The organism is Bradyrhizobium sp. CB82 (genome assembly GCF_029714405.1).
GTDB lineage: Bacteria > Pseudomonadota > Alphaproteobacteria > Rhizobiales > Xanthobacteraceae > Bradyrhizobium.
Genome location: NZ_CP121650.1, coordinates 6,773,480 through 6,829,937, shown reverse-complemented (window position 1 = coordinate 6,829,937; position 56,458 = coordinate 6,773,480). Strand labels below are relative to the sequence as shown.

General features: G+C 61.4%; 53 protein-coding genes and 6 pseudogenes (1 of these 59 only partly in view). 40 read left to right on the top strand and 19 right to left on the bottom strand.

Annotated elements, in window-relative coordinates; translation table 11 throughout:
• The 6 genes and pseudogenes from QA640_RS33190 to QA640_RS33165 all read left to right on the top strand — a co-directional run.
• Positions 1 to 1,772, top strand: partial view of a strawberry notch-like NTP hydrolase domain-containing protein gene (locus QA640_RS33190; protein WP_283037022.1) — the end only. 2,551 nt of this gene lie to the left of the window's left edge; 1,772 of the gene's 4,323 nt are visible here — the last part of the coding sequence; its start codon lies beyond the left edge, outside the window; its stop codon occupies positions 1,770 to 1,772.
• A pseudogene (locus QA640_RS33185) lies at positions 1,772 to 2,833 on the top strand (toprim domain-containing protein). The gene QA640_RS33190 and the pseudogene QA640_RS33185 overlap by 1 nt, the downstream one beginning before the upstream one ends.
• Positions 2,834 to 3,161: 328 nt before the next feature.
• On the top strand, positions 3,162 to 4,085 hold the full coding sequence (locus QA640_RS33180) for a DUF2493 domain-containing protein (protein ID WP_283037021.1): 924 nt from the start codon (positions 3,162 to 3,164) through the stop codon (positions 4,083 to 4,085).
• On the top strand, positions 4,082 to 4,678 hold the full coding sequence (locus tag QA640_RS33175; RefSeq protein WP_349253652.1) for a hypothetical protein: 597 nt from the start codon (positions 4,082 to 4,084) through the stop codon (positions 4,676 to 4,678). The genes QA640_RS33180 and QA640_RS33175 overlap by 4 nt, the downstream gene beginning before the upstream one ends.
• Positions 4,679 to 4,871: 193 nt before the next feature.
• Positions 4,872 to 5,036, top strand: a complete 165-nt coding sequence (locus QA640_RS33170) for a hypothetical protein (protein WP_283037020.1) — start codon at positions 4,872 to 4,874, stop codon at positions 5,034 to 5,036.
• A 191-nt stretch (positions 5,037 to 5,227) separates the two neighbouring features.
• Positions 5,228 to 5,548 carry a DUF736 domain-containing protein gene (locus QA640_RS33165; RefSeq protein WP_018454792.1) on the top strand — a complete coding sequence of 107 codons (321 nt, stop codon included), beginning with the start codon at positions 5,228 to 5,230 and terminating at the stop codon, positions 5,546 to 5,548.
• A 198-nt stretch (positions 5,549 to 5,746) separates the two neighbouring features.
• Here the strand turns inward: QA640_RS33165 and QA640_RS33160 are convergent.
• Positions 5,747 to 5,994: pseudogene (locus tag QA640_RS33160) on the bottom strand (helix-turn-helix transcriptional regulator).
• A gap of 234 nt (positions 5,995 to 6,228) precedes the next feature.
• Between QA640_RS33160 and QA640_RS33155 the strand changes: the two are divergent.
• The 4 genes and pseudogenes from QA640_RS33155 (at position 6,229) to QA640_RS33140 (ending at position 8,730) form a co-directional block, all read left to right on the top strand.
• Positions 6,229 to 6,480 carry a DUF2285 domain-containing protein gene (locus tag QA640_RS33155; RefSeq protein WP_349253651.1) on the top strand — a complete coding sequence of 84 codons (252 nt, stop codon included), beginning with the start codon at positions 6,229 to 6,231 and terminating at the stop codon, positions 6,478 to 6,480.
• Positions 6,481 to 7,199: 719 nt separating this feature from the next.
• A complete protein-coding gene (locus QA640_RS48400) occupies positions 7,200 to 7,400 on the top strand; it encodes a DUF2285 domain-containing protein (RefSeq protein WP_349253650.1) in 201 nt (66 codons plus the stop codon).
• A 150-nt stretch (positions 7,401 to 7,550) separates the two neighbouring features.
• A pseudogene (locus QA640_RS33145) lies at positions 7,551 to 7,830 on the top strand (helix-turn-helix domain-containing protein).
• A 3-nt stretch (positions 7,831 to 7,833) separates the two neighbouring features.
• Positions 7,834 to 8,730 (top strand): replication initiator protein A, encoded by an 897-nt coding sequence (locus tag QA640_RS33140; protein WP_283037018.1) that lies wholly within the window; start codon positions 7,834 to 7,836, stop codon positions 8,728 to 8,730.
• Between the two features lie 590 nt (positions 8,731 to 9,320).
• Here QA640_RS33140 and QA640_RS33135 read toward each other — a convergent pair.
• A pseudogene (locus tag QA640_RS33135) lies at positions 9,321 to 9,734 on the bottom strand (transposase); the annotation flags it as partial.
• Between the two features lie 227 nt (positions 9,735 to 9,961).
• Between QA640_RS33135 and QA640_RS33130 the strand changes: the two are divergent.
• The 19 genes and pseudogenes from QA640_RS33130 to QA640_RS33040 all read left to right on the top strand — a co-directional run bounded on the left by QA640_RS33130 (position 9,962) and on the right by QA640_RS33040 (position 28,319).
• Complete coding sequence (locus QA640_RS33130) at positions 9,962 to 10,426, top strand: DUF2840 domain-containing protein (protein ID WP_283037017.1); 465 nt, start codon at positions 9,962 to 9,964, stop codon at positions 10,424 to 10,426.
• 23 nt (positions 10,427 to 10,449) lie between these two features.
• The gene (locus QA640_RS33125; RefSeq protein WP_283042956.1) at positions 10,450 to 10,932 is read left to right on the top strand and encodes a S26 family signal peptidase; all 483 of its coding nucleotides are present in this window, start codon (positions 10,450 to 10,452) and stop codon (positions 10,930 to 10,932) included.
• A gap of 191 nt (positions 10,933 to 11,123) precedes the next feature.
• Complete coding sequence (locus tag QA640_RS33120; protein WP_283037016.1) at positions 11,124 to 11,834, top strand: lytic transglycosylase domain-containing protein; 711 nt, start codon at positions 11,124 to 11,126, stop codon at positions 11,832 to 11,834.
• A gap of 247 nt (positions 11,835 to 12,081) precedes the next feature.
• On the top strand, positions 12,082 to 13,833 hold the full coding sequence (locus QA640_RS33115; protein ID WP_283037015.1) for a VirD2 family relaxase/mobilization nuclease: 1,752 nt from the start codon (positions 12,082 to 12,084) through the stop codon (positions 13,831 to 13,833).
• Between the two features lie 111 nt (positions 13,834 to 13,944).
• Positions 13,945 to 15,945 (top strand): conjugal transfer protein TraG, encoded by a 2,001-nt coding sequence (locus QA640_RS33110; protein WP_283037014.1) that lies wholly within the window; start codon positions 13,945 to 13,947, stop codon positions 15,943 to 15,945.
• A gap of 9 nt (positions 15,946 to 15,954) precedes the next feature.
• The gene (locus tag QA640_RS33105; protein ID WP_283037013.1) at positions 15,955 to 16,392 is read left to right on the top strand and encodes a CopG family transcriptional regulator; all 438 of its coding nucleotides are present in this window, start codon (positions 15,955 to 15,957) and stop codon (positions 16,390 to 16,392) included.
• A 192-nt stretch (positions 16,393 to 16,584) separates the two neighbouring features.
• Positions 16,585 to 17,247: a hypothetical protein gene (locus QA640_RS33100; RefSeq protein WP_283037012.1), complete on the top strand. Its 663-nt coding sequence runs from the start codon at positions 16,585 to 16,587 to the stop codon at positions 17,245 to 17,247.
• 61 nt (positions 17,248 to 17,308) lie between these two features.
• Entirely contained in the window at positions 17,309 to 18,658 is a 1,350-nt protein-coding gene (locus QA640_RS33095) for an MFS transporter (protein ID WP_283037011.1), read from the top strand.
• 254 nt (positions 18,659 to 18,912) lie between these two features.
• A complete protein-coding gene (trbB, locus tag QA640_RS33090; protein WP_283037010.1) occupies positions 18,913 to 19,833 on the top strand; it encodes a P-type conjugative transfer ATPase TrbB in 921 nt (306 codons plus the stop codon).
• Positions 19,830 to 20,156, top strand: a complete 327-nt coding sequence (locus tag QA640_RS33085) for a TrbC/VirB2 family protein (protein WP_283037009.1) — start codon at positions 19,830 to 19,832, stop codon at positions 20,154 to 20,156. The genes trbB and QA640_RS33085 overlap by 4 nt, the downstream gene beginning before the upstream one ends.
• On the top strand, positions 20,156 to 20,419 hold the full coding sequence (locus QA640_RS33080) for a VirB3 family type IV secretion system protein (RefSeq protein ID WP_283037008.1): 264 nt from the start codon (positions 20,156 to 20,158) through the stop codon (positions 20,417 to 20,419). The genes QA640_RS33085 and QA640_RS33080 overlap by 1 nt, the downstream gene beginning before the upstream one ends.
• 7 nt (positions 20,420 to 20,426) lie before the next feature.
• Positions 20,427 to 22,868, top strand: a complete 2,442-nt coding sequence (trbE, locus tag QA640_RS33075) for a conjugal transfer protein TrbE (protein WP_283037007.1) — start codon at positions 20,427 to 20,429, stop codon at positions 22,866 to 22,868.
• Entirely contained in the window at positions 22,865 to 23,599 is a 735-nt protein-coding gene (gene trbJ / locus QA640_RS33070; protein ID WP_283037006.1) for a P-type conjugative transfer protein TrbJ, read from the top strand. Before trbE ends, trbJ begins: the two co-directional genes overlap by 4 nt.
• Positions 23,599 to 23,970 (top strand): putative entry exclusion protein TrbK-alt, encoded by a 372-nt coding sequence (gene trbK-alt, locus QA640_RS33065; protein ID WP_349253649.1) that lies wholly within the window; start codon positions 23,599 to 23,601, stop codon positions 23,968 to 23,970. The genes trbJ and trbK-alt overlap by 1 nt, the downstream gene beginning before the upstream one ends.
• A complete protein-coding gene (gene trbL, locus QA640_RS33060; RefSeq protein ID WP_283037004.1) occupies positions 23,967 to 25,184 on the top strand; it encodes a P-type conjugative transfer protein TrbL in 1,218 nt (405 codons plus the stop codon). Before trbK-alt ends, trbL begins: the two co-directional genes overlap by 4 nt.
• A 50-nt stretch (positions 25,185 to 25,234) precedes the next feature.
• Positions 25,235 to 25,915, top strand: a complete 681-nt coding sequence (gene trbF, locus QA640_RS33055) for a conjugal transfer protein TrbF (RefSeq protein WP_283037003.1) — start codon at positions 25,235 to 25,237, stop codon at positions 25,913 to 25,915.
• A 2-nt stretch (positions 25,916 to 25,917) separates the two neighbouring features.
• Entirely contained in the window at positions 25,918 to 26,886 is a 969-nt protein-coding gene (gene trbG, locus QA640_RS33050; protein WP_283037002.1) for a P-type conjugative transfer protein TrbG, read from the top strand.
• Positions 26,883 to 28,078: pseudogene (locus tag QA640_RS33045) on the top strand (TrbI/VirB10 family protein). Before trbG ends, QA640_RS33045 begins: the two are co-directional and overlap by 4 nt.
• Before the next feature lie 4 nt (positions 28,079 to 28,082).
• Positions 28,083 to 28,319, top strand: a complete 237-nt coding sequence (locus tag QA640_RS33040; protein ID WP_283037001.1) for a DUF2274 domain-containing protein — start codon at positions 28,083 to 28,085, stop codon at positions 28,317 to 28,319.
• 291 nt (positions 28,320 to 28,610) lie between these two features.
• On the opposite strand, the gene QA640_RS33035 is transcribed toward QA640_RS33040, so the two are convergent.
• Together QA640_RS33035 and QA640_RS33030 are read right to left on the bottom strand one after the other, a co-directional pair.
• Positions 28,611 to 28,940: a hypothetical protein gene (locus tag QA640_RS33035; protein ID WP_283037000.1), complete on the bottom strand. Its 330-nt coding sequence runs from the start codon at positions 28,938 to 28,940 to the stop codon at positions 28,611 to 28,613.
• Positions 28,941 to 29,416: 476 nt separating this feature from the next.
• A pseudogene (locus QA640_RS33030) lies at positions 29,417 to 30,456 on the bottom strand (IS110 family transposase).
• 882 nt (positions 30,457 to 31,338) lie between these two features.
• Between QA640_RS33030 and QA640_RS33025 the strand changes: the two are divergent.
• Complete coding sequence (locus QA640_RS33025; RefSeq protein WP_283036999.1) at positions 31,339 to 31,884, top strand: hypothetical protein; 546 nt, start codon at positions 31,339 to 31,341, stop codon at positions 31,882 to 31,884.
• A gap of 590 nt (positions 31,885 to 32,474) precedes the next feature.
• Positions 32,475 to 32,819: a gamma-glutamylcyclotransferase gene (locus QA640_RS33020; RefSeq protein WP_283036998.1), complete on the top strand. Its 345-nt coding sequence runs from the start codon at positions 32,475 to 32,477 to the stop codon at positions 32,817 to 32,819.
• 448 nt (positions 32,820 to 33,267) lie between these two features.
• Here QA640_RS33020 and QA640_RS33015 read toward each other — a convergent pair whose 3' ends face one another.
• A complete protein-coding gene (locus QA640_RS33015; RefSeq protein ID WP_283036997.1) occupies positions 33,268 to 34,539 on the bottom strand; it encodes an IS256 family transposase in 1,272 nt (423 codons plus the stop codon).
• Positions 34,540 to 34,947: 408 nt separating this feature from the next.
• Between QA640_RS33015 and QA640_RS33010 the strand changes: the two genes are divergently transcribed.
• Entirely contained in the window at positions 34,948 to 35,316 is a 369-nt protein-coding gene (locus QA640_RS33010) for a hypothetical protein (protein WP_283036996.1), read from the top strand.
• Positions 35,317 to 35,548: 232 nt separating this feature from the next.
• Here the strand turns inward: QA640_RS33010 and QA640_RS33005 are convergent, their stop codons facing one another.
• Positions 35,549 to 36,055 (bottom strand): DUF417 family protein, encoded by a 507-nt coding sequence (locus tag QA640_RS33005; RefSeq protein WP_283036995.1) that lies wholly within the window; start codon positions 36,053 to 36,055, stop codon positions 35,549 to 35,551.
• 47 nt (positions 36,056 to 36,102) lie between these two features.
• Entirely contained in the window at positions 36,103 to 36,639 is a 537-nt protein-coding gene (locus tag QA640_RS33000; RefSeq protein WP_283036994.1) for a carboxymuconolactone decarboxylase family protein, read from the bottom strand.
• 131 nt (positions 36,640 to 36,770) lie between these two features.
• Here QA640_RS33000 and QA640_RS32995 point away from each other — a divergent pair, with 131 nt between their 5' ends.
• Entirely contained in the window at positions 36,771 to 37,826 is a 1,056-nt protein-coding gene (locus QA640_RS32995; RefSeq protein WP_283036993.1) for an AraC family transcriptional regulator, read from the top strand.
• Positions 37,827 to 37,842: 16 nt separating this feature from the next.
• Here the strand turns inward: QA640_RS32995 and QA640_RS32990 are convergent, their stop codons facing one another.
• From QA640_RS32990 to QA640_RS32975, 4 genes are all read right to left on the bottom strand, one after another.
• Positions 37,843 to 38,943, bottom strand: coding sequence for an alkene reductase (locus QA640_RS32990; protein WP_283036992.1), 1,101 nt, complete (start codon positions 38,941 to 38,943; stop codon positions 37,843 to 37,845).
• Between the two features lie 80 nt (positions 38,944 to 39,023).
• On the bottom strand, positions 39,024 to 39,698 hold the full coding sequence (locus QA640_RS32985) for a peroxiredoxin-like family protein (RefSeq protein WP_283036991.1): 675 nt from the start codon (positions 39,696 to 39,698) through the stop codon (positions 39,024 to 39,026).
• Between the two features lie 118 nt (positions 39,699 to 39,816).
• Positions 39,817 to 40,332, bottom strand: a complete 516-nt coding sequence (locus QA640_RS32980) for a hypothetical protein (RefSeq protein ID WP_283036990.1) — start codon at positions 40,330 to 40,332, stop codon at positions 39,817 to 39,819.
• Between the two features lie 16 nt (positions 40,333 to 40,348).
• Entirely contained in the window at positions 40,349 to 41,230 is an 882-nt protein-coding gene (locus tag QA640_RS32975; RefSeq protein WP_283036989.1) for a LysR family transcriptional regulator, read from the bottom strand.
• A 119-nt stretch (positions 41,231 to 41,349) separates the two neighbouring features.
• On the opposite strand from QA640_RS32975, the gene QA640_RS32970 reads away from it, so the two are divergent.
• Both QA640_RS32970 and QA640_RS32965 read left to right on the top strand, forming a co-directional pair.
• Positions 41,350 to 41,571, top strand: a complete 222-nt coding sequence (locus QA640_RS32970; protein WP_283036988.1) for a hypothetical protein — start codon at positions 41,350 to 41,352, stop codon at positions 41,569 to 41,571.
• A 105-nt stretch (positions 41,572 to 41,676) separates the two neighbouring features.
• Positions 41,677 to 42,849, top strand: a complete 1,173-nt coding sequence (locus QA640_RS32965; protein WP_283036987.1) for a patatin-like phospholipase family protein — start codon at positions 41,677 to 41,679, stop codon at positions 42,847 to 42,849.
• A gap of 23 nt (positions 42,850 to 42,872) precedes the next feature.
• Here the strand turns inward: QA640_RS32965 and QA640_RS32960 are convergent, their stop codons facing one another.
• Both QA640_RS32960 and QA640_RS32955 read right to left on the bottom strand, forming a co-directional pair.
• Entirely contained in the window at positions 42,873 to 43,274 is a 402-nt protein-coding gene (locus QA640_RS32960) for a hypothetical protein (protein ID WP_283036986.1), read from the bottom strand.
• Positions 43,274 to 44,194: an alpha/beta fold hydrolase gene (locus QA640_RS32955; RefSeq protein ID WP_283036985.1), complete on the bottom strand. Its 921-nt coding sequence runs from the start codon at positions 44,192 to 44,194 to the stop codon at positions 43,274 to 43,276. The genes QA640_RS32960 and QA640_RS32955 overlap by 1 nt, the downstream gene beginning before the upstream one ends.
• A gap of 1,132 nt (positions 44,195 to 45,326) precedes the next feature.
• On the opposite strand from QA640_RS32955, the gene QA640_RS32950 reads away from it, so the two are divergent.
• Positions 45,327 to 45,605: a DUF3551 domain-containing protein gene (locus QA640_RS32950; protein ID WP_283036984.1), complete on the top strand. Its 279-nt coding sequence runs from the start codon at positions 45,327 to 45,329 to the stop codon at positions 45,603 to 45,605.
• 223 nt (positions 45,606 to 45,828) lie between these two features.
• Here the strand turns inward: QA640_RS32950 and QA640_RS32945 are convergent, their stop codons facing one another.
• The 6 genes from QA640_RS32945 to QA640_RS32920 form a co-directional block, all read right to left on the bottom strand.
• Positions 45,829 to 46,188, bottom strand: a complete 360-nt coding sequence (locus QA640_RS32945) for a hypothetical protein (protein ID WP_283036983.1) — start codon at positions 46,186 to 46,188, stop codon at positions 45,829 to 45,831.
• Entirely contained in the window at positions 46,152 to 46,595 is a 444-nt protein-coding gene (locus tag QA640_RS32940) for an ATP-binding protein (RefSeq protein WP_283036982.1), read from the bottom strand. Before QA640_RS32940 ends, QA640_RS32945 begins: the two co-directional genes overlap by 37 nt.
• Before the next feature lie 1,115 nt (positions 46,596 to 47,710).
• Positions 47,711 to 48,082: a hypothetical protein gene (locus QA640_RS32935; RefSeq protein ID WP_283035315.1), complete on the bottom strand. Its 372-nt coding sequence runs from the start codon at positions 48,080 to 48,082 to the stop codon at positions 47,711 to 47,713.
• 13 nt (positions 48,083 to 48,095) lie between these two features.
• Positions 48,096 to 49,673 carry an IS66 family transposase gene (locus QA640_RS32930; protein ID WP_283042864.1) on the bottom strand — a complete coding sequence of 526 codons (1,578 nt, stop codon included), beginning with the start codon at positions 49,671 to 49,673 and terminating at the stop codon, positions 48,096 to 48,098.
• A gap of 73 nt (positions 49,674 to 49,746) precedes the next feature.
• Positions 49,747 to 50,094: an IS66 family insertion sequence element accessory protein TnpB gene (tnpB, locus tag QA640_RS32925; RefSeq protein ID WP_283035314.1), complete on the bottom strand. Its 348-nt coding sequence runs from the start codon at positions 50,092 to 50,094 to the stop codon at positions 49,747 to 49,749.
• The gene (locus QA640_RS32920; protein WP_349253752.1) at positions 50,091 to 50,501 is read right to left on the bottom strand and encodes a transposase; all 411 of its coding nucleotides are present in this window, start codon (positions 50,499 to 50,501) and stop codon (positions 50,091 to 50,093) included. The genes tnpB and QA640_RS32920 overlap by 4 nt, the downstream gene beginning before the upstream one ends.
• 1,009 nt (positions 50,502 to 51,510) lie before the next feature.
• Here QA640_RS32920 and QA640_RS32915 point away from each other — a divergent pair.
• From QA640_RS32915 to QA640_RS32895, 4 genes are all read left to right on the top strand, one after another.
• The gene (locus tag QA640_RS32915) at positions 51,511 to 51,648 is read left to right on the top strand and encodes a hypothetical protein (protein ID WP_283036981.1); all 138 of its coding nucleotides are present in this window, start codon (positions 51,511 to 51,513) and stop codon (positions 51,646 to 51,648) included.
• Between the two features lie 167 nt (positions 51,649 to 51,815).
• Positions 51,816 to 51,986 (top strand): hypothetical protein, encoded by a 171-nt coding sequence (locus QA640_RS32910; RefSeq protein ID WP_283036980.1) that lies wholly within the window; start codon positions 51,816 to 51,818, stop codon positions 51,984 to 51,986.
• A gap of 1,110 nt (positions 51,987 to 53,096) precedes the next feature.
• Complete coding sequence (locus QA640_RS32900; protein ID WP_283036979.1) at positions 53,097 to 55,046, top strand: heavy metal translocating P-type ATPase; 1,950 nt, start codon at positions 53,097 to 53,099, stop codon at positions 55,044 to 55,046.
• A gap of 500 nt (positions 55,047 to 55,546) precedes the next feature.
• Complete coding sequence (locus QA640_RS32895) at positions 55,547 to 56,176, top strand: response regulator (protein WP_283036978.1); 630 nt, start codon at positions 55,547 to 55,549, stop codon at positions 56,174 to 56,176.
• Positions 56,177 to 56,458 lie beyond the last annotated feature (282 nt).

Sequence of the window (56,458 nt, the reverse complement as noted above, 5' to 3'; positions counted from 1 at the left end):
TCGACTATCTCGCCCATTCCTTCCCGGTCCAGCTCTACGAGCCCTTTACAGACTCGGAGGGCAACCTCTGCTCCCGGCCCGTCTATCGGGACGGCCAGCCGGTCCAGAGTCGGGAAGCCGTCGCACGACGCGAGCGCCTCATCGAGAAGCTCGCGTCGTTGCCGCCGGTACCTGGGGCACTGGATCAGGTCATCCAGCGCTTCGGCACTGAACTGGTCGCCGAAGTGACTGGCCGCTCGCGACGCGTCATCCGCAAGGGCCATCGGCTGGTGGTCGAAAACCGCGCCGGTTCGGCCAACCTCGCCGAGACCTCGGCCTTCATGGATGACGTCAAGCGTATCCTCGTATTCTCCGACGCGGGCGGCACGGGGAGGAGCTACCATGCCGAACTGTCGGGGCGGAATCGCCGCTTGCGGGTTCATTACCTGCTCGAGCCCGGCTGGAAGGCCGACGCTGCGATCCAGGGGCTCGGCCGGACCAACCGCACCAACCAGGCGCAGCCGCCGCTGTTTCGTCCTATCGCGACCGACGTGAAGGCGGAAAAGCGCTTCCTCAGCACCATCGCGCGTCGGCTCGACACGTTGGGGGCCATTACGCGCGGCCAGCGCCAGACCGGAGGGCAGGGTCTGTTCCGGCCCGAGGACAATCTCGAAAGCCAGTACGGACGCGATGCGTTGCGTCAACTCTATACGCTGCTGGTGCGAGGCAAGGTCGAGGGATGCTCGCTCGGCAGGTTCGAAGATGCGACCGGCCTGAAGTTGACGGACGCCAATGGGATCAGGGATGACCTGCCGCCGATCACGACCTTCCTGAACAGGTTGTTGGCGCTCACCATCGATCTGCAGAATGTCTTGTTCATCGCCTTCGAGCAGCTCTTGACCGCTCGGATCGAGGGCGCTGTCGCGTCGGGCACCTACGACGCCGGGCTGGAAACGCTCCGCGCCGAGAGCTTTGTCGTCAGCGGCCGGCGGACGATCTATGTCCATCCGGGTACTGGCGCCGAGACCAGGCTGCTCACGATCACCCAGCGACAGCGCAATCACCCTGTGAGCCTGGATAACGCTCTCGATCGCTTTTCCGATCATCGCGCTGTCCTGCTGATCAATGAGCGGTCGGGACGAGTCGCCGTGCAGGTCCCGGCGGCGGGCGTCATGCTCGACGACGGCGAGATCGAGCGCCGCGTCCGCCTGATCCGGCCAATGGAGCAGCACCAGGTCTCCTTGAACATGATGGCGGAGAGCCATTGGGTCGATGCGGACCGTGAACGCTTCGCCGCGGCTTGGCTGGCGGAGCTTACCGAGGTCCCCGAGTTCACGGAAAGCACGATCCACGTCGTCGTGGGCTTGCTGCTACCCATCTGGAAGCGGCTGCCGAACGAATCGACCCGCGTCTATCGGCTCCAGACCGATGCGGGCGAACGCATCATCGGTCGTAAGGTTTCTGCCGCCTGGGTCGCAAACGCCATCTCGGCGGACGCGTCCACGCTGTCACCGGACGCTGCCTTTGCCGCGGTGATGGAGGGACGCACCGTCCTCGACCTCGCGGAAGGGCTCCAGCTTCGCCGAGTCCGGGTGATGGGCGCATGGCGCATCGAACTGTCGGGATTCAACGACACGATGCGCGATCGCCTGCGCGCTTACGGCCTCTTTGGAGAGATTATATCCTGGAAGCTGCGGATGTTCGTGCCCACGGACGCAAGCGGCGTCGGGATCCTGACAAAGGTGCTCGACACCTACCCGGTCGCGCGCGTCAGTGCGCGGGAGGCTGCGTGATGTCCCCCGCGCCTTGCGAACTGGCACGCCGCCTCGCGCGCGAGGCCGAGGCAGTGTGCCGATACTATCTCTCCAATGGCAAGCGAGCGGGGCGGTACTGGGTGGTCGGCGACGTCCGCAACACGCCGGGCCGCTCGATGTTCGTGCGGCTCCAGGAATCGCGGAAGGGACCCGCCGGCAAGTGGACTGACGCTGCGACCGGCGAGCATGGCGACCTCCTCGACATCATCCGCGAATGCCGGGGTTTGCGCGACTTCAGCGAGGTCACCAAGGAAGCGAGGCGGTTTCTGAAGCTGCCTCGTCATGAACCGCAGCTGGCCTCCAAACCCGTTCGTTCGCTTGTACCGACCGGATCGCAGGAAGCCGCTTGTCGGCTCTTTGCAATGTCCAGTCCGATCGAGGGGACCGCGGTTGAAACATACTTGCAACGTCGCGGAATAGCCCGCATCCACCATGGCGGCAGCTTGCGCTTCCACCCACGTTGTTACTAACGACCGGATGCGCATTCGCCGACAGAAATCTGGCCGGCGATGATTGCCTGCGTCACGGACCTCGAGGGGCGGATCACTGGAGCGCACCGAACCTGGCTCGATCCAGACGGCTTTGATCGCACTCGTCTCGGCAAAGCTCCGATCGACACGCCACGACGGGCCATGGGCGACCTGCTCGCCAACGCCGTTCGCTTCGGCGTGGTGGACGACGTGCTCGCTGCCGGCGAGGGAATCGAGACCATGCTTTCATTGCGTTGCGTGCTGCCGACAATGCCTATGGCCGCGGCGCTCTCGGCCAATCACCTCTCGGCCATGATGCTGCCGCCTGGCCTGCGTCGGCTCTATATCGCCCGCGATGCAGATGCTGCCGGAGATGCCGTGCAGGCAACTCTCACCCAGCGCGCGGAAGACGCCGGCATTGAAGCGATTGCGTTGTCGCCCCGGCTGGGCGATTTCAACGAAGACCTGCACATCTTCGGCCTCGAGACCCTCCGAGCAGCGCTGCGACTTCAACTCGTGCCAGAGGACGTCGTCCGCTTCCTGCATTCGGCGACGCTAGCCGCAGAATAGGCCGTGCTTCGATCGACGTTGATTGATCGGTCATAACAGGGCCATTGCCGGAAGCGGGCGCGACCTCGGCCTTCTAGAGGGCGATCGGACGGCAACCGGACCGGGCCGGCAATGGCTACGTCCGGCTATTTTCCGCCGCGCGCCGGCGATGAGCAGGCACATCAGCCATCAGACCGGCGCGCTTTGCATCGCGAAGCAAAATAGCCGGCCTCCGCCATCCTCCGCTGCCGCTTCGGCCCTTGCGGGTTCTGGCCCGTTCCGCCTGCCGTCTGAGTGATCGCCACGAAGGCCGCGATGGGCGCGGCCGATCCGGCAAAGGATCTCTCCGATGACCGACCACGACGACATTGAGCCGCCGCACGCCTCGTCTCCAACTGACCACGTCCTCACCGAACTACAGCTCTTCGGCTACCGTCCCTTCGACGACCAGCCTGACCCACGACCGCTTCCCGAGGGCAAGACGATCGCTGGCGCTGTCGCCGATGTGTTCGACGCCCTGGTCGCGACGTTGAGCGACACGCGGCTCGAACCTGACCTTAACGATCTGCTCTGGTCGACGGTCAACCTGTTCCACCGCGCCGTCGACCGCATCGAACGCCAACTCGACGACAATGAACAAGCGCAGCAGAAGAGCCAGCGCGAGCAGAACGGCTCCGAGGTGCGATCAGTCGAACTCGAGCGCCTGACGGCCGAAGGCATCACGTTGATCGAGCGCCGTGGCTGCCTGGAACTCTTCCGCGACCAGGCCATCGAACGCTTCGAGACTCATACCGGCTCATCGTGGCGCCCTCGATCAGGGTCGCTGGTCAACCACCGCAAGCTCACCGCAGCGATGATCGACTCCCGCGACTTCATCGCAGCGAAGCGTCGTGCTGAAACCGAGGTCTTGTTGCCGCCAGGACCGAAGATCGCACTCACCGGTGGACTCGACTTCAATGACCACCACCTCATCTGGGACCGCCTCGACAAGGTCCACGCCAAGCATCGCGACATGGTTCTTCTCCATGGCGGCTCGCCCAAAGGAGCCGAACTGATTGCCTCCAAATGGGCGACCAGCCGCAAGGTGCCACAGATCGCTTTCAAGCCCGATTGGACCAAGCACGCCAAGGCGGCGCCCTTCAAGCGCAACGACGCCATGCTCGAACTCCTGCCGATCGGCGTCATGCACTTCCCAGGCACGGGAATCCAGGACAACCTCGCCGACAAGGCGAAGCGGCTCGGCATCCCTGTCTGGAGGTTCGGCGGCGCGTGAGCGTCGTTCGCCGTCGATCCATCGAAGCGGAGTTGCATGCGCCGCAACTCCGCCTCGTTTCGATTTTAGGTCTGAGGTTGCGCCGTGGTGGTGGTGGAAGGCGCGACTGCTCGATCTATGCACATGGAGCCACCACCATGCTCGCCCTTGGGCTTGTTCTCAACACACTCGGCATTGGCTTGTTCTGCTGGGCGATCGTTGCGCCCGCTGTGTATGCGCTGCCGTTTTTCGTCGCGCTGAGCATCGGGATGACGGCGTTTCAGAACGGCGCCGGCCTCATTGGCGCTCTGCTCATCGGAACGGCCATTGGTGCGCTGACCCTTGTCCTCGGTCAGGTCGCCGTCGCTGTCACTCGTTCCTTGGCCTTGCGCATCGCCGTCGCGACCGCATTTGCCGTCCCAGCTACCGTCGCCGGCTACCATGTGGTGTTCGCGGTGTCCCACATCGGAGTGCCTTCGCTGGCCTGGCGTGAGGTCTTCGCTTGCATCGGCGCAGTTTGCATTGGCGTTACCTCATGGAAGCGCTTGATGGTTTTGGCGGAGACTCGCCCGCCCTCCCAAGCAGTTCTTACGGCCGCACGGCCCGAGGGATAACCGTTTTCCGCCTTCATCGTCGAACAGGTGCGCTTAGATCGGCACGGTGAACGGGAGATGATAGAAGGCTGAGCGCGAGCGAGGCAGGCCTCCTCTGAACTCCTCGATCAATAACCTGGTATTCGGTCAGGTCCACGCATCCGCGGCGCAGCGGTGTTAACTTCGGTCCGTTCCTGAGAGACGATGCCGCCCTTTGCAGGAGATTGTTTCTCTTTCCGCGCTGAATCGTTCCGACCTCTTGTTCATCAAAGCCGAGATAAGCCACGCTTCTCCAGAGATTGTGGTTCAGCACGCGGACGCACGTGGCCTCGTTGATGGCTTGATCTGGCCGAAGACCGGCTTCGCCTCGATCGTCTGAGCCGCAACGCCGTTGATGCGACTTTCTTCCCCTGGGCTTCGCCCATTCCTCGCGAGGCAAGAAAGTCGCCACAACGGCGTCCTCCGCTGCGCTCCGGCCCGCGGGCGGGTGCGTCGCCGATCGTCCTCGGCCTCCAGATCGCCATCGAGGCCGCGGTGGTCGCGGGCTCGAAACACAACAGGAGAAGTGACATGGCTAACATCGGTTCTTTCAAGAAGGTCGGTAACGATTTCCAGGGCGAGATCGTCACTCTGAGCCTGCAGGCCAAGGGCGTCCGCATCGTCGCCGAGACGAACCGGTCTAACGACAACGCCCCGAGCCATCGCATCTACGTGGGCCGCGCGGAGATCGGGGCAGCCTGGTCGAAGCGCTCGGAAGAGGGCCGCGACTACCTCTCGCTCAAGCTCGACGACCCCTCCTTCAACGCGCCGATCTACGCGAACCTGTTCGACGACGAAGGTGGTGAGGGCTACACCCTGCTCTGGTCGCGGCCCCGCAAGAACGGCGAGTAGATCGCCCGCTCAGCCCTGCCCGGACCATCCGGGCGGGGTTTTTGCTTCCGAGGTTGCAAAACAAGATCGAAGTGCCGCGTGTTGCCGCCAAAGCCGAGCCCGTGCCGGCCAGCAGTGCATTTTCTTCCAGCGTTAGCGGCTGACGATTCTTCAGTTCGCCTTTGGCGAGGTAAATGCCCGCCCAAGCGCAGGCTTACTTTAAGCAGGAGTCGAACTCTGTCCCTTTTTGCTGTCCGGGGTGGGGCGCACTAGCAGATCGGATGCTTCAACCCCGAGAACCCGCGCAAGACGGTCCACCACATCCACCCCGGCGGAATAGCGGCATCTTTCGATCGAACTGACATAAGTGCGATCTATTTTGCGCGATGCGCCAGCTCTTCCTGCGACAAGCCTTTTGCCTGCCGAAGCTTCCGCACATTCAGCGCCAAAACCTCGCGAACCTTCATAGCCCAGAAGGCAGCGCCTTGAAGAGTATTTCTCCACGGAGTATTCTCTACAAAAGAGAGGATCAAAGCGCCTCGACGTCGCTACCCAAAAGGTATTTCATCTGTGGTATGCATAAAACCTGTAGACCAGTGGGCGGCGCGACACGACAATGCTTGTCGGGATTCGCTAGATCGAAGCTTCTAGGACCGTAGGAGTTTTATGCTGTGTCGCCGCGTAGTCCAGAAGTTGCAGATTTGGCCCCCGACGAGCCGACGCTGACGTCCTACGACGAGGAACATGCCGTCACGTATATGCGTCTCCTCGACGCCGATGCAGAAAACGCCGACTGGCGCGAGGTCGCGCGGATCGTCCTTCACCTTGATCCCAACCTCGAGCCGGATCGCGCTCGGCGGAGTTTCGACAGTCATCTGGCACGTGCAAAGTGGGCCGCGCGCCATGGCTATCGTCACTTGCTGCAGAAGGGATGGCCGAAGGATGAAAGATGAATTTAGTTTGAAGCAAATGTGATTTCTTGATGTCGGCCGATAGCAGGCAAATCGGTCTATAGAGCAAACTTATCTATACAACCTTAAATAGTCGCAATTGTCATGCTGCAATTCCTTGCGCTCGTAAAGTGGGGAATAAGTTACGATGTCAGCCTTCGACTGGAGATCAGAGTCTGCCTATGACGGGGTCTATGGGGCAGAGACAATGGATATTGCGTGGGAGTGGCTTCGCCGCGATGGCGAGTACCAGGAGGCCTATAGAGGCCTGACCGGTGACCAGCGATCGAGCGCGGTGAGCGCCGATTTCCGGCAACGATGGGGGTTGTCTTTTCGCAGCTGACCCGCAAAAGCCTTTCGATCAGCAGTCAATCTTCTGGTCACCCGAGGCTCTGTCTACCGTGCTGAGACTCCGCACGGTGGTCGCGCCTTCGGATTCCAGGGGGTTCGATCTCGATCCGAAGATGCTGCGACGTGGTGAACTTCGTCATGCATCGGACGGATGGCATGCCATCCTGCCGTTGGGAGGGGCGAGTCACCGCCTATGGCTGCAAGACTTGCCGGCGATCGGTTCACCCATCGCCGTCGAGCTGCAACTCGATTCCGATTTCGACGTTCGAGCGCGCGCGGCACTTCGACTTTGGTTGGCGCTCGAACGGCGCCCAACCGGGCCATCTCTTCTTGCACTTTCCGTGCAGCGATGACAGCGGCTGATCCTCGCCATGCGCGCACTGGATGGCTGGCTGGAAGGACATAGCTATCGCGACATCGCAACCGGATTGTTCGGGCGCCAGCGGGTTCCCGAGCGAGGCTGGAAGACCTTCGACTTGCGCAACCGCACGATACGCTTGGTTCAAACAGGGGTGTCGATGATGCGCGGGGGCTATCGCGCGCTGCTGGGACGAGCAAAGCGAATTCGGTAGATCATCTTCCGAAGCGTCCCATCCGCGGCAGGGTATCGAAAATCGATCTCCTCATGTTCGGCATCCCCCTACGCAGGTCCACTCCGCCATCATGACCGCCGACGCGCGCCACAAGTCGGGAGCGCGCCAGATGATCACGGAGCCCTTCAAATGTCCGATCCGAACGCCGGCTTGCCGCCGCGATACCTGCGCACGCCCGAAGCCGCGCGATTTCTCGGCCTATCCGGCCGCACCTTGGAGAAGCATCGCACCTACGGCACGGGCCCCACCTACCGCAAGCTCGGCGGTCGTGTCGTCTATGCGGTCGATGACCTCAAGGCGTGGGTCGATCGCGGCGCCCAGACGTCAACCAGCGATCCTGGAGGCGGGGGGGGTGTTGCCCGCAAAGCGGCACGTCCCCATTCCCTATGCGGGCAAAGAGCGGCGCTGATCCATGTCTGACAGCAAATCATCTGCACACCGCCGTCGCTCCGAGCGCGATCAACTCGATCTATTCCGTGCGCTTCCCGGCGATCTTGCGCCGCGCGACGCACAGGACCTGATGGCTTATCCGTTCTTTTCGTTGGCGAAGTCCAAGCGGATCATGCCGATCGATTTCCACGTGGGAACGATCTCGATTCGTGTCGAAGCCGTGCCGGAACACGGCATGGCGACAATCTGGGACGCCGATGTCCTGATCTGGGCCGCTTCGCAGATTGTCGAAGCACGCGATGCCGGGCTGAAGACGTCCAGGCTGATGGCCGCAACGCCCTACGAGATCCTGACGTTCGTCGGCCGTGGCACCAGCGTGCGCGATTACGACCGCCTCAAGGCTGCGCTCGACCGGCTGCAGTCGACCACTGTAATGACATCAATCCGCCAGCCGACGGAACGCAGGCGGCATCGTTTCTCCCGGATCAATGAATGGAAAGAGACGGCAGACTTGCACGGCCAGCCCCGCGGGCTGGAGCTCATTCTGCCAGATTGGTTCTACACCGGCGTCCTGAACGAAGCCCTCGTCCTTACGATCGACCGTGCGTATTTCGATCTTACGGGCGGACTGGAGCGCTGGCTCTATCGTCTGGTGCGCAAGCATGGCGGTCGCCAGGAAGGCGGCTGGAGCTTCGATATGGTGCATCTCCACGCGAAGTCCGGCAGCTTGTCGCCGCTCAAGCATTTCGCGTACGACCTGCGCCAGATCGTCCGTCGCCAAACGCTGCCGGGTTACCAACTCGTCATCACATGCGATCCAAAGGGCACCGAGCGACTGAACTTTGCGCCGGCCCTCATCGATCCCGTTGCGAAACGGCCGCGTGAGCGCGACGTCCGTGAACCGGGGGATAAGCTGTGAATCAACTCGTGCTATCGGGGACCAAGACTCTCGTGCCATCGGGGACCGGATCCTCGTGCCATCAGGGACCGAAATCCGAGCCAACACTTTGCCACGCAAGGACTTCTCGCTCTCTTAACATTCCTAACATACTGACACTAACTTCTTGTTGTGAATCAGTACGTTGTGAACAAGTCGGCCGCGAGTGCTTTGAGGATGCCTCATGCCTCCACTCTCTCACGCGCAAAGCTTCGCTGCAATACGATTGTTGTCGCCAATGCACGCGCGCGGGCGCGATCGCGCGCAAATTTGCGCGATCGTCGGAGTCGGGGTCACCGCATCACGATCGTTGCTTTCCTTTGCGGCCACTCGCTCGTCGAGGAGAACTCGCTAACATCCGTGGTCGGCGCGACGGCCACCACAAGCCGGAATCTGAGGAATGGGCGGTCAGGCTAACCAGCGCCGTGCTTGATGGCTTCAAATGTCGGCATGAAGCCGCCGCCGGCAAGAAAAGTTGCGATCTCACCCAAATCCCCGTCTCCTCGGGAGACGCCGCTCCGCCGTGGCGGAAGGAAAAGGCGCGCGTGGAAGCGGCCGGGTCGCGGAGGCCCTTACATCGCCGCAGCGACCCGGCCGCGCTTGCCGCCGGCGCCAAACCGGAAGGTCGTGCCACTGCTCCAGATCTTATGCAGCAGCACAGCGAGCGCGCGCGCCACGGCCGTCGCGGCGCGCTTCAAACCCTTCTTCCTGGCCAGCCGCAGGCCCCACAGCCGCAGCTTAAAGTTCTTCGGAATGCGCGTCAGGATCGCGATCGCCGCCTCATACAGCATCGCCCGCGTCAGTTCGTCGCCGCATTTGGAGATGCTGCCGATCCGGTCGGTCTGTCCGGATTGGTAGCGCCGCGGCGTCAAGCCGAAATGGGCGCCGACATTGCTCGACTTCTTGAATCGTGCGGGATCGTCGACGGTGGCGCGGAAGGTCAGCGCCACGAGCGCGCCGACACCGGGCACGGTCATCATCCGCCGCACAGCGTTGTCGCTGCGCGCCGCCGCCAGCGCCAGGCGCTGCAGCTTTGCCAGCTGCAGCCGCATCGCGCTTCTAGCGTCCAGCAACGGTGCAAACGCTGTGCAGGAGAGATAACGCGGGCGTTCCGTTGTATCGGCTGACGGCAGCGCGGTTCATTCACGCATCGAATCCGTCTGCGATCGGCCGCGCCAGACCGCTTTCCTTCTTGGCTATATGGAGCTGCAACATGAATGACGTCACGACCGTCGAGCTTATGTGGGTCGAAAAGCGCATCGAGAACCGGACCCGCTTCGGCCATCCGGTTCGCGAGCAGATCGTTGACCGTCATCGCCGTGTCCTCTCGTTCGCACCCGGCAGCATGTTCGCGTTCGTCCGTTGGACCTCCAACGACTTCGGCACAGTGCTATCGCGCGTCGATATTCTGCGCGCGGCGGAACCTGGTCGGCGCTACTCGACGGTCCCTTGGATCAATCCCGGCGGCGAGAGCCTGCTGCGCTTATCCAGTTGGCCGAAGGTCGAGCGCGTCCTGCAGCTCATCGATGCCGTCGAGGCGCTCGGCATCGATCCGGCCGACGCTGCTCCCGACTATTGGCATCACGTACACAACCGTCTCTCCGTCAACGAGACGCCAAGAGGCTACACCCGCGCCCGTCACCAGGCGTGGCTGCATCGGCGGAGGGTAGGGTCATGACCAACTGAATGTGCACCATCGCCATGAGTCTTGGAGCGCTAACCCTTGTGGTCGCTACGATCGACGAAGCTCCTCCGTCTTATGTCTGGAACGTCTCAGAGAGCGTTCCGCTCGGTCTGTATCGTTTGCAACCGCTCAAGCAACTGACCGTCACCGAGCTCGTGGCAATTCAAACGCCGGAGCCGCTTGCGAGCTTTCTCGACTGGAACGGCTATCTGCCGATCGGCGTGCCGATGCTCAAGCGAGTCCTGGCCTTGCCGGGACAGACCGTCTGCAGGAGCGGGCTCACAATCACGGTCGATAGCATCGAGATGGGGCAAGCCCGCGAAGGCGATAGGCGCGGCCGGCCATTGCCAAGCTGGCAGGGGTGCCGCGTTATCGACGCCGGCGAGATCTTCGTCATGAATTGGCAGTCGGTCGACTCCTTGGACGGTCGGTATTTCGGGCCCATCCCCGCATCTGCGGTCATTGGCCATGCGCTTCCGATCTGGACCAAGGAGGAGTGAGCATGCCGATCTCGCTTCGTGCAGTTGCACCTCTTCCGTCTTGCCGCTCGCGACAGCCTTTCCCCTTCTCGGGCAATTCCCCGAAGCCCGGCGTGTATAGCGGCGCTTCGGGGAAACGCCGAGGCCGCCACTTCTGTGCGATGTGCTGGGCAGCCGCGACTTCAGCCACACGACTCCCATCGCTCACAGTTGTGGTCGGCCTTATCGCCGCGTTGATGACAGTCGAATTGCCCTCACGGGCGGCAGCCGAAAACCTATCGGCTGCGCCTTCGCCGGAGATCCCGCCAGTCACCTCATACGCGCCATTTGTGACCGAGGCATCTCGCCGGTTTGCGATCCCGGAACACTGGATCCGCACCGTGATGAAGGTCGAAAGTGGCGGCAATGCGCAGGCGATATCGCTTCGGGGTGCGCTTGGCTTGATGCAGATCATGCCAGAGACCTGGGTCGAACTTAGCGTTCGCTACGAGTTCAGCTCCGATCCTTTTGATCCCCGTGAGAACATTTTGGCAGGGACAGCCTACCTACGCGAGATGCTCGACCGCTTCGGCTTAGAAGGGTTCCTTGCTGCCTACAACGCAGGCCCGGGCCGCTACGAGCAGCTCTTGGCAACAGGCCGTCGGCTGCCCGAAGAGACGTTGGTCTACGTCCGAACGATCCAATCGGAGATTGGAATCGAGCGCGGGCAATCCGGAGCTCCGCTTACCGTGCCCGCTGCTTCTCGGTTGCGAGACGCGCCCCCGGTGGGGCCGTCGACGAGTTCTTCCGCTGGCAATCGCTCGGCAACGATTGCACGACAGATTGGTCGCTCCAGGGAGATGCCCAACGCGGATGTGTCTGCGTTGATACCTCGTGCGACTGGTCTGTTTGTGCAGTTTTCAAGCGCGGTAGCATCAAGATGATCGCACTCGCGCTCTGTCGGAGGTTGTCGAATGTTTTCGTACGTTCGGCAGTTGGAGGGATGACGCAGGGGATGGCCGACCGGGGATGGCAAGGGAAAAGGCCGGCCGTCGGTCCGGCCTATGTGGTTGGTTGGGTTCGAGGATTTGGTCATGCCGGCGGTGCCCTCTGCCGGCGCTCTTTGCGATTCATCGAACGAAATCAACCCTTCTCGCGCCAGACGTCCAGGCCAGGGCAAGGTTTCCGGCCGTGACGGCGCGCGACGACGATGTCCGCATTCGTCCTGGACGCATCCACCACGGCAACCGCGGCGGCAAACGTCCGCAGACGTTTGTCGGCGAGGTGATGCGGTCCGCAAAGAGGGCGGGGCATGTCGGCAACAGTTTCCGATCGAGCCAGGCGCGCAGCCGCTCCCGGTTCGGGCGCGGCCGACGCGCAGCGGTCTCGATCCGCTTGCGTTCGAATGCCCGGCGGGTGGTGACGAAAGCACGCGTCGTGCGTCATAAGGGCTCACGCTTTCGATCCGCGCCGCTGTCCAAGCACCTCGCATATCTCAAGCGCGATGGAGTCACGCGCGATGGCGAAGACTCCAGGATGTTCGACGCGGCCTCCGATGCGGCAGACGAGCGTGCCTTCGCCGCGCGTTGCGAAGATGATCGCCATCATTTCCGGTTCATCATTTCCCCGGAGGGCGGGGCCGCGCTCGGTGACCTCAAAGCGTTCACGCGCGAGTTGATGCGCGACGTCGAGAGGGATCTCGGAACCAGGCTCGACTGGATCGCTGTAGATCACTGGAATACGGACAATCCGCATGTCCATGTTCTCATCCGCGGGCGTGCCGATGACGGTCAGGACCTTGTCATTAGCCGCGAGTACATCAGCCGCGGTTTTCGCGATCGCGCGGCCGACCGCGTCACCCTTGAACTCGGCCCTCGCAGTGAACTGGAAATTCGCACGAGCCTCGAGCGGGAGGTGGATGCGGAGCGCTGGACCAGCCTCGACCGGGCGCTACGCGACGTCTCCGACGCGTCCGGCGGCGTAGCAGACCTTAGGCCGAGCCAAGATGTCAGAGATCCCGAACTGCACCGGCTATTGATCGGCAGGGCGGGCAAGCTTGAGCGCCTTGGCCTGGCAGAGCCTGCCGGCCCCGCCTGTTGGACCTTGAAACCGGGTCTTGAACAGACACTTCGCCAGCTAGGCATGCGCGGTGACATCATCAAGACGATGCACCAGGCCTTGAAAGGTACCGGTCGCGAGCCGGACGTCAGCACCTTTGCCCTTCACGGCGAAGAACCAGCCGATCCGATCCTGGGCCGCCTCGTTCAACGCGGTCTCGATGATGAGCTCAAAGGGTCCGCTTATGCGATTGTCGCAGGCATCGACGGCCGCACGCACCACGTGCGCTTTGCAGACCTCGAGATGACCGGCGATGCGCCGACTGGCGCCGTCGTCGAGGCGCGCGTCTATGATGACGCAAACGGGCGCCGGCGGGTATCGCTCGCCATCCGCTCGGATCTGTCCATCGAGGAACAGGTGGTGGCGAGAGGCAGCACCTGGCTCGACCGCCAGCTTCTCGCCAAGGACTCGCCGCTTGGCGCCGCCGGTTTTGGTGCGGAGGTTCGCGATGCGATGAAGGCGCGCGTCGATCACCTCATCGAGCAGGGGCTGGCCCGCCGGCAGGGGCAGCGCTTTATTTTCGCACGCGACTTGCTCGCGACGTTGCGGCGGCGGGAGTTGCAGGAGGCAGGTAGCCGGCTCGGGGCCGAAACCGGGCGCGGCCACCGTTTTGCTGCTGAGGGCGATTCTATTTCCGGCATCTACAGGCAACGAGTGACCCTCGCCTCGGGGCGCTTTGCCATGATCGATGATGGCCTCGGTTTCCAACTCGTGCCGTGGCGGCCAGCCCTGGAGCAGCACCTTGGAAAACAGGTGACCGGCGTCATGATGCCAGGCGGCAGGATCGATTGGGATTTTGGTCGTAAGCGCGGACTGGGCCTCTAGCCGGATCGATCGGATCCTGATCTGTCCGATTTCTGCGCGGGAACCGCACAACGCACCCTTGTGGGCGTCTTGTCCTTGATGTCGCGCGGATAGCCCTGCTGCATCTCGGCCATGTCAACAACCAAAGTGCTTTGGGGTCAGATTACCCTTGTCCTTACCATCGTGCTCATCACCATGTGGGCAGCGACGCAATGGGTTGCCTGGAGGCTCGGATTTCAACCGCGACTTGGGTCCCCCTGGTTTGAGCTCGGCATGCCCATCTACCTTCCGCCCGCCTTCTTCTGGTGGTGGTATGCATATGATGCCTATGCCCCCAAAATCTTCGTCGAGGGCGCCTGCATCGCGGCGTCCGGCGGGGTGATCTCGATCTTTGTCGCCTTCGGCATGTCGATCTGGCGGGCGCAGGAGGCGCAGACCGCTGCCACCTTTGGTTCTGCCCGGTGGGCGCTGCAAAACGAAATCCGTAGCGCGCAGCTCTTGGGCCCAGACGGTGTCGTGCTCGGCCGGTTTGATCGCAACTACTTGCGACACGATGGCCCCGAGCATGTGCTCTGCTTCGCACCGACGCGGTCGGGCAAGGGTGTCGGCCTCGTGGTACCGACGCTTCTGACATGGCCGGGCAGTTGCATCGTCCATGACATCAAGGGCGAGAATTGGCATCTGACCTCCGGCTTCCGCGCCCGCCACGGAAAAGTGGTGCTGTTTGATCCCACCAACCGCAACTCGGCGGCCTATAATCCCCTCCTGGAGGTCCGTCGCGGTGAGTGGGAAGTTCGGGACGTCCAAAGTATCGCCGACGTGCTGGTCGATCCGGAAGGCGCCTTGGAACGGCGCAGCCATTGGGAGAAGACCAGCCATTCCCTGCTCGTCGGCGCGATCCTGCACGTCCTTTACGCCGAGCAGGACAAGACCCTGGCTGGCGTCGCAAAATTCCTGTCGGATCCCAAGCGCCCGATCGAGGCGACCTTGCGCGCGATGATGTCGACGGCTCATCTTGGCGATGCCGGCGTTCATCCGGTGATCGCCTCCGCGGCTCGCGAGCTTCTGAACAAGAGCGAAAACGAACGCTCTGGCGTGCTTTCCACCGCGATGTCATTCCTTGGGCTCTACCGCGATCCGGTTGTGGCGCAGGTTACGCGCCACAGCGAATGGCGGATCCGTGACCTGGTGGAGGCAGACCAGCCGACAACCCTCTATCTCGTCGTACCGCCATCCGACATCAGCCGGACCAAGCCGCTCGTGCGGCTAATCCTCAACCAGATCGGCCGCCGCTTGACGGAAGATTTGAATGCCAAGGGGCGCCGGCATCGTGTGCTGCTGATGCTCGACGAGTTTCCGGCCCTGGGTAGGCTGGACTTCTTCGAGTCGGCGCTCGCGTTCATGGCGGGCTACGGGCTCAAGAGTTTCTTGATCGCCCAGTCACTCAACCAGATCGAGAAGGCTTATGGCCCGAACAATTCGATCCTGGACAACTGCCATGTCCGCGTGTCCTTCGCCACCAATGACGAACGGACCGCGCGACGCGTGTCGGAGGCGCTGGGAACCGCGACCGAATTGCGCGCGATGAAGAACTATGCCGGCCATAGGTTAAGCCCGTGGCTCGGTCACCTCATGGTGTCGCGGCAGGAGACGGCGCGTCCTCTCCTGACGCCTGGCGAGGTGATGCAATTGCCGCCGGACGATGAATTGGTTCTGATTTCGGGGTGCCCCCCGATCCGCGCGAAGAAGGCGCGCTACTACGAAGACCCGCGGTTTCGCGAGCGGGTGCTTCCGCCGGCCACGTCGGGTGGGGCAGAGGATCGTGTTCGGTCTCTGGAGGATGACTGGAGCAAGTTGCCCCTGCGGGTCACCCCGCGCGACACGCAGAAGCCAAAGGTTCAAGAACAGCAAAGGGGATCTAGCGACGATCCCGCCAATGGTGGCATTAGGCGGGAGCCAGAGCTTCCCGTGCATGAGGACGTGGTGCCAGATCGGACTCCCGTGAAGACCGAGTTCGAATTCACCGACGAGGATTCCGATGATGACATCCAGCGCGCAGGCGAATTGCGCCGCGCGGTGGCAGGCGTAGCCCGTCAAGCTGCGATGGATCCCGATGATGGCCTTGATCTCTAAGGTGAGGCGATGCGGACCAAGCATACATTTCGCCTACCACCCGATCTCGCCAGCCAGTTAGCGGACTATGCCAACCGGAAGCGGGTGCCACAGGCCCTCGTCGTCGAATCGGCACTGTCATCATTCCTCTCCCCGGATGGCTCCGAGCGCATGGAAGCGGCCCTAGGCCGACGGTTGGACCGGCTCACGCGCCAGGTCGAGCGTCTCGAGCGTCACGTGACGATCTCAAATGAAGCGCTGGCGTTGTTCGTCCGCTTCTGGCTGACGGCGACGCCGCCTGTGCCGGATACCGCACAACCTGCTGCACAGGCCAAAGGACGCGAGCGCTATGAAGGGTTCATCGAAGCCTTGGGCCGGCGGCTCGCCCGAGGCCAGAGCCTCGCGCAGGAAATCGCCCTGGACGTCGAGCCGCGTGTTCGGCCGGCCGACAAACCTGATCCTGCCTGATCGGTCCGCCAATTCTTTCTTTCGCTATGCCAGACTACGACATCGATGCCTGTGCGGTTGAAGCAATCGCAGGACTGTCCCTTCTGTCCCCTGCCGCCGCTGAAGACGGCTTATTCGTTTGATCGGATCTCGCCTCGCTGATTGCGTTCGCGAGCTGCACCGATCGATTCAGTTGCACGGGGAGGGGAGATCATGACGGCCGACAGCGAACGCGATGGACAGGTCAGTCTGAGCTTGGATCAAACTGAGCCGAACACTTCGCCGATCCAGACTGAGACTCCCCGAACCAGAAGAGTTAGTATTCAGCGCTCCGAGAGGATTTTCGAGCGCTTGGAAGCTGCAACCGGCCAGCCGGGTGCCGGCAAGAGCATGGTCGTAGAGGCCGCTCTCGAACGCTTCCTCAATCCGGCTCCGCCTGTCGAAGGAATGCTTCACGAGGCCCTCCATCGGATCGGCGATCAGATTGAACGCCTGGAAAGCGAACTTGCGATCATCGCCGAGACGGTCGCACTGCATGCCCGGTATCACCTCACGGTGACACCCCCGATGCCGCCATCGCAGCAGCCCGACGCGTGCGTGCTGGGTGATCTGCGGTTCAAGGCCCTGGCCGAGCAAGTGGATCGGCGTGTGCGATCGCGCCAGCCACTGATACGGGAGACGATCGCCCGTCTCGGCGTGACCGAGCGCGCCGTCTCTCCGCCTGAGAGCGATGGGGAAGCTGTGCGCGGTCGTCCCGAAGATCAGACTGACATCCTCCCGGAGGTCGCTCCAAACTTGAAATCCGAGCAGATGGCTGCCGTCCAGGAGGACGGCAGCAACCGCAACTTTCGATATTTGCCAAACGCGTTCCGCTGAGTCGACTGAGGCGGCCGGAAGGAGGGCCGGCCAGGCGCTCGTCCCATCTGCGGCACCCGCAATGTCCGCGGCAAGTGCCGCAGGCCGACTTCCAAATTGGCGGCTGGTACTCAACGTTTTCCTGCCGTTCGCGGCAGGCTACTATCTCTCCTATCTGTTCCGAACGATCAATTCGCTCATTTCTGAACCTATGGCGGCCGACCTAGGTCTGGACGCCGGCAGTCTCGGGCTGCTGACATCGGTGTATTTCCTGATCTTTGGAGCCGCCCAGATTCCCATCGGAATCCTGTTGGACCGTTTTGGTCCGCGCCGCGTCCAGAGCGCTTTGTTGCTGGCGGCGGCTCTGGGTGCCGCTCTGTTCGGTGCTTCGAACGGATTTCTGTCGCTCCTGCTCGCCCGCGCCATGATTGGTTTAGGCGTCGCGGCCGCCTTGATGGCTGGGCTGAAAGCGATCGTTCTCTGGTTTCCCAGAGAACGGGTCGCGCTGATGAACGGCTATATGATCATGCTCGGTGCTTTGGGAGCGGTGACGGCAACCCGACCTGCCGAATGGTTGCTGAACTCGATGGGTTGGCGCGGAATATTCGGGGTTTTGGCGATCGCAACGCTCGCAGCCGCCCTTTTGATCGTTCTAGCCGCTCCAGAGAGCAAGATCACGCAGCAAGCACGACCGGCGGGTCTCCGGCTGCATGTGATCTTCACGGACCGACGTTTCTGGCGAATTGCACCTCTTTCCGCGAGCTGCGTTGGGGCGGCCTGGTCGTTGCAGGCATTGTGGGCAGCACCCTGGCTCACGGACGTCGAGGGACTGAACCGCGAAGCCTTGGTGACCCAATTGTTCGCGATGGCGATCGGCATATGCGTCAGCGCGTTGCTCCTGGGCACCATTGCCGACCGGTTGCGAAGACGTGGCATCTGCTCGGAATCGTTACTGGCACTGGTGGCGCTATCGTTCGTGTTGGCCGAACTCGCCCTTATCCTGCATCTACCGCTCCCGTTGATGTTGCCATGGTCGGTCGTAACGGTTGTCGGCGCCGCGACTGTTCTCAGCTACGCGACGATCGCGGAATACTTTCCAACAGAGCTCGCGGCTCGGGCCAATGGAAGTCTCAACGTCTTGCATTTCGGGTGGGCCTTCGCGGTCCAGTCTGGAACCGGGTTCATACTCGAGCAATGGCCCGCTCAAGATGGGCACCATCCACTGATAGCTTACCAAGTTGCCTTTGGATTGAGCGTTGCGGTTCAGATCGCGGCGCTGGCCTGGTTTAGTGTTCCCTGGATTCGAGAATTGGTTGGGTGGATCATCAGAAACCTCTCGCATCACGGCTCAGGACATGAAGACCCGCTTGAAGCAATCATTCCACCTGTCGAAATCTCGATCATGGACGCGCACGAGTGTGGGGAATGGTAGCGCCATCCCGCATGTCACGCGTTCGGGCACTCGCCTTGCGGCAGCGCTCGTGCGCGCCCTCTCTCGGGCATCTTGCTCAATCTTTCTTTTTTTTTTGCCAGGCTACGAACGCAGTGAGCCTCTCGTTGAACTGATCCGTCTCCTGCTTTCTCTATTGATCCCCATCTGAGGCGCTCGATTTGCCCTCAGGTCGTTGGGGGACGGCAGTGCCAATCCATTCTCTTCAGTCAGAGGCGATCTCGCGTGGAGCACGCATGCTGCGCACCGCGCTTGGTTCCGCCATTGCGCGCTTCTTGGAAGATCCATCGATCGTTGAAGTAATGCTCAATCCCGACGGCCGGTTGTGGATCGACCGGCTGTCAAACGGCCTCATGGATACCGGCGAGAGCTTGTCCGCTTCTGACGGGGAGCGCATCGTCCGGTTGGTCGCCCATCATGTTGGCCACGAGGTCCACGCCGGCGCGCCGCGCGTGTCGGCCGAGTTGCCCGAGACGGGTGAACGCTTCGAAGGCTTGCTGCCGCCCGTGGTCGCTGCACCTGCATTCGCGATCCGCAAACCCGCGATTGCCGTGTTCTCGCTTGATGACTACGTCGCGGCCGGAATCATGGCCTCCGACCAGGCCAATGCGCTACGCGCTGCCGTCGCCACTCGCAAGAACATCCTGGTCGCCGGCGGCACCTCGACCGGCAAGACGACGTTGACAAACGCGCTGCTTGCGGAAGTCGCCAAGACTGCAGACCGCGTCGTTCTCATCGAAGATACCCGAGAGCTTCAGTGCAAGGCACCAAACCTCGTCGCCTTGCGTACGCGGGATAGTGTGATCTCGCTCTCCGATCTCGTGCGCTCGTCGCTACGGCTGCGGCCCGATCGAATTCCGATCGGCGAAGTCCGCGGGGCCGAAGCGCTCGACCTTCTCAAAGCCTGGGGCACGGGGCATCCCGGTGGTATCGGCACGATCCATGCCGGCACGGCGCTCGGCGCATTGCGTCGGCTCGAGCAGCTCATCCAGGAAGCGGTCGTTACCGTCCCGCGGGCGCTCGTTGCAGAGACCATTAACGTCATTGCCGTGCTGGTCGGCCGTGGCGCCGATCGCCGGCTTGCAGAACTCGCCCGTGTGACCGGGCTCGGACCTTCCGGCGATTACAGCCTCTTACCAATGGGAGACCAACCATGAATTCTGCATCGTCTTGCGCAAGGATCTTTCTTTCGGCTGGAGCATTCACCGGGTACTGGCTGCTTGCCGCCCCGGTGTGGGCCGCGGGCTCCAACATGCCGTGGGAGCAACCGCTCAATCAGATCCTGCAATCGGTCGAAGGCCCCGTCGCCAAGATCATCGCCGTCATCATCATTATTGTGACGGGCCTGTCGCTAGCCTTCGGCGACACATCGGGCGGTTTCCGGCGGCTGGTTCAGATCGTGTTCGGCCTGTCGATCGCCTTTGCCGCCTCGAGCTTCTTCCTGTCCTTCTTCTCATTTGGCGGCGGTGTGCTGATCTGATGGAAGGGCAGATCACAGGCTTTGTCGCGCCCGTGCATCGGGCCCTGACCGAACCGATCCTGATGGGCGGCGCACCGCGATCGGTCGCCATTCTCAACAGCACCTTGGCCGTGGCGCTTGGCCTCGGCCTGCGCTTTTGGCTGGCCGGTCTTCTCCTCTTGTTCGTCGGCCACATGGTCGCCGTCTGGGCCACCAAGCGCGACCCCGCCTTCGTCGAGGTCGTGCGCCGGCACGTCCGCATCCCCGGTCACCTCAGCTTGTGAGTCCTCCATGATGAACCTTGCCGAATACCGACGCTCGAGCACTCGCTTGGCAGACTTTCTGCCATGGGCGGCGCTCGTCGATGAAGGAATCGTCCTCAACAAGGACGGCTCGTTCCAGCGGACTGCAAAATTTCGGGGGCCGGATCTCGACAGCGCAGTACCGGCCGAACTCGTCGCAGTCGCTGGTCGTCTGAACAATGCGCTTCGCCGCCTTGGATCTGGATGGGCGGTCTTTGTCGAGGCACAGCGGCACTCCGCGGGCGCCTATCCGCAGAGCACGTTTGCAGACGTCGCATCTGCCCTGGTCGACGCGGAGCGCAGAGCCCAGTTCGAGGAAGTAGGCAGCCACTATGACTCGAGCTACTACCTGACGTTCCTCTACCTCCCGCCAGAGGAGGGTGCCGCAATGGCAGAGCGGCTTCTCTATGAGAATAGCAGCCGCACCGTCGACGCTGATGCACGGGAGGTCCTGAGTGGGTTTATCGACCGGACCAACCGCGTAATCCAGCTCATCGAAGGATTTATGCCGGAATGCGCCTGGCTCGATGATGAGGCGACGCTGACCTACCTGCACTCGACCGTTTCGACCAGGCGGCATCGGATACGCGTGCCAGAGATCCCCATGTATCTCGATGCGCTGCTCGCCGATCAGCCCCTGACCGGTGGTCTTGAGCCGACGCTGGGCGAAGCCCACGTGCGCGTTCTGACGGTCGTGGGATTCCCGACGGCGACCACGCCGGGAATCCTCGACGATCTCAACCGTCTTGCCTTTCCGTACCGCTGGTCGACCCGGGCGATCATGCTCGACAAAACGGATGCCACAAAGCTTCTCACCAAGATTCGTCGCCAATGGTTCGCGAAGCGGAAGTCGATCGGCGCGATCCTGAAGGAGGTGATGACCAACGAGGCGTCCAGCCTTCTCGACACGGATGCGCACAACAAGGCCATCGATGCCGACGCCGCGCTTCAGGAACTGGGGACGGATCAGATCGGCGAGGCTTTTGTCACCGCGACGGTCACCGTCTGGGATCGAGATGCCGGTGCCGCTGACGAAAAACTGCGTCTCGTCGAGAAGGTGATTCAGGGCCGTGACTTCACCTGCATGATCGAGACGGTGAACGCTGTCGAGGCGTGGCTCGGCAGCCTGCCGGGACACGTCTATGCCAATGTCCGCCAGCCTCTAATCTCGACCCTGAACCTGGCGCATATGATCCCGCTTTCGGCGGTATGGGCGGGAGAGGCGAGGGACCATCACTTCAAGGCGCCGTCTCTGTTCTTTGCCAAGACCGAGGGATCGACTCCGTTTCGGTTCTCCCTCCATGTCGGCGATGTCGGACACACGCTGGTTGTTGGTCCGACCGGCGCCGGCAAGTCGGTGCTCTTGGCGTTGATAGCCTTGCAGTTCCGCCGCTATTCCGACTCCCAGATCTTCGCCTTTGATTTCGGTGGATCGATCCGGGCGGCCGCAATCGCCATGGGCGGCGACTGGCATGATCTTGGCGGCGCAGTTGCAGGAGAGGTGTCCGAGTTTGTTTCGCTCCAGCCGCTCGCCAGCATTGACGATCCCACAGAACGAGCGTGGGCTGCCGAGTGGGTCGCCTCGATCCTGACCCGAGAACGGATCGAAGTCACAGCTGATGTCAAGGATCACGTCTGGTCGGCGCTGACGTCCTTGGCCTCAGCTCCGCTTCCGGAACGAACCCTCACCGGTCTTTCTGTGCTCTTGCAGTCCAATCCTTTGAAGCGGGCGCTCCAGCCCTATTGCCTGGGCGGTCCCTATGATCGGCTGCTCGATGCCGAAAGTGAACGACTGGGTGAGTCCTCGGTCCAGATCTTCGAGACCGACGGTTTGATCGGAACATCGGTCGCGCCGGCCGTCCTGTCATACCTGTTTCACCGGATCGAGGATCGCTTCGATGGCCGGCCCACCCTGCTCATCATCGATGAAGGTTGGCTCGCGCTCGATGATGCGGACTTTGCCGAAAAACTTCGCGAGTGGTTGAAGACACTGCGCAAGAAGAATGCTTCCGTGATCTTCGCAACCCAATCGCTGGCCGACATCGACGGCTCGGGAATTGCACCCGCCATCATCGAGAGCTGTCCGACCCGGATCCTGCTCCCCAACGATCGCGCCATCGAGCCACAGATCACGGCGATCTATCGCCGCTTTGGGCTGAATGACCGTCAGATCGAGATTCTCGCGCGCGCGATACCGAAGCGAGACTACTATTGCCAGTCGCGTCGCGGCAACCGCCTGTTTGAACTTGGCCTCGGTGAGATCGCCCTGGCGTTCACTGCTGCCTCCTCGAAAGCCGACCAGGCGCTGATCGAGAAGGTTCTGGTCGAAGAGGGCGGCGAGAACTTTGTGCCCGGTTGGCTGCAGGCGAGGGATATCGGCTGGGCTTGCGATCTCATCCCGCATCTCTCCAACTTGGAGGCCTCCTCATGAGTCTCCTCCGTCGTGTCGTGGCGGCAGGCGCCATCGTAGTCGCTCTTGCCGGCAACCCCAAGCCGGCGTCGGCGCAATGGATCGTATTCGATCCCAACAACTACGCGCAGAACGTGCTCACTGCCGCACGCGCCTTGCAGCAGATCAACAACCAGATTACGTCACTGCAAAATCAGGCGAAGATGCTGATCAACCAGGCGAAGAACCTGGCGACCCTACCGTTCTCGTCCTTGCTGCAGCTTGAGCAGTCGATCCAGCGTACTCAGCGGCTGCTCGGACAAGCTCAGCGCATTGCCTACGACATCCAGCAGATCGATCGAGCGTTCTCGACGACCTATGCGCCGGCGTCGTCAGGCGCGTCGGACCAGGCTCTCGTGGCCAATGCACAAGCACGCTGGCAGAACGCCCTCGCGGGCCTGCAGGACGCGATGCGGGTGCAGGCCACCGTTGTCGGCAATCTCGACACCAACCGAACCCAAATGTCGGCGCTCGTGATCGCGAGCCAAGGCGCGACTGGCGCACTCCAGGCAAATCAGGCTGGTAATCAACTCCTCGGATTGCAGGCCCAGCAGCTCGCCGATCTCACCGCCGTCGTCGCCGCACAGGGACGAGCTCAGAGCTTGGAATCCGCGCAGCGCGCCGTTGCACAAGATCAGGGCAGGGAGCAACTCCGCCGCTTCCTGACGTCAGGCCAAGGTTATCAACCCGCAACCGTGCAGATGTTTCACTGATGATGGACACATTTAAGCGCATTCGGCTCGGGGGAGCCGCACTGCTTCTTGCCGCAGCTGTCGGTGCCTGTGCAATCCAACTGCGCAGCGGCGACGATGAGGCCGCGGCTCCCGCATCGGCAAGCCAGGAAACCGATCCTCTCGCATCCAAGCTCGCGCAGTGCCGTACCGTCAACTACGAGCAGAGAGATGATTTCCTCGAATGTCGCAGGATCTGGGCTGAAAAGCGACGTCAATTCCTGAGCCAGAGGAAGGAGGCTGTGCGACAAGTCGGCGACGGCGCGTCGTCTAACGGCTCGATAGTGAAGGACGAAAGCCGCTTACCGTCTGGCTACCCCTCCGTGCCAACGCCCGGAGGAAACGAGCGATGAACAGCACCGGTGTCATCGACCAGTTCCTGGAAACCTTCACCCGCTACATCGACTCCGGGTTTGGGCTCCTTGGGGGTGAAGTCGCCTATCTCGCGACCACGCTCGCGGCGATCGACATCGTGCTTGCTGGGCTGTTCTGGTCCTGGGGTGGCGATGAGGACATCATCGCTCGCCTCGTCAAGAAGACCCTGTTCGTTGGCGTTTTTGCTTATCTCATTGGCAACTGGAATAGCCTCGCGCGGATCGTGTTCGAAAGCTTTGCGGGCCTCGGCCTGAAAGCCTCCGGCACGAGCCTTTCGTCCGCAGATTTCTTGCGTCCCGGCCGGATTGCGCAAGTTGGCCTCGACGCCGGACGGCCGATTCTCGAATCCATCTCCGGCCTGATGGGTTATGTCAGCTTCTTCGAGAATTTTGTCCAGATCGTCGTTCTGTTGTTCGCCTGGATCATCGTCCTACTCGCCTTTTTCATTCTGGCAATCCAGCTCTTCGTCACCCTGATCGAGTTCAAGCTGACGACGCTTGCGGGCTTCGTGCTGATTCCTTTCGGTCTGTTCGGGAAGACCGCTTTCGCTGCAGAGCGGGTGCTCGGCAACGTGATTTCGTCAGGCGTCAAGGTCCTGGTCTTGGCCGTCATCGTCGGCATCGGCTCGACGCTTTTTGCACAATTCACGGCGGGATTCGGTGGCAACCAACCGACCATTGAGAGCGCGATGGCGTTGGTGTTGGGAGCGCTCTCTCTGCTCGGTCTCGGCATCTTCGGGCCCGGCATCGCCAATGGCATCGTTTCTGGTGGACCACAACTCGGCGCCGGCAGCGCCGTTGGCACCGGCTTGGCGGCCGGCGGCGTGGTTGCAGCCGGGGCCGCGCTCGCTGCCGGTGGTGCCGCGCTGGCCGGAAGTGCCGTTGGCGGAGGCCGCGCCATCGCGGGCGCCACCTTGAGCGCTTTCCGTGCAGGAGGTTCGTCTGGCGCGACGGAAACCGGAACGTCGGTTCCAGCCAGCCCCCTGCACTCTGCTGCTGTCGAAGCCGGTGGATCGAACGGAAACACGGCTGGCGGCGCTTCCTCGTCGTCCGAGAGAGCGCCCGCCTGGGTTCGCCGTATGAAACGGACGCAGACTCTCAGTCATGGAGCCTCAAGCGCTACGCAGGCGGTCCGCGCAGGCGATCACGGCGGAGGAGGCGCATCCGTCGATCTCTCACAGGGCGAGAGCTAACTCCTGCGATCACCCAACTGCTGTTCCCATTCATCTCCTGAGGTCAAAGCATGTTCAAACGATCGGCCGTCCACTATGGCCGCGCGCCCGCACCGGTCACGCCCTATCAACGAGCAGCTCAGGTCTGGGATGACCGCATTGGCTCGGCACGCGTCCAGGCCAAAAACTGGCGTCTGATGGCATTCGGCTGTCTGTTCTTATCTGCGGGCTTCGCCGCTGCGCTTGTGTGGGAGTCTGCACGAGGCACCGTCACGCCTTGGGTGGTCGAGGTGGATCGTCTTGGCGAGGTGAAGGCCGTCGCACCCGCGGACTCTTCTTACCAGCCCGGTGACCCCCAGATCGCGTTTCACCTGACTCGATTCATTGAACATGTTCGCGGCCTTCCCATGGACGCGATCGTGCTGCGTCAGGATTGGCTCCGCGCCTACGACTTCACGACCGACCGCGGCGCTGCAGCCCTCAATGACTACGCACGCAACAATGATCCGTTTGCCAGGGTTGGGAAGACGCAGGTCGCCGTCGAGGTTTCCAGCGTCATCAGAGCCTCGCCCGACAGCTTCCGCTTAGCCTGGATCGAACGGCGCTACGAAAACGGACAGCTTGCTGCCACCGAGCGGTGGAGCGCGATCCTCACCATCGTCTTGGAGCCGCCCCGCGACATCGATCGGCTGCGCAAGAATCCCCTCGGCATCTACGTCAACGCCATCAATTGGTCGAAGGAGCTGGGATAGTCATGCCCACCACTTATCGGATATCAGTGACCTTGCGGCGCAGCGTGGCGTCGATCCTTCTTGTCTCGGTCTTCACGCTTGGTGGATGCACCGCTTTCAAGCCTCCGCAGATCAGCTACGACTCGGATATCTCGCCACTTCCAGATCCGCCTGCGGCGACCGACGATCGGCCGCGACCGTTCCACGTGCCGCCCTCCTGGAGCCCGGCGCACGGTGGTAAGCAGAAAGAAGCCAAGGAGCCGATCGAAAGGATTGAGAGCGCCAACGACGCGGCTCGGGTCCAGCCGCGCAAGGCGGCATATTTCAACGCGGTGCAGGTGTTCCCGTATAGCCCGGGCGCGCTCTACCAGATCTACGCAGCACCCGGGCAGATCACCGACATAGCACTCGAGCCGGGTGAGCAATTGATCGGCTCTGGTCCGGTCGCCGCCGGCGACACGGTACGTTGGGTCGTTGGTGACACCGAGAGCGGCAATGGGGATACGCGCCGCGTCCACATCATGGTCAAGCCGACCCGCCCGGACATCGCGACCAATCTTGTCGTCAACACCGATCGGCGCACCTACCTGCTCGAACTACGTTCCCGCGAAAAGCCGTACATGCCTTCGGTGACCTGGTTCTATCCCGAAGATCGCACGCGTGGCCGAGGCGTGCCGCCGACGCCATTCGTCCCTGATCCAACCCAGCGCCGCTATCGCTACACCATTGAGGGTGACAACCCGCCCTGGCGTCCGATCAACGCCTACGACGACGGACGCAAGGTTTACATCGAGTTCTCGCCAGGCATCGGACAAGGTGAGATGCCACCGCTCTTCGTTATCGGGCAAGACGGGAAGACCGAGCTTGTCAATTATCGCGCTTTCGGAAGCCTGCTGATCGTCGATCGGCTGTTCGCCGCCGCTGAATTGAGGCTAGGAGGTGAGAACCAGCAGAAGGTGCGCATCGTCAGAGCCGATGGGAGGTCGTCATGACCGATACAAGCGGCGGTCCGCCGGATCGGAATGCTGTGCCGCCACAGGCGAAGGGCGATGCTTCGAAAGCCTTCCAGTTGCGCGCTGAACGTCCAAGCGTGACGCGGATCTCGCGTAGGGTCCTGATCGGAGGCACGCTCTGGTTCTTGCCCTTATCTCGGGAGCCGTGTTTTTGGCGCTGCAATCCAGCAAGAAGCGCGCTCCTGCTTCGGAAGAGCTCTTCTCGACCGATCACCACAATGTAGCCGACCAGCTTGCCGGCCTGCCGAAGGACTACACGGCAATCCCACGGGATGTGCCGCCGCTTGGACCGCCTTTGCCCGGCGATTTGGGTCGGCCGATCGTCGCAGCGCAGACCCAGAACGGTCCATTGGCAGTTGACGCTGAACAACAGCGTGTCAATCAGGAGAGTGAAGCGGCTCGCACGAGCAAAGTGTTCGCCTCTACAAACGTCCGGATGCCGGCCGCGACGGCGCCGCCGAGCGAAGCTCCGGCGAACGGGACGATGTCGTCCGACGAAGCCCTCGCGCAAAATAGCCAGGACAGAAAACTTGCCTTCGTGAATGCGCCGGTCGATCGTCGTACGACGAGCCCCGATCGTCTGGTCAAACCAGCATCGCCGTTTGTGGTGCAAGCAGGGACAGTGATTCCAGGTGCGTTGCTGACAGGGATTCGCTCCGATCTCCCTGGCCAAATCACAGCGCAAGTTACCGAGGCGGTATACGATACTCCTACCGGGCGGACCCGGCTCATCCCGCAGGGGGCAAGGCTGATAGGTACTTACGATAGCCAAGTTGCTTTTGGACAGTCGCGTGTGCTTCTGGTTTGGACCAGGTTGATCATGCCAAACGGCCGGTCCATCGTGTTGGAGCGGCAGCCAGGAGCCGATGCCGCGGGGTATTCTGGCCTTGAGGATCAGGTCGACAACCGCTGGAAGGAGTTGTTGGGCGCGGCTGCACTCTCAACTTTACTGGCTGTCGGAACCGAGGTGAATTCAGGCAGCGACGTCAACAACACAAACGGCGCACTCATCCAGGCGCTACGGCGTGGGGCAGGCGACTCCGCAAATCAAGTCGGGCAACAGCTTGTGCGGCGCAACCTCAATATTCAGCCAACACTGACCATTCGGCCAGGGTTTCCAGTGAGGGTAATTGTCAACCGGGATCTCGTTCTCGAACCGTATAGAGGCTAGAAGCATGACTAAACTCAAAATTGGAATTCTCGCTGACGATAGACCGGTTAAGGTTACGCACGAGCTGCCGGCAAGTGTTCATCGGGACCTTGTCGCTTATGCCGATGCGTTGGCCCGGGAAAGCGGACAATCGATCAGCGATTCAGCGAAACTGATCGCTCCCATGTTGGCGCGCTTTATGGCGACGGATCGGGCTTTTGCGAAGCGTCGCCGCAGCATATCAAGTGACCGGACAGCGTGAGAGGTAGCGCTCCGAAAGTAGCCTTTGAAAAGTTTCCAATGCGGGGTTTCCGTTGTCATGCTGCCAATAGGCAGAATAGCTCAATGCGCTCGGCGGACCTCCCGATATACCAGGCTCGAAAAGTTTGCGCCCTCGTCGCACAAGTCGGTCCAGTAAACTATTTCTTGTGTCGCCAGACGGTGTTTGGCGGGCAGGACAGCGAACACGCGCTGATTCCAAAGGGCCTTCGCGTTGGTATTTAGCGACGTGATGCGTCCCGTTTTGATCAAACTCAAACTGCATCAAAGTGAGTCAGAGCCAAATTTGAACGCCGATCGACACCGGGAGGAGGATGGTTTCATCAAGAATGCCAGCCGCAAGATGTGATCGGCCCACGATGAGTGCTTCCCGCCATTGGTCCAAGGTCTTCAGGCCGGCACTTTTCTTGGCCAGTCCCTCATCACCCGCATGGGCTGCTGGCGCGGCGGGATTCCTGGTTACGGGCTCCGGCGGCAGCTCATCGAGGAGAATGGAGCTGTAAGGCAGACGCCCCAATACGGACAACAAAAGTATCTTCCGGACCGATCGGATAAAGATCTTCGGGGACCAGACAGCGCCATTGGGCTGCAATGCATGGGTCATCGCGGGATCTCTTGTTTGCGCGCGCCGATGCCGGGGCGGAGCGACTTCGGCATGAACTCGAGCAGCAAGCGTCATTGGCACAAGCCGTTTGCAGCGGCCGCTTCACTCCGAGCACAGCGGCAACCGCGCATCAAACCCCCGCCACGACTGCAGACCTCGATCCATTCGATCGACGCCGCTCGGCGCATATGTGGACGGTCCCCGACTTGCAAGGATTGGCTCTGGCAGCACGCTCGCTCGGATCGCTTGCGCTCATATGTCCGGCCTGTTTTCGGGTCTTGCGACCACCGGCCAAGATGGGCTTCGCGGACAGTGAGATCCAAACACGAGAGCGGCATTTTCTGCCGGTAAACCGAGCGGAGTATTTCACTGACCGGCTCGCGCCGAACTACTACCTCTTCCTATCCTGCAAGTTCCGCCCCCGCGTCAAACCTGCCGGTCTGGCGCCAAGCTCTGCATTTCGTTCAGCTACTATCTTATGTCGGCATCGGCATGACGCTGCTTGCAGGTCGGTACCGCTTACCGCTAACCATCAGTTTCCAGGCGATCCGCGCCAGCTTATTTGCCAGCGCTATGGCCACCAACTTCGGCGGCTTGCGTGCGATGATATCTTTCAGCCAAGGCCACGAGCGACTTTCCCGTCGGCGCATATCCGCGATCACAGCCGTTGCGCCAGCCACCAAAACGGTTCGCAACATGCCATCGCCGGCGCGCGTGATCACGCCGAGCCGGTTCTTTCCGGCCCTTGAATGATTCTTGGCGTCAGTCCAAGCCAGGCGGCAAAGTGTCTTGCCGACTTGAACCGGCGTGCATCCACGACCTTGATTGACAGTAGCGTCGCGCCGATCGGACCAACACCCGGAATAGCCGCCAACCGTCGGCTCATCTCGTTACTCCGGTGGAGTTGCATGAGCTTCTTGTCGAGCTTGGCGATCTGATCATCGACGCGCGTCAGCTCTATTGCCAAAGATTCCACCAACTCATTCGCCAGGTCAGGCACTGTTGCGTCAGCCCGAATGTCGATCAGCAATTGCTGAAGCCGGGAAAGACCCTTGGACGCGGTGAAGCCGAATTCCGCGGCGTAGCCGCGGATCGAATTGGCGAGCTGGGTCCGCCTGCCGATGAACTGGTTGCGCACGCGCGCCAGCATCTGTGCGCCCTGCTGCTCGGTGCTTTTGATAGGCACAAAGTTCTTGCGCAGTTTCAGCCGGCTTGCGGCCTCGCAAATCGCCTCGGCGTCCGCAGCGTCAGATTTCCCCCGCTGCACATACGGCTTGACATATTGCGGCGGGATCATCGCCACCTCATGACCGAGCGATTGCAGCTCTCGCGCCCAATAGTGCGATGCCGCGCAAGCCTCCATCGCGACAAACGCAGGCGGCAAACGCCTGAAGAACTCCAGAACTTGGCCGCGCCTCAACTTGCGCCGCAAAACCGGCTGCTCCATCCCGTCAACGCTATGCAACTGAAACACACTCTTTGGCGTATCCAAACCGATGCGAACAATCGTTTCCACGGGGCTCCTTCGTTTGAGGTCAGCGACAACCTCAGTCTAACCACGCAGAGTGGCGGAAGGGGCCGTCCACCCCAACACGAGAGGCGATCGGTTCGCTGTCCTGGTTGCTCGACAACAAGCGAACGAGTGAGCCCAGACGCTTTGATCATCTGATGCCTGGACGTTCGAGATGGGTGCCGAGCTGATCGTTCCAGCTGCTTTTCACGGCGGCACGACGAATGCGAAAGGAGCGATCCAGCTTGTCACCGGGATGCTCAGCCCTTGCCATTGATGTCCTCGGCAGCGTACGAACCGAGCGAGCCGTATCCGTGTGCCGTGTCGGCGGCGATCGCCAGTTTTCTTCTCCGCCAGTATGGTCACGGGGCGCGTCCGGCGCGGACCTCGAGTGGCTGATCAGGTCCGAGGGACCGAACGTCCTCGATCGCCTTCCCGCACAGTTCGGGGCCTGCTTTTTTCCCTGCCGCCAAGCGTCGGCATTCCTCGCGGAAGTCAAAAAAGCAGGCCTTTCACTGTCCTCCGCTGCGCTCCGGGCCATGCAGGCTGCGAGTCGATCGCCCGGGGGCATAAGACGCGCCATCGAGATCCTATGATCAATGGCGGCGACGTGTTTTCGTGTGAATGTTGGATGACTCCCAAAGAACATCCGCACAAAGAGATCAACGCAATCTTTGTTTCAGTGGAGTTGAGTCGGAAAATTTGGCTGATCACGTCTTTGTCACCGGGAGCTGGTGAGAAACCATCCCGCCAAAGCTGCGCATATCCATTGACGCGACGGAGCGGCCGTGATTCGATTCGCAGCACTGGCCACAACAGGCCAGGCAAGCGGCCCGCACAGGTGGTAGCAACACCTGCGCGAGCCTAACCCTCAACATGGAGCAAGCCATGTCTCAGGCTGATTCTGCCTATACCACGAGTCGTTTAATCTTTCCTGCCGGCCCGGCCGTTCGGCGCCGGCAGTTCGTCACCGGCAGCGCCGCTGTCCTGGCCGGGATCATCAGCGCCTCACGGGCTGAAAGCGTTTCCGTTCCGACCGCGCCCGACCCAATCCTCGATGCCATTGAGGGCCACCGCAGGGCCTTCGAGGAGCTGGGGCACCTGCTCGCCGAGCAGGATGCCGTCGAGCGCGAGCTGCGGCGTACGGCTGCCCCCAGGCGGGTCGAGCTGGAGGCCAAATTGGCTGGCCTTTGCGAGGCCGAAGGCGCACTTGGTCGTGCTGAGATGAAGGCCTCGCGTCGGCTCGCCACCACCGTGCCGGGAAGCCTGAAAGGAGCTGCCGCGGCGCTACAATATGTGCGCACGTGCTACGAAGTTGGCCAGTACCCCCTTTACGAGGAGGATGGTTACCGGCTGCTGCTGCTCTCGACTGAACGCGCAATTTGTGTGGCTGCTGGTCTCGCCGATCCGTATCGTGGTGTTGACTCTCGATAACGGTTGCGCGCTTCCTACGAGCGGGATGTGAAAACGAAGTCCTGTCGAACCAATAAGGCACCGCCTGACGAAAGCGGCGGGAACGGATATCTCCGACCTACGACCACCGTGCCACATCTCGGCTCCACAAGAGGCCGAAGAACTCACGACGAACATAACCAGCGGTCAAAATCTGAAACTCGGTATCCGACCGCGAGACTCTCCTATTTGAATGGGGCGCTGCGGAAGATCGGTCGAACCCTCCACATGAAATCCGGCCCAAGGCTCCATCTTTTGTGCAGCCTTGAAGCAATGGTTTGAGGCAAAGCTAGCATATGCCTAAGCACTCAGATCCTCTGAAGCACGGAAGCGCGTTCTCCGAGATTGGCGGCAGGCTGCCGATGTAACGCTGCACGACGCATCACAACCGCGCCCTGTCGCGACCGGCAAGTTAACAATGGCCGATTTCGATTACCCCGACCCTTTCGCGATGAACCGATTATTCGGGCACCTGACTAACCACTAGCCAACCAGTCCCGATGGGAGAGCCCAAGTCTCATCTACCTTCTTCTTTATGTCAGCGTCTCTCAATTTGAGCGACGGAGTAGCGCATGACATTTTGGGTCTTCGCTTACGGTTCGCTTATGGCCGATGGCTGGGAAACCGCCTATCGCTGCAAATTTCGCAGCCCGGCTTACTCGCGATCCTTCGACAAAGGTTCCATCGAGAGCCGCGGAACACGCGAACATCCTGCCCCGACGCTACGGATTATTACCTCAAACGGTGAGTGCCAGGGCGTCGCCTTTGAGTTCGATGACGAGCAACGCGACACGATCCTGGCCGACTTGCTGGAGCGCGAAGGAAAAAGTTTTCCCTTACGAGAACGGACGGTTCACCTGCCGGGCGGCAACTCCATCACCCACTTGTGCCGATCTATGAGGGGAAGCGGATTATAAAATATGACAATTTGCGCGAATTGGCTGAGATGGCGATCCGGGCTAAAGGCACGCGCAGTAACGGCGTAGAATACGCTCGCAGCGTCGCCGAGCACCTGGAGGGTGCTGGTGTAGAGGATAAGGCTGTAAGCGACCTCCTGCTTGAGATTGACGCCTGCCTGCGTGAAGCGGCAGCAAAGCCATAGCTTAAGGAGGAACCGCGCGGAGCAAGCATTTCTCCACCAATACGATGGATGAACGACAGGGTATCTTCAACGAATATTTTGATCGCGATCTTGAGCACTATTCGATTCACGAATTTCGTGTTGCGAGCACTGTTACGACGAACGACGACTTTGTCGCGAATGGCCCGGCACCGCAGCACGAGATAAACGGTTCCTCACTTCGGGTAAGGGGGATGTCCCGATCGCTGTTGAACTACGTCGGGCCGACGTTGCCGGAATGAATGTTACGCGGCCCTCGTGACGTGGGCAACGTTGATCGTCATGCGATTGTGGCGAGCTTGAAGGGCCGCACGCAAAACCGACAATTGCTTATGCGCCTTCAATCGTCGGAAGCCCTTGTTGGCCTCGATCATGCCGGCCGCGACCCATCGCAAGGCCATGCCGGCATCCCGCCAGCGTTTGACGTTGCGCGTGACGCGGCGAATGGTGCCCATCATGTTCTCGGCGATGTTGGTACAAGCGAGCGATCGACGAAGCTCCTTCGGCAGCTTCAACCGGACGACAGTCAGGATTTCGTCGAGGCCTTCGAGGATGCTGGCCGCTACGCCGGGCCATTGCTGGTCGAGTCGACGCGCGAGATTGCGGATCAATTTTTCAGCCTTGTCGGCGTCATCGAGCTCCCAGGCCTGGCGCAGCACCCGACGGGTGGCCGCATGATGCTCTTTCGGCAGGCGTTCCATGATGTTGCGCGCCTTGTGGATCTGGCAGCGCTGGATCGCAGCGGCCGAACCGAAGGTGCGGCGGATCGCCTTCGACAACGCCTTCGCGCCGTCGGCGATGAACAGTCTTGGCACCGTCGGGTCGAGCCCGCGCGAGACCAGGTTGTCCAGCAGGGCCTGAACCGTTGCGGCGTTCTCGGTCGCCCCTTCCACCAGCGCCAGCGGATGCTTGTTGCCTTCGCCGTCAACCCCGATCGCGGCCACCAGCACGAGATCGTCGCCGAGATGCAGCCCGTCGATTTGGACCACCAGAAGGTCGAGCGCGGACAGATCGGCAGCCATGAAGTCGGCCAGCCGCGCCGCCGACAGCGCTACGAACCTCCGCGAGGCCGCCGACTTCGAAACCCCCGATCCGGGCGGTGCCGGCACGTCACCCTCGGGCAGCCGGACAGCGCGGCCGAACCGGCGCGTCGACACATTGATCAGCATCAGGTTCATCGCCCAGCGACCGAGCCAGTCCTCCTCCGCCGCCGTTTCCCAGCTCGGGATCGTGACCTCGCGGCCGTCCACGCCCCGGACCCGCGGGCGCTCGACCTCGATCTTGCCGCCGTGGAAGCCGATCCGTCCCCGCGTTCGGCCCCAACGGTGCGCCCGCCGCGCCGCGTCGCGACCGTGGCGCGGCCCGCAGGCCGCCGTGACATCCGCCTCCATCATCGTGCCGAGCGCCTCGATCCCTGCCGCAAGGCAGAACCGATCGAAGCTCGCCCGCACTTCTGCAAACGCTTCGTCCACAGCCCCGGTCGCCGGCCAACCAGCCGGTGTGATATCTCTCGTCATGGCGTTGCTCTCCTTTGTGGAATCAGCACCCCGAGCCTACCGGCTCAAGGTGGGCAACGCCGACCTCTTCAGAAATTCAACAGAACCCGGGACATCCCCTCGGGTAAGATCTGTTATTTCCTAAGCCAGAGCCGCATTCAGGATGCCTTCTACCCCGAAGAGATCGAATTCTTTGCCAAAGAGCTCAAATGCCCGAACTGTTGCGCCGTGCTCGACGGAATGTTCTACATTTTCGAACACCCATTAAAGGTAAACGAATTTCATCTCAGTTCCATCGCCGAACTCGCACGAACTTCACCATTCCTGCTCCTGAGCCATCCCTTCGCTGCGAAAGTCTTCGAAGTCGTCAAGCGAAAAGCCGCTGTCGCGGAAACGCTCCCGGTCAATTCGATATGATATCGTGGGCGGATGGCTCGCGATGTTTCGGTTTCACCAACGCTTACCGATTTTGGTCCGCCGCCCGCCGCCAGGGTTGCCGAAGGTCGCTATAATCATGCTGGCCATTCGAAGCTCTATCTGGCCGATTCTCCTAAGACTGTTCGGGGAGAAATGCGCGCATCCGACCCGATATCCATCGCCGAGATCGAGCTCGATCTGCCATGCAAGGTGCTGGACCTGATGATCTCCGACGATGTCGGCGACGACGATGAGGAGGTCATTCAGTGCCTTGCGCGCTCAGCCCTATGCGCAGCCCCGAGAAAATCAGAAGGGTGGGATCGACTACGTCTTTACGAGGTTGTCGCCGAGTGCGCGGCATGCCGGTTTCAGTGCGATTAAATACGGGTCGGTACAGTATTGCGAGGGCGTGAATGTGGTTGTGCTCGAACCGCCAACTGATTTTGCTTCGGCGGCGCGCCTTATCCATACCGCTACGACCTCAGCCTAAATCTTTCTAGCTCTTTTGCGCTTCGCTTTGGTGCCACTACCCCGCTGAGCTTCAATTCGGTCTTGCGCGATCGCCGGCGAGTGGCAAGCTCGCCGGCGATGACCTCACCCTGCAGAGGTTGCGTCATTGGCGCGTCAGGCGAACCACGTCCTGCCTCAGGAGGTAGAGCGAGACGGCGAGCAGAACGACGTCCTTCATCAGAAAGGGCACGTTGCCCGTCATCGCCGGGAAGCCTCCCGCAGCGACGTCCCATCCCTCCGGCATGAAGGGAATGATCGTGACCGTCGCGATGAAGGTGCCGGTCGAGCCGAGCGCGCCAAGAACGCCGAGCCGCTTGTCCCAGAAGCCCGCGAGCAGCAGGGTCCCGAACGTCCATTCGGAAACGCCCAGGAAATAGCTGGCGCCAGCGTGGCCGAAGACCGGATAGAGCCACCAGATCAGCGGCCCGTTGCTGATGAACGGGACCAGTCGTTCGAACTCATACGGAAACCACTTCTGGTAACCGAAGAAGGCGAACATGATCACCATCGAGGCCCGGACGACGTGGTAGTCGAGGTCTTCGGCCAGCAGGCCGGAGTTGTACAGCGCACGGACGAGCGGATTGGGGGCGGTGGTGGAAAGCGTAGTCATGGTCGTGATCCTTTCATGCTAAAGATCTGACGGATCGCTCGGTCGCTTCATGCGACGGCGGGGAAGTCAATCTCGGTGTCGTTGATGCGGTTGAAGACGTTGGTGAAGACGGTGGTTGCGAAAGCAAGGCTGATCTCGACGAGCTGGGTGTCGCTGTAGCCGGCGGCCGTGATCGTCGCGAACTCCTCATCGCTGACGGTGCCGCTGGTCTCCGCGAGCTTGCGGACGAAGCGGGCCAATGCATCGCGCTTGGCATCGCCTGTGGGCTTGCCATCGCGGATGTTCTTCAACTCGTCGGGCTTCAATCCTGCGAGCTTCCCGAGCAGGCTGTGCGCGGCCACACAGTAATCGCAGCCAGCGACACCACTGATGATCAGCTTGATGGTTTCCTGGTCGCGCTTGCTGAGCGAGCCGGACGCGAGCACGGCGTCAGCGGCGAGGACCGACTTGAGCGCAGCAGGGCCATGGGCGGCGATGGCCGCGAAGGTGTTCGGCACGCTGCCGATCGCCTTCTTGATCTGCGCGTAGACTTGGCCGGACGGACCGGCATCGGATTCGAGATTGGGAACGGAAAGACGAGACATGGTGGCACTCCTTGTTGGGGTTGGTGAACGATTGCGGAGTGACAGTATGAGCGTCTGGCGAGACGTTGAATGTCGAGAAAGCTCGACTATATGCTCTATCGTCTCAAAAGCAGTCCGTCAGGGAGGTCGGCATGGATTGGCTCAGCAGGTTGTTCGAGATGATGCCGGTGCGCGGGCGGCTCGATCTGCGCTGCTCCTACGGCGCGCCATGGCGGATCGATCAAGGGCCGGGCGAGGCGAATGAGATCCCCTATCACGCGGTCGTCGGTGGCTCGGCGGTATTGGAGGACCCGGCCGGCGGCAAGCCGCTGCGGCTCCAGACCGGGGATATCCTGCTGCTGCCGGGCAATCCGCACCATGTCATGCATGACGGCGGCGGCGCTCGGCCGAAGCCAGCGCGCAATCGCCAGGAGCTCAATCTGATCATCAGCGAGAATACCGGCAAAGGAGAGCGGCTCGATCTCCTTTGCGGGCATTTCGCGATCGCGCCTCCGCACGATCGCCTGCTGCGCACCTACCTGCCGCCTCGCCTGGTCGTGCATGCCCGCGGTCCGGACGAAGGAGACAACGCCGCACAGCTCGCCGGTCTTGTCGCCCTGATGCGCGGCGAGTCGGCGAACCATCATCTCGGCGGCCGTGCGATGCTGAATGCGCTGTCGACCGCAATGTTTGCGCTGGTGCTGCGGCTCGCAAGCGAGGCCGAGGATGCACCGCGTGGTCTCCTCGCACTTGCCGGTCATCCGCGCCTTGCGCCGGCCGTGGCGGCTCTCTTCAACGAGCCTGCGCGCGCATGGTCGCTGCCCGACCTGGCGCGCCTGTGCAACTTGTCGCGCGCCACGCTCGCCCGGCAATTCCAGGCCAAGCTCGGGCGGTCGGCCTCCGATCTTCTGACCGACATCCGGATGACGCTCGCGGCCAACGAGTTGAGGAGGTCGTCTGTTTCGACGGGCGCCGTGGCGGAGGGGGTGGGGTACCAATCTGAAGCCGCCTTCCAACGCGCCTTCAGGAGCCACATGGGCGTCACTCCGGCGCGGTGGCGCAAGATGCAGGAGCCGTCGGGTCGGGACATATTCGCAAGGCCGGCAGCTCCAGCCGATGCGGATCCGGCGAAGGTCATTGAAGCTGATACCGTTGGCGAGCGTAGGCCCGCGAGGGACCGCGATGTGCCCTCGCTGGCCCAGCCATGAGCGAGGCGACCAAGGTTTAGGCCGCTGCCGCCTCTGCGGTCGGGTAGTCCGTGTAGCCGCGCGCGTCGCCGCCGTAGAAGGTCGACCGGTCGTAACGGCTCAGCGGCAAGCCCTGGCGGATGCGCTCCGGCAGATCCGGGTTCGAGATGAAGTGACGACCGAAGGCGACGAGGTCGGCGTCGCCGAAGGTGACGACGGCTTCCGCGGAGGCCGGGGTGAAGCCGCCAGCCGCGATCAGAGTCCGTGAGAACTTCGGCCGCAGATGCTGAGCGGCGATCGGCGCCCGGCCATGCGAGATCTCCTCGGTGCCCTTGATGCGCGGCTCAACAACGTGGAGGTAGGCGATGCCCAGGCGGTCAAGCTGCGTCGTCACGTAGCCGAACGTCGCCGCCGGATCGCTGTCCGACATGGATCCGTAGGTGCCGCTCGGTGCGATGCGCACGCCGACGCGATCGGCTCCCCAGACCGAGATGGCGGCCTGCGTTACCTCCAGCATGAAGCGGGCGCGGTTTTCGATGGGGCCGCCGTATTCGTCAGTCCTCTTGTTCGTTCCGTCCTGGAGGAACTGGTCGGGCAGGTAGCCGTTCGCGCCATGGATTTCGACGCCATCGAAGCCCGCGCGCAGCGCCCGCTCGGCGCCCGACCGAAACTCTTCGATGATGGCGGGGATCTCATGCAGCGCGAGCGCGCGGGGCATCGAGAACGGAACTTCGCCGCGTTTGGAGTACGCATAGCCATGGGCCGCGATGGCGGAGGGCGCGACCGGCGCGTCCCCGTTCGGCTGCAAGTCGACATGCGACTGCCGGCCGACGTGCCACAATTGCTGGAAGATGCGGCCGCCCTTGGCGTGGACCGCGTCGGTGACGCGCTGCCATCCCGCGATCTGAGTGTCCGAGTAGATGCCGGGCGCACCGGCATAGCCGTTGCCGCGGATCGAGACCGGCGACGCTTCGGAGATGATCAGCCCGCCCTTGGTCGTGCGCTGCTTGTAGTATTCGACCATCAGCTCGCTCGGGATGTCGCCGGGGTCAGAGCGCATCCGCGTCAAGGGCGCCATCACGACGCGATGGGACAAACGGTAAGGGCCGACCTGGGTCGGCGTGAACAGCTTGGACATGGGTATGTTCCTGTTGGGGAGCTTGAGTGGAAGGACAGCGGCCGGTGGTCATTGCGCCCCACCGGCCGCCTCATGTGCCGTCACACCTTGACGGCCGCCGCCCGCTGGAGGACCGGGATCATATCTTCAGGCTCCGGCCGGCAGGTGTAGTCAGGGTTCACTTCGGAATAGAGGATGACGCCGTCCTGTCCGATGACGTAGCGGGCCGGCATCGGCAGGGTCCAGCTCGGGTCGTCGTTGAACGTCGGCAGATCGTTCTTGAGCTGCTTGTAGAGCTCGACCAGATAGTCGGGCAGGTCGAAGCGCAGCCCGAACGCGGCGCCGACCTTGCCCTTCGTGTCCGACAGGATCGGAAAGGACAGCTTGTTCTGGCGCACCGACTTGCGGCTGTTCGGAGCAGTCTGCGGCGAGATCGCGATGAGCGAAGCGCCGTACCTGTCGAACTCCGGCTTGGCGGCTTCGAGCGCCTGCAACTCCATGTTGCAGTAGGGGCACCAGACACCGCGGTAGAAGCTGAGCACCAGCGGGCCGCGCTTCAGGAGTTCGGCGGAATTGACCACATTGCCCTCGGGATCCCTCAGCGAGAAGGAAGGGGCGACATCACCGGCCTTTTTGGCACGCTGGGCGGCCCCCGACTCGATCAATTCTGCCGTGGCGCGGTGCATCGTTTCGATGACGGAGCGAGGAACATTGTAGGGTGGCTTTCCGGCTTCGAAGTCGGCTTTGAAGGCATCGAGCTTGGCTTGAAGCGACATGACGGTTCTCCTTTGGGCTTTTGCGTGAAGGACGGCGGCGCCGTCCGTTTCGTTGAACTCACACGTAGAAAGCTAAAGGAGACCGCCGTACGAGGTAGCGGGCACGTCGGACTAGAGCTTATTCCGCCCTGGAATGATCGCCGCGCAGCAGTCCGCATCCCTTGCAGATGATCAGCTTGCGGTCCAGCTCCTGATCGAACTGCTGTTGCTCACGCTCGCATGCCGACACGGCTTCAGATTGAGGAGCGTCGGCCTTTTGCGGTTGACGATGGCCGACCGGAGCAAGCCAAGGCAGGCGCGAGGTCGGCACTGCCGACAGGTTCCTCGCAACCGGCGCGTCGGCCTTAGTGTGACCTGCGCTGACCGGCAAATTGGGGAAGACGCTCATAGCATCCTGCTGGTAGGCCGCATTTGCCGGTGAAAGCAGACCAGCAAAGACGACGGCTGCGGCGGCGGTGCGGATTGAACGATTCAGGATCGATGTGCGGGACATGGCGACACTCCTTTTGCAGGAGGCTCGGGATGAGCAGCTCCGTTGGGTGTCACCGTACTCATTCACTCGAAACCCTGAATGCCGGCCGGGATCGAAGACATGCTCGTTCGTCTCATCGGTCGCCAGCGCTCGTTGCTTCAACGGCCGGCTTACTCGGTTATGCGTTGAACGTACGCTCGAAGAAATCCACGAACGCACGGGCCTTGGCCGTTGTGGCCCGCCCGGTAGGAAGCACGGCCCAGAGGTCGAGGGCCGGGAGGCTCCATTCCGTCAGGACCGCACGCACGGCGCCCGATCGTAGTTCAGGGCTGAACATCCATTCCGACGCGATGGTGAGGCCGACATCTGCAAGCACCGCAGCTCTTACGCCTTCCGCAGCAGTTACCCGCAATCTGCTTTGAACCGTGACCGCCAATTCGGAGCTTTCGCGTCGAAACGACCAAATGCTGCCTTCTCCCTGGAGATAAACGACGGCCTGGTGCTTGCTGAGTTCACTTGGGGTCGACGGCGTGCCCGCGCGATCGAAATAGGTAGGGGTACCCAATACGAGGCGCTTGCATCTTGCGATCCGGCGAGCAGTCAGCGCCGAATCCATCATCTTTCCCATCCGAAGAGCCACGTCGATCCCCTCCTGGACGAGGTCGATCTGACGATCGTCAAGAATGACCTCCAGCTCCAGCTCGGGATGCTGCGCCAGGAATGTCGGCAAGAGCGGAATGAGATGGATGCGCGCGAAGGTCACGGCGGCGCAGATGCGCAGTCTGCCCTTCAGTCCGGCGCCGGCTCCGCGCGCGGCAAGCTCGGCCTCGGCAGCTTCCTCGAGGGCACGCCTGGCGCGCTCGAGATAACCGAGCCCAGCTTCCGTGGGAGCGAGTCCGCGCGTCGAGCGCGTCAGCAGCTTGACCCCGAGATACTCCTCCAGTTGCGCGACCGACTTCGAGACCGCCGGTTGTCCCACCCGAAGCTGCCGGGCCGCCCCGGAGAAGGATCCCGTTTCGACCACCCGCACGAACGTCTCCATTGAAGCCAGACGATCCATCCTATTCTCCGCAGGAATGAGCGATATCGCCGCGCCCTATCTGCCATGCCTGGCGAGAATTGGCCATCTCTCCATCCATCCAAGCGGTTGCCCGGCAAAGGAGAGAGTGATGTGCACCCATGAACACCCGATCGCAATTCCGGTCCGGAGCGCAGGTGCAGCTTCGAGCAGCTTGGCTCGCGAAGGCGGTCGCCCTCCAGACCATTCACCCCCTCAGCGCGACGGCAAGGGATGCTCTGTTCGCTTATGCGATGACGGGCAGCGCAGTGGCGAGCCTCGGCATCATTGCCGCGCCGCATCTGGAGGTGCTGCTGCGCTGCGTCTTCCATGGCCGCGGATGAAAGGCGCAGGCCGCCTGTGCACCTTGCGTAGTTGACAGGGCCTCGCCAGGACATTGAATCAGGCGCGGCAAGCGCACGCCAACAAGTGGAACCAGGATGTCCCGCATGGAGCAACCTATCGAACGCCCGACAGCGCCTACCTCGCAAAGCCATACATTCGAGCGGGCCAGCGTCCCTGGCCAGATCGTACTCGTTCTGCAGGGCGGGGGCGCATTGGGATCCTACCAGGCCGGCGTGTACCAGGCGCTGCAAGAGGCTGGCATCGAGCCGGACTGGATCGTCGGCACGTCCATCGGAGCCATCAACGCCAGCCTCATTACCGGAAACGCACCGCAGGATCGTCTGCCGCGACTGCGCGAATTCTGGAGCAGGGTGCAGCGCGTGCCGCAGTGGGGTTTTAGCGGCGTCTTTCAGGGTCTCGCTGACAGGTGGTCCTACTGGAGGACGCTGACGCAAGGCATACCCGGCTTCTTCACGCCCAACCCGCTCGCTCATACCGGCGATTTCTACCCGCTGGGCACAGACCATGCCGGCTTCTACTCGACCGCGCCGCTTGAGGCCACTCTCTCCGAGCTCGTCGACTTTAATCTCATCAACATAGGAAAGCCGCGCCTCACGGTCGGTGCGGCACACGTGCGCACCAGCCAGATGACGTATTTCGACAGCCGCCGCTGCGAGCTGGACGTGAAGCACATCATGGCGTCCGGCGCGCTGCCGCCGGCATTTCCAGCGGTGCGTGTCAATGGCGAACTCTACTGGGATGGTGGCATCCTCTCCAACACGCCCACCGAGGTGGTGTTTGACGACAACCCGCGCAGGGATTCGCTCATCTTCACGGTCCACCTCTGGAATCCAGTGGGCGGCGAGCCAAGCACGATGGCGGAAGTCCTCAATCGCCACAAGGACGTGCAGTATTCCAGCCGGATCGCAAGCCAGATCACGCGACATCAGCAAGCCCACCGGTTGCGCCACGTCATCAACGAGCTTGCGGCGCGATTGCCGGATGCCGAGCGCGACAGACCGGAGGTGCGCGAATTGATGGGTTATGGCTGCCAGACCCGGATGCACGTGGTGCAGCTGTTGGCTCCGCAACTCGATTACGAGGATCACACCAAGGACGTCGATTTCAGCCCTGACGGCATCAGGCGGCGTTGGGACGCAGGCTACGGCCACACGAAGGCAGTGCTCGCACGCGAGCCGTGGGTCGGGCAGTTCGATCCGCTCTCGGGCGTCATCCTGCACGAGGCTAGAGAGTTCAAGGCGCTCGCCGCAGAATGAGGGGGAGGTAAGCGCCGCATTCGTTATCCTGCACCGGCGGCGCTCAGCTGATAAAGCCGCCCGGTTGCGTCCAGGTCCTCGACGCGCCATTCGCCGCCGACACCGTCGATGATCCACCTGAGCAGCGCCCACAAATCGGTATCGACATTGGTGTCGTCCAAGGTCTCCAGCGCATAGGGCAGGGCGTAGACCTCGAGCCCGTCCGGAAACGGCTCGCCGCTCCGCCCGATGAACACCAGCGCGTAGATCATTCCCGAAGGAGCCCGCACGTAGCCAGGTCGCGACAAGCCTGCTGAATTCAGCGCGAAGCGGTTCACGAAGAAATCACGGAATTCGGTGTAATGGCCGAGGCGATCCTCGGTCAGCACCAGCGCCCTTCTAGTTCCGTTCGTTTCAGCATGATCGATGATTTCGATCTTCGTCATCACTGCCTCCCATCGATGCGGTCGAGGAAACTGTTGATCTTGCCGGCGATCTCCTCGCCGGAGTCCTCCTGCAGGAAGTGCCGACCCGTCACGAGTTCGGGTCCTTCGGCGTGCGGTAAGAGCTCTTTGAAGCGCGTCGCGAAGGTCTTGTGGTCGAATACCTCGTCCTCTCTGCCCCAGACCAGAAGTGTCGGAAACTTCGACTTCTTCAGCTCGCGCTCGAGCCATTCGAAGCGCGCGAAGCCGCGTGCGCTTTCGTCCAACGGTATCCAACGTGGCCAGGTCCATGTGAGAAGGCGGGATCCTGGATCGGGCAACATGTCCTCATAAATGGGCTGCGCCTCGTCCCTGAACTTCTTGCGATCGACCACGGACAGGTACATCCCGCGACCTGCAAGAGCGTTGTGCCGCCCGAGAATATACGGACCGACGAGGGGCGCGTGCATCATGCGCCACGGAAATATGCGCTTGTGGAATTCGGCCGGAGGCAGCGGCCATGCCCACGTGCTCATGATGACGAGAGCGCGGACGCGGTCGCTATTGGACAAAGCAAATCCAAGACCGGTCGGACCGCCCCAGTCGTGACAAACGATCGTAGCCTTGCGTACGTCCAATTGCCGCAGCAGGCTCGTGAGATTTGCGATGTGGCCGTCGAGGCTGTGAGCCTGTTCGCGGATGGGCTTCTCGGAGAGGCCGAAGCCAATCATGTCAGGAACGATGACGCGCCGGTTCGCCGCTGCGAGCGGTTTGATGAAATTCCGGTACAGAAAGCCCCAGGCAGGATTCCCGTGGAGGAGGACAACCGGATCGCCGGCGCCCTCTTCGATATAGTGCATGCGCCAACCATTGACGCGTTTGAATTTTGGCTCATATGGCCATTGTTCATGCGCGAACCGCTGCGCTGCTGCCGATGCTTTCATTCCTGTTCTCCTTGCCCAAAGCAGATCACAGCCTGGCTGTTGAGGCCCGGCAGCCTGACCACCGGACCCAGACATTTACCCGTCGTGAAATCGAAAGCGGCGACTTCGTGCTGGGCCACGCAATACAGCTCACTGTCCGGCCCAAACCGCAAGCCCCCGGCCTCCTGAATGCGGTCCCGAGTGCTTCGATGTCATGGAAGGGCCTCCGCCGAGATGACGAGCAACAATAGCTACGGCAGGTAAAATGCGGTGCGCGAAACAATTTCGGCAGGCCGGCGTTCGCAATAACGCTTATTCTTTAACGGAATGACTGGCTGGACCGCTCGGGCTATCGGCGGTCGGCGAAGCACGTGCGCATCAGACAACATCTCGTGGTCGACGCGAAAGCAGCAGTAAGTATTCGAGGGAAAATGCGCTCTATTAACTGGCTTTCCGCAAGCGGGCCGCCCGTCGGCACGATCGTAGTCGGCCATATCGAAATTCCGCGGCCGAAATCAGTGCCGGGCTACTTCCGGACTCAGTATTAGAGAGGTGCGTGCCGTTCGATGGTCTCGTCGGCGCGGGCAAGCAGTCTAGGTATATGGTGAGGCTGAACGCTTTGGCGTCAGGTCTGAGCAAACGGCGAGCAAAGTTCAAGAAACCGCAGTGAACCGGGTCGGGCGCAAATAACCAGGGTAGTTGATCGACTGTTCTGCGGAGTACCCGGCCTGACGAGCGTGAAAGGCTACAGCGTTGATATCGTTGGGGCCTTTCTTCGTCGAGAGGCCGACGTCCGCTGGACTTAGCGCTGATGACCTAAACCAATTCCCAGCGTGCGGGCCTTTCTGCCTCAATGATCCTTCGGATCGCTTCATCAGTTTCGAGAGCTTCGCTACTGGCGTTCGTACTTCACGTCATCCTTGCCATACTCTTTGCGCGTGCTCTTCGACTTTTTTGCCATTTTTATGCTCCCCAGAGTGATTGCAAAGCCGCGCAACTAAGCACGCCGAAGACGTGAACGGATGCGCAACTGCCCGATTTATTCACGAACGATCCGGGGCGGGAATAAGGCATTCTCTTTCTTCGCCATCGGAGCTACCATTCGGGGGTCATTGTTGCTCGGCTGTGAACGGCGCCCCGCTTCGAGGGTACAATGCGCACGCTCTGCTGGAAGATCCTGCTGGTCCCGACGATCCTGTTGGTCGCGCCAGCCATGGCTCAACGCTACGATCCCAATTACCCGGTTTGCCTCCAGAAGTGGGGGGAGGGCGGCTTCACCGCCATCGACTGTAGCTATACATCATTGGATCAGTGTAGGATGACGGCGTCGGGACGCTCAGCTACGTGCTACGCCAACCCATATTGGCCGCAAGCAAATCAGGCATCGCAGAGGCGCGCCTCTCGCAAGGTCGCGTCTAGTAGGGCACCGTGATGATCTATTTCCGGTCCGAAGATGTGGTCGCGCAGTTTCAGTTGGGATGGGGAATACGCAAACTCTAATATGGCAGTGCCAACCGGCTTGACCGTCGCTCTTGGCGCAACGAAGACATACGGGTCGGCTAGCTCTTTTGGCTTTTAGAAGGGAACCAACGGTTACGGTTTGCCCCCGCACTGGCGACATTCTCGCAAGTCCTCGAGTTTCGATACGGTGTATGCTAGCCGCCCCAACGAGAATAGGGGTAGGACCGATAGTCCTCGTAGCTTGGATAGTATCTAGGGGCGTAGCCATAGAAATAGGCTGGATAGCCGTAGCCATCAGCATAGTAGCCACCGCCGTAGTACGGAGCCGCGATAGCGCCGCCGATCAGAGCGCCGGCCATTGCGCCCGCGGCGAAACCGCGTCCACTATGCCAGCCGCCGTGCCACCCGCCGAAACGCACTTGGACCACGTCGCTCAGCGGCGCCCTCGACTTGGCTCCCGCCGATAAGGGAGCGACTGGGGCACCGATTGCAGGCGCGCCGAGCGACGTCGCGCCAATCACGAGAAGCGCTGCGGGAATTTTGAACTTAGACATAGCAATCCTCCATTTCCAAAAGATGCGCAATTGGGGCACTTTCGGCCCGGCCAGCAGCGATCAACGGAGCCCTTATATAATGGATACAAATTGAGCTGGAGGAGTCCGATCACGACGTGCTCGCAATGTCTGAGTGGATAGGCAAGATGATGGTCAAAGGCGGCACCACAAGGTACGTTCGCGCTCGCCCACAATCGTCCACCATGCGCTTCAATGATAGAACGGCTAATTGATAGCCCCATGCCCAGACCGCCGGGTTTCGTCGTGTAGAAGGCATCGAAGAGTCGATCGAGAGTCGCTGCCTCCAGCCCCGGACCCGAGTCGCGAACCGCAACCAGCACACCGCTGAGTTCTGCCTCCTGCGTTCTAACAAGCAGCTGTCGCGCCCCGTCGCCAAGACCGCTCATAGCCTCGATCGCATCGCCAGGACGGCGCCTCGATTGCCGTCAGCACTCACGCGCCATCCTCGGCAGAAGACGCGGTCCCGATCCTGCCACAAGACTTGGAAGTTCTTATCCTCATCTGCATCGAAGCGAGTAGATGGATTCAACTGCGGGACTCCACCGCCGAACCGGTCGCTGCTCCCGGGCCGAGAAGGTCCTGCGACACTGGTACGGCTAGCCAAAACCAAGCTTGACCGTGGATTCTGCCATATAAGATGTAGTTTGACAATTTATCCTGGCCCATCGGTACGCGGTACCGCGTGCTTATCGGACGCGATCCTGTGCTGTGCAGGACGTCCATCTGCAGCGGCTTCGCATCAACGGATGACTACGCGGCTGACCATGGGCGCTGATCTCCACGTTCGTTCGAATGAGCATTTTTACTTGGCGCATCAGCTGTCCTCCCGTTGAGTTTCGAGACCAGCTTCACGCATTTGTCCCAAGCGTGCGAGTTTAAGGTTGTAAGATTCTGTTAAATTCTGGTGCCGCGATGCGCATTTTGGGTTGGAGGCGCAAATGGAGTCAGTTGGAACCGACGGGGGTTCACAAACCAAGCATATGACGCTGTCGAAAGCGCCATTTTTTACAGGCTACGAAAATCAAACCTGCGCCAATTGCATAGCTGCGCTATCCAAGCTTACATCGATCGGTAATCAAGTCGCATGTCGGCAGTCATCGCCGGTAAGCTTCGCGACCATGCTGGGCCGGCCGAGCCGCGATTGCGCGCCCTCAGCGAACGCGGCGGCATCATCAAGCTGCTGCACAAGAGCCTGGTAAAGGATGGTGACGCGGGCGCCGTCATCTTGGGTGCTCGAAGGCGAACGCCACGCGAACCAGTAATAAGGCCGTCTCATCGCGCGGTCTCAACGACGAGCTCGAGGGTCCAGCCTTCGCCATCATCGATGAGATCGACGGGCGGGTGCGTCACCTGAAACGTCCTGACCTTAACGCAGCCGACGATGGTTCGATTTGTGGAGGCTCAGGCGCTCAAGGATTGCCCTAGCTGTTCGTGGCGGGCCTCACCAGACGTATCCGTCCGGTGAGGACCCGGGGGACCTGACCTTGCGGAGTTCCAGTGTTTAAGGTGGATGGAGCAATCCGTCGGATTTTAGCGTGTCAATCGCTTCGGCGAGGGTCAGGCCGCGATGCCGGCAGAACCATTCTCCGGTGTGACGATGCCACTGGATGTCGAAGCGATTGCGGCTAATCCAGTCGAGACGGGCGAACGGGGCGTCGAACTCTTCGCCGAGATTCTCCGGGAAGCCGGAGCGGTAGCGTTGAATGAAGCGATATTTGGTGCCGTGCCACTTTCCCAGGATATCGACGGGGTAGTTGAACTGCGTTGGCCGGATCGTGGGCAGGAAGCGGGGCTTCAGGAAGTCGTCGATCAGTTGCTGGCAGGCGGCCGCCACCGCCGATTTATCTGCCGCGGACAGACCGCTCGCTCTCATGTGTCCTCTTGGCTCACGCCGCTTCGACATGGCTCGGCACGGGCTTTTGCCAGTTCCAGGGCAGAAGCTCAGCCAGCCTCTGGATAGCATGATCGTTGATGCGCGCCAGCACGTCGGCGAGCCAAGCCTGTGGATCGATGTCGTTGAGCTTGGCGGTGGCGATGAGGGTGTAGATCGCAGCCGCACGCCGGCCGCCCTCATCGGAGCCGGCGAAGGTCCAATTTCTTCTGCCCACGGCGACAGCCCGAAGCTCGCGCTCGGCGGCATTGTTCGACATGCAAAGCCGTCCGTCATCAAGGAAGCGGGTAAATGCGTCCCAGCGGCTGAGGCAGTAATTGATCGCCTTGGTCGTGTCGTTGTTCCTGGAGAGCTTGGCGCGCTGCTCGCGCAACCACGCCTCCAGCTCGACGATTAAGGGACGGCTACGTTCCTGGCGCACACGCAGGCGTTCCTGCGGAGCAAGGCCGTTGATCTCGCGCTCGATGGCGAACAGAACGTCGATGCGCTTGACCGCCTCGGCCGCGATCGGCGCCTTGGTGAGCCGTGCCAGATCAAAGAACTTGCGCCTGCCGTGCGCCCAGCACGCGGCCTCGATGATCGGGCCGCCCTTGCGATTGGCCTCGTAGAGCCTGCCAAAGCCGGCGTAGGCGTCGGCCTGCATCAGTCCGGCATAGCCCGCCAGATGCTGCTCCGGATGCGCACCGCCACGATCCGGCGAGTAGAAGAACACGGCCGCCGGCGGATCTGGGCCGGCAAACGGACGGTCGTCGCGCACGTAGGTCCAGAGCCGGCCGGTGCGGGTCTTGCCCTTGGCCAGGACCGGCACCGTGGTGTCGTCCGCGTGGATGCGTTCGGCCGCAAAGACATGGCTCCGGATCGCATCGACCAGCGGCATCAGGGTTGCAGCGGAGGCGCCCACCCAGTCCGCGAGCGTCGACACGTCGAGGTCGATGCCTTCACGCTGGTAGACGTCGCTCTGACGATGGAGCGGCAGGTGCAGGCCGTACTTGGCGAACAGGACATGGGCCAGCAGCTTGGGCCCTGCACGCCCGCGCGCGATTGCGTGCGAGGGAGCTGGCGGCTGGGTGATCGCTTCGCAGGCCCGGCAGACGAGCTTCTCGCGCACGTGCTGGATCACTTTCCACTGGCGCGGAACGAGCTCCAGCGTCTCGGTCACGTCCTCGCCGATCTTGCGCAACCGGCTGTCGCCGCAGCATGGGCAGGTCGCCGGCACCGGATAGACAATGCGCTCCCGCGGCAGATGCTCCGGCAGCGGCCGGCGGGCTGGCTTGCGGCGCTCGAACGATGGCACCGCAATCTTCTCGGATGCCATTTGCGCCGCGGTCTCAGCTTGCGCCGCGTTCTCCTCGAGGTCGGCGAGCTGTAGCTCGAGCTGGTCCAGCAATGCGCCGCGCTCGGAGGACTGTCCGAACTGCTCGTGCCGGAGCTTCTTGATCGTGAGTTTGAGCTTCTCGATCAGCAAGCTCCCCGCCTGGGCCTCGGCTTCCGCGGCCAACCGGGCCGCTCGTTCGGCGCGCAGCATCGCCTGCAGCGTGGTCACATCGTCGGGAAGAGAATCATCAGCGCCCATCGCCGACCAGAGAATCACAAGACGCGGTCTCTGTCCGAACCGCTGATCGTGCCACCGATTCAAATCCCAGCGATCAGCCCGCCGCCCGCGGTCGCCAGGTCTGTTGCGGCATCCGCCAGTCGATGCCCTCCAGCAGGTAGCCAAGCTGGGCTGGGGTGATTGTCACCACGCCATCAGCCGACGACGGCCACAAGAAGCGACCGCGCTCCAGCCGCTTGGCGTAGAGCGACATCCCAAGCCCATCGTGCCAGAGGATCTTGATCAGCTTGCCGCTCCTGCCACGGAACACATAGAGATCGCCGCCGTGCGGGTCTCGCTTGAAGGCTTCCTGCACCAGCAAGGCCAGCGAGTTCATGCCGCGGCGCATGTCTGTATGGCCGGTCGCAATCCACACCCGGACGCCCGACGGAATGGGGATCACTGCGGCCGTCCATCTGCCAGTGCCGCGACCGCAGCCTTCAGCGTCGCCGCGTCGACCGTGCCCGTGATCCGCATCCGAGCCCCGGCAACAAACTCGATCTCGATCGACCCGCCGCTGTTGGCCGGCGCGACTGGACAAGGCGCCGGCCCTGCTTCCGCGACCACCATCGCCGGTACGAAGCCAGGTCGATGGACCGCATCCTTCGGCTCAGGCCGAAACGACCGTCGCCATCGCAGCAGCAATGAGCGCGAAACACCATACCGCCGCGCTGTTGCCGCGACCTGGCGCGGCGCCTGTAAGCTCTCCAGGACGATCCTGAGCTTCTCATCCTCGGACCAGCGTCGCCGCCGGCCTGTGTCCACTACTTCGAGCCGTTCGACTTGGGCACTGCGCCTATCACTGTCCATAAGGACAGTACTCAACAACACGCCTCATTCGGCAAGGCGGCCTTCACCGGACGGATACCACCAGACGCGGCATCATTGCGCCTTGTGTGCTCGATGGCCCGATCAACCGCGACGCGTTCGAGGCTTATGTCGAGAAAGTCCTCATCCCAGCCGGCGGATTTGCTGCAACTTGGACGGCGAAACGCCGCCTTTGTGAGCGCGTGGACTCATTGAGAAGAAGCCACCACCGTGCTGCTGATGTGAGCCAAATGAACGCCAGATAAAATTGGCCACGAGTTCTTTCGTTTTTCGGACAAAGTGGACACTGACCGGCAGGTAAAATCGGATCGCTCAGACAAAAGTGGCCCATTGCGGAAAGTGGTCGGCTTGAGGGGGGAGCGCCATAAACCTTCGTTTCGGTCCCGTCACGCCTTTAGATGGCCAACGATAACCTACGTTCAATTGAACTGCTGATCGCGATCGTCTTAGGCTGCATGTGTTGGAAAAGCGCACAGGCTCATGAAGTGCACAGCGAAAAAAAGGACCATCGACGAACAGCTGCGATAAAGCCCAAGAGGAGACTACAAATGCCCAACTGCTCCGAAAGTCTTAGATCTGGCAGAACCGCGCGATGCGCAGTTTGTAATGGCAAGTTTGGTCTCGTCCGGCACTACTGTTGGCGGACTCAGCTTTGTTCCAAGAAATGCGTCGATCGCTTCAGAGACCGCAGGGAAAGTGACCGCAATTGGGTGGGCTGGCTCCAGACCGCCGTCAACCAGCTGCCAGAGAACCGTGCGAGGGCTTTGTGATGGTCCAGATCTCACAACGAGGCAAGGCATACTTAGAGACAGCACGGACTTTGCTCCGCGCTGCCCAAACGATGACCGACTCGGCGATTGCGAGTCAGCTTAAGACCCTTGCCGAGGACTACGAGCGGCGAGCTGAGAGAGCGTCCGATGTTGATGCGGCCAAAGCATCCGCTCGATCTGCTGCCAGTGCTCAACGTGAATGGTGTGCATGAGCTTCAGGCATGTTCCTCGAATTCTGTACCATTGAAGCGCTGAACATGCGCCCCGGTTCCAAGGAGCAGGAAGCATTCAATGTCGAGCGTGTGCGCGGCTACCTCCAGCGCAATCTCGGCTGCAAGAAAAAGGAAGTTATCCGCTAGCCCTGCATCCGCGCACGGTGTCCAAGGCCATCAAGATCATCCGGGCGCGACCATAAACGTCTGGCCGACGCCGCCAGTCACGAGCGTTTTATTCCGTCGTTACCGCCTGCAGAGCCTCAAAGTGGACCTGAAATACCACGTCACGATGGAATGATTGCCGGCACCTCATGGCAGTGCTCGTTTGCCACGAACAGATTGTCACCACGTCGGACTTCGCCGACGTCTCGATGCAATCTTGCCTAATGGGCGCGCCGCAGCTCGCCGAGTGGATGAACCCGGCCGAGTGCCTGGCGGCATGGCGCTGCGTGATTGGCAAACAGATGGGCAGGGGAGTTTAGGGTCGAAGGCGGCTTCCCCGGACGCGTTGATTCCGCTTAATCACAATGCCTGCGATTACTGACGGCGACGGTTGGATAGCCACGAAGGGCTGCCTATCGAGCGAGTTCTAGTTTGCGGTGCATGAGTCCGGAGTGTGGCGCATTGCGCCGTCTCGCGGCAGCCGTGCGTTTCAGTCGCGTTCGAACCGAAGCGGAGGTTGAGCAGGATTTATGCGCACACGTCCTGGCTAACGCTTGTGCGCTGACCGGCGTCGGCTCCTCACAGAAGAAACCAAATGCCGGTGCTCGGATTGCGAGGCGAAATGGAGGTCTGTGCGTGTTGAAGCGCCGTGCGGATAACGGTAACAACACAGCCATTCTCCGGGGCTTAGTTTTGGGGGCAACTCGCTCGATCGGACGGGCTGACAGGTACTTCGACGCAACCTTAACAAATCCGACGCCGACGATCAGGCCGGGATTTCCCTTGCGAGTGATCGTCAATCGGACCTCTTGCTGGAGCCGTACCAAGGATGGCAAAGCTCAGGATCGCTGAGCTAACCGGGGATAGATCTGTAAAGGTACGCTTGAACTGCCTGCCAGTCTTCACGGCGATCTTGTCGCGTACGCCGAAATTGTCGCACGAGAAAATGGACAACAAAACAGCGATCCCAGCGAATTAATCGCGCCGATACTCGAGAGATCGCGCCTTTGCGAGGTTACGAAAGTTGAGGTCTATTGCGTTGTATTCCACGGATCGTTTACTCGATGATGGATGGAGCATAGAGGCTATGCCGGCGCTCGCCGGTTTTAGGTGTTGGGTGTAGCACGATCGCGGTGGCTAAATGTTCTTTGCGGCGAATTTCTCAATATTGCGGGATTGAAGCCGCGACTTATAGACTTGTGGCGGGCTCCACCCAACATTGCGGTTTACTTTTGCAGCGTTCCTGTTCACCCGCGTCGAGGAGAGCGATGATGAGGTATGCACTTCGGTCCGAAGGCCATGGACCGATACCTCACGGCAATATGGGCCATATGAGGCCCGTTGCGCACCATCGCATGCATATGGGTTATGGGCTCGGAAACGGCCATACGGCAATGGTTGCAGAGTTCCGGGATCGATTTTGGATCTCAATGATCCTGACCGTTCCGATCCTCGCTTTGTCGCCGCTTGTGCAGGACTTGCTCGGCCTGCGCGAGCGCCTTGCCTTTAGGGGAGAGTCTTACGTCCTCTTCGGCGTTTCTGCTGTGGTCTATCTCTACTGCGGCTGGCCGTTTCTCAAGGGGATCCACGACGAATTTACCGCGCGCCGGCCCGGTATGATGACGCTAATTGCGGTCGCCATTTCGACTGCCTTTTTCTATTCGAGCGCGGTGGTCTTCGGTCTCCCTGGAACGGTGTTCTTCTGGGAGCTAGCGACGCTGGTCGATGTCATGCTCCTTGGACACTGGCTTGAAATGAAATCCGTCTTGGGAGCCTCACACGCTTTGGAGGCGCTCGTTCAACTACTCCCGGCGACCGCGCACCGGCTCAAATCCAATGATGACGCCGAAGATGTCCCAATCGCCGAATTGAGGCCCGGCGACCGCGTTTTGGTTAAGCCTGGCGAGAGGGTGCCGATCGATGGCGTAATCAGCAAGGGCTACTCTAGCTTCAACCAATCGATGCTGACCGGAGAGTCGCGGCCTGTCGAGAAAACGGAGGGCCAAGAGGCTGTCGGGGGGGCGGTGAACGGTGAGGGTACTGTGACCGTTGTTGTGCGCAAGACCGGCGATCAGACATATCTAGCCCAGGTCATCGCGCTAGTCCAACGGGCACAGGAGACACGCTCGCGAACTCAGGACTTGGCCAATCGCGCCGCCTTGTGGCTGACCTACATTGCTCTATCCGTGGGCGGCGCAACCCTCGTGGCGTGGCTCGGCTTTGGCTTCGGCTTTGACTACGCGATCGAGCGGATGGCAACCGTCATGGTCATCGCCTGTCCGCACGCGCTCGGTCTCGCGGTGCCTCTGGTCGTTGCAGTAAGTACGCGGCTTACTGCGCAAAGCGGCCTTCTTATCCGCGACCGCGCAGCCTTCGAACGCGCCCACAATCTGGGCGCCGTGTTGTTCGACAAAACCGGAACCTTGACGGAAGGCCGGTTTGGCATCGTCGGAGTCGTCACACTATCGGATTTGTCCGAGAGCGAGATACTCGCGTGGGCCGCAGGGCTTGAAAGTCAATCGGAGCATCCGATTGCCCAGGGCGTCATACGGGGCGCTAAGGAACGCAGCGTCACGTCGAAGCAGGTCCAGGATTTCAAAAACATGCCAGGCCAAGGTGCTGAGGCGGTGATAGAAGGACATAGCGTCAGAGTCGTGAGCCCTGACTATGTCCGCAAGCGAGGGCTGGATCTGCGAAACGGGCGTATCGCGGCGTTGGGCGACGAAGGCAATACCGTCGTGTACCTGCTGATCGATGACAAGCCCGTCGGCGCGATCGCGCTTGCCGACGTCATTCGCAAAGAGTCCTTCGATGCGATCGCACGCCTCAAAGCTTTGCGTATCCGCTGCATAATGATCACAGGCGACGCCATGGCGGTAGCCAAGTCGGTCGCCGCTCGTCTTGGCCTTGACGACTACTTCGCTGAAGTATTGCCGCACCAAAAACTTGAGAAAGTCCGCGAGGTGAAGGCGCGTGGCGTGACCGTTGCAATGGTCGGCGACGGTGTCAACGATTCACCCGCCTTGGTCGAGTCCGATCTCGGCATTGCGATTGGCGCCGGAACCGAAGTCGCGGTTGAGTCAGCCGATGTCGTGCTGGTGCGCAGCGATCCCCGCGACGTCTTCGCCATCGTGGCGCTTTCGCGCGCGACTTACAGAAAGATAGTTCAGAATCTTCTGTGGGCGACGGGCTACAATATTGTCGCGATTCCGCTGGCCGCCGGCGTGGCCTATCCGTGGGGGATCGTCATAAGTCCAGCCGTCGGCGCCGCCCTCATGTCGGCAAGCACGATTATCGTCGCCATCAACGCGCAATTGCTCGCGCGCTCGCGAATCTTGGTTGCGAGCACCGGGAGCACTGCGACTCAACCGCGAAAGTAGCTGTTTGGAGACAGGCGGCAGGCAAACGAGCTTCTGGCCTGTGGCCTCGATCGCCTGATGCCGCACGCCGGCAACTTTTGTGTGGAGCTGATCAGGATCGGCTGAGGTGCCGCAGCCGACAATGTTGCTTGGGGTGGTTCCCTCGTAGCTCGGACTAGGCTAGAACCCCTTTTTGTTGCGCCGCAACAAGCGGTATGCTTTGACGGCGCTCGTACTGCTGACCGGTCAAACGACCGATGGGAGGCGCTAGCAATGCTGGGCAGGGACGGCGTCCACCAGAGAATAGGGCCCGGCTCGTTGAACAAGAATTGCGGGCGACGATCGACCGGATTTTGGCATTGGTTGTTCGCCATCGTGGGCAAGAGACATTTCGTAGATCGAATTTGGCGCAACTCTACCGGACCATCACAACAAAGCTGTAATGAGTGCTGGATCGAGAGCATCTGTCGACAAAGCGAAGATGCATGGCGGACGCATCTCGTCGGATCGGGTGGCTAGCTATGAGTGAGAGGACCGAAAAGCAAATTGTGCTCGTGGTTGATGATGACCCGTTTGTGCGAAAGGCATTAATCTACTTGTTCGAATCAATGGAGCTGCCCGTGAAAGCGTTCACCACGGCTTCCGAATTGCTCGAGAGCAAACTCCCGGACGTGCCAAGTTGTCTGGTTCTCGACATCAGATTGCCAGGAGGCAGCGGCCTCGAGTTTCAGGAAGCATTGGCGAAAGCTGGTATTCAAATTCCTATCGTGTTTTTGACGGGGCACGGCGACATTCCCATGTCCGTAAAGGCGATGAAGGCCGGCGCGGTCGATTTCCTGACGAAACCGTTCCGCGATCAAGACATGTTGGATGCTGTGACAAAGGCGCTCAATCAGGATCGCAGGAGACGGGCAGGTGAAAAGGCGCTATCCGATTTGCGGCAGCGGTTTGAGACGTTAACCCAGCGCGAGCGGGAGGTTATGGCACTGGCCGCTTCTGGTTTGAGAAACAAGCAAATCGCCTATCAGCTCGAGGTCGAAGAGATCACTGTGAAAATTCATCGGGGAAGAGCGATGAAAAAGATGGAGGCGCGATCTCTCGCCGATTTGGTGAGCATGGCGGAAACACTTGGAATCAGGCGAGCCGACTAGCAAGAAGCAAATCGAAGCGATCTCTGCTCGCTACGTGTCATGCTGTACCAAATGACGGACCGACAGTCGTTGATTTTACGGCTTTCGATCCCATCGAGTGGGTGCTCGCGAAAAAGACGGTCACGCCAATCGAACGCCTGGAGAATGTTCCAAGATCGCGGCCTTCGATGCAAGCGATCTCGGCACTTACACCATCGGTTCGTCGTCAAGAACGTCTTTGTGTTTTGGCTCATTCAAGCTGTCCAACACTAAAAGGGCAACTGAAGATTGAGCGAAGGCGCC

Bases quoted from the DNA above. Each gene is read 5' to 3' on its own strand.
- QA640_RS33180 (WP_283037021.1), top strand. From the start codon at position 3,162: ATGACCGACCACGACGACATTGAGCCGCCGCACGCCTCGTCTCCAACT.
- QA640_RS33165 (WP_018454792.1), top strand. From the start codon at position 5,228: ATGGCTAACATCGGTTCTTTCAAGAAGGTCGGTAACGATTTCCAGGGC.
- QA640_RS48400 (WP_349253650.1), top strand. From the start codon at position 7,200: ATGCGCGCACTGGATGGCTGGCTGGAAGGACATAGCTATCGCGACATC.
- QA640_RS33140 (WP_283037018.1), top strand. From the start codon at position 7,834: ATGTCTGACAGCAAATCATCTGCACACCGCCGTCGCTCCGAGCGCGAT.
- QA640_RS33130 (WP_283037017.1), top strand. From the start codon at position 9,962: ATGAATGACGTCACGACCGTCGAGCTTATGTGGGTCGAAAAGCGCATC.
- QA640_RS33125 (WP_283042956.1), top strand. From the start codon at position 10,450: ATGAGTCTTGGAGCGCTAACCCTTGTGGTCGCTACGATCGACGAAGCT.
- QA640_RS33110 (WP_283037014.1), top strand. From the start codon at position 13,945: ATGTCAACAACCAAAGTGCTTTGGGGTCAGATTACCCTTGTCCTTACC.
- QA640_RS33105 (WP_283037013.1), top strand. From the start codon at position 15,955: ATGCGGACCAAGCATACATTTCGCCTACCACCCGATCTCGCCAGCCAG.
- QA640_RS33100 (WP_283037012.1), top strand. From the start codon at position 16,585: ATGACGGCCGACAGCGAACGCGATGGACAGGTCAGTCTGAGCTTGGAT.
- QA640_RS33095 (WP_283037011.1), top strand. From the start codon at position 17,309: ATGTCCGCGGCAAGTGCCGCAGGCCGACTTCCAAATTGGCGGCTGGTA.
- trbB (WP_283037010.1), top strand. From the start codon at position 18,913: ATGCTGCGCACCGCGCTTGGTTCCGCCATTGCGCGCTTCTTGGAAGAT.
- QA640_RS33085 (WP_283037009.1), top strand. From the start codon at position 19,830: ATGAATTCTGCATCGTCTTGCGCAAGGATCTTTCTTTCGGCTGGAGCA.
- QA640_RS33080 (WP_283037008.1), top strand. From the start codon at position 20,156: ATGGAAGGGCAGATCACAGGCTTTGTCGCGCCCGTGCATCGGGCCCTG.
- trbE (WP_283037007.1), top strand. From the start codon at position 20,427: ATGATGAACCTTGCCGAATACCGACGCTCGAGCACTCGCTTGGCAGAC.
- trbJ (WP_283037006.1), top strand. From the start codon at position 22,865: ATGAGTCTCCTCCGTCGTGTCGTGGCGGCAGGCGCCATCGTAGTCGCT.
- trbK-alt (WP_349253649.1), top strand. From the start codon at position 23,599: ATGATGGACACATTTAAGCGCATTCGGCTCGGGGGAGCCGCACTGCTT.
- trbL (WP_283037004.1), top strand. From the start codon at position 23,967: ATGAACAGCACCGGTGTCATCGACCAGTTCCTGGAAACCTTCACCCGC.
- trbF (WP_283037003.1), top strand. From the start codon at position 25,235: ATGTTCAAACGATCGGCCGTCCACTATGGCCGCGCGCCCGCACCGGTC.
- trbG (WP_283037002.1), top strand. From the start codon at position 25,918: ATGCCCACCACTTATCGGATATCAGTGACCTTGCGGCGCAGCGTGGCG.
- QA640_RS33040 (WP_283037001.1), top strand. From the start codon at position 28,083: ATGACTAAACTCAAAATTGGAATTCTCGCTGACGATAGACCGGTTAAG.
- QA640_RS33035 (WP_283037000.1), bottom strand. From the start codon at position 28,940: ATGACCCATGCATTGCAGCCCAATGGCGCTGTCTGGTCCCCGAAGATC.
- QA640_RS33025 (WP_283036999.1), top strand. From the start codon at position 31,339: ATGTCTCAGGCTGATTCTGCCTATACCACGAGTCGTTTAATCTTTCCT.
- QA640_RS33020 (WP_283036998.1), top strand. From the start codon at position 32,475: ATGACATTTTGGGTCTTCGCTTACGGTTCGCTTATGGCCGATGGCTGG.
- QA640_RS33015 (WP_283036997.1), bottom strand. From the start codon at position 34,539: ATGACGAGAGATATCACACCGGCTGGTTGGCCGGCGACCGGGGCTGTG.
- QA640_RS33010 (WP_283036996.1), top strand. From the start codon at position 34,948: ATGGCTCGCGATGTTTCGGTTTCACCAACGCTTACCGATTTTGGTCCG.
- QA640_RS33005 (WP_283036995.1), bottom strand. From the start codon at position 36,055: ATGACTACGCTTTCCACCACCGCCCCCAATCCGCTCGTCCGTGCGCTG.
- QA640_RS33000 (WP_283036994.1), bottom strand. From the start codon at position 36,639: ATGTCTCGTCTTTCCGTTCCCAATCTCGAATCCGATGCCGGTCCGTCC.
- QA640_RS32995 (WP_283036993.1), top strand. From the start codon at position 36,771: ATGGATTGGCTCAGCAGGTTGTTCGAGATGATGCCGGTGCGCGGGCGG.
- QA640_RS32990 (WP_283036992.1), bottom strand. From the start codon at position 38,943: ATGTCCAAGCTGTTCACGCCGACCCAGGTCGGCCCTTACCGTTTGTCC.
- QA640_RS32985 (WP_283036991.1), bottom strand. From the start codon at position 39,698: ATGTCGCTTCAAGCCAAGCTCGATGCCTTCAAAGCCGACTTCGAAGCC.
- QA640_RS32975 (WP_283036989.1), bottom strand. From the start codon at position 41,230: ATGGATCGTCTGGCTTCAATGGAGACGTTCGTGCGGGTGGTCGAAACG.
- QA640_RS32970 (WP_283036988.1), top strand. From the start codon at position 41,350: ATGAACACCCGATCGCAATTCCGGTCCGGAGCGCAGGTGCAGCTTCGA.
- QA640_RS32965 (WP_283036987.1), top strand. From the start codon at position 41,677: ATGGAGCAACCTATCGAACGCCCGACAGCGCCTACCTCGCAAAGCCAT.
- QA640_RS32960 (WP_283036986.1), bottom strand. From the start codon at position 43,274: ATGACGAAGATCGAAATCATCGATCATGCTGAAACGAACGGAACTAGA.
- QA640_RS32955 (WP_283036985.1), bottom strand. From the start codon at position 44,194: ATGAAAGCATCGGCAGCAGCGCAGCGGTTCGCGCATGAACAATGGCCA.
- QA640_RS32950 (WP_283036984.1), top strand. From the start codon at position 45,327: ATGCGCACGCTCTGCTGGAAGATCCTGCTGGTCCCGACGATCCTGTTG.
- QA640_RS32945 (WP_283036983.1), bottom strand. From the start codon at position 46,188: ATGTCTAAGTTCAAAATTCCCGCAGCGCTTCTCGTGATTGGCGCGACG.
- QA640_RS32940 (WP_283036982.1), bottom strand. From the start codon at position 46,595: ATGAGCGGTCTTGGCGACGGGGCGCGACAGCTGCTTGTTAGAACGCAG.
- QA640_RS32935 (WP_283035315.1), bottom strand. From the start codon at position 48,082: ATGAGAGCGAGCGGTCTGTCCGCGGCAGATAAATCGGCGGTGGCGGCC.
- QA640_RS32930 (WP_283042864.1), bottom strand. From the start codon at position 49,673: ATGGGCGCTGATGATTCTCTTCCCGACGATGTGACCACGCTGCAGGCG.
- QA640_RS32920 (WP_349253752.1), bottom strand. From the start codon at position 50,501: ATGGACAGTGATAGGCGCAGTGCCCAAGTCGAACGGCTCGAAGTAGTG.
- QA640_RS32915 (WP_283036981.1), top strand. From the start codon at position 51,511: ATGTTCCTCGAATTCTGTACCATTGAAGCGCTGAACATGCGCCCCGGT.
- QA640_RS32910 (WP_283036980.1), top strand. From the start codon at position 51,816: ATGGCAGTGCTCGTTTGCCACGAACAGATTGTCACCACGTCGGACTTC.
- QA640_RS32900 (WP_283036979.1), top strand. From the start codon at position 53,097: ATGATCCTGACCGTTCCGATCCTCGCTTTGTCGCCGCTTGTGCAGGAC.
- QA640_RS32895 (WP_283036978.1), top strand. From the start codon at position 55,547: ATGAGTGAGAGGACCGAAAAGCAAATTGTGCTCGTGGTTGATGATGAC.